Annotated in this window: 52 protein-coding genes and 3 tRNA genes (1 of these 55 cut by a window edge); 31 read left to right on the top strand and 24 right to left on the bottom strand. The window is 71.5% G+C overall.

Annotated features, from left to right (window positions below):
- Positions 1-136: 136 nt before the first annotated feature.
- Positions 137-859: an alpha/beta fold hydrolase gene (locus AC07FT_RS20750; RefSeq protein WP_479177533.1), complete on the top strand. Its 723-nt coding sequence runs from the start codon at positions 137-139 to the stop codon at positions 857-859.
- Between the two features lie 61 nt (positions 860-920).
- The gene (locus tag AC07FT_RS20745; RefSeq protein ID WP_479177532.1) at positions 921-1,583 is read left to right on the top strand and encodes a class I SAM-dependent methyltransferase; all 663 of its coding nucleotides are present in this window, start codon (positions 921-923) and stop codon (positions 1,581-1,583) included.
- A gap of 13 nt (positions 1,584-1,596) precedes the next feature.
- Here the strand turns inward: AC07FT_RS20745 and AC07FT_RS20740 are convergent, their stop codons facing one another.
- Together AC07FT_RS20740 and AC07FT_RS20735 are read right to left on the bottom strand one after the other, a co-directional pair.
- Positions 1,597-2,730, bottom strand: coding sequence for a hypothetical protein (locus tag AC07FT_RS20740; protein ID WP_479177531.1), 1,134 nt, complete (start codon positions 2,728-2,730; stop codon positions 1,597-1,599).
- Between the two features lie 125 nt (positions 2,731-2,855).
- The gene (locus AC07FT_RS20735) at positions 2,856-3,134 is read right to left on the bottom strand and encodes a hypothetical protein (protein ID WP_479177530.1); all 279 of its coding nucleotides are present in this window, start codon (positions 3,132-3,134) and stop codon (positions 2,856-2,858) included.
- A gap of 328 nt (positions 3,135-3,462) precedes the next feature.
- Here AC07FT_RS20735 and AC07FT_RS20730 point away from each other — a divergent pair, with 328 nt between their 5' ends.
- Positions 3,463-4,014 carry an EF-hand domain-containing protein gene (locus tag AC07FT_RS20730; RefSeq protein ID WP_479177529.1) on the top strand — a complete coding sequence of 184 codons (552 nt, stop codon included), beginning with the start codon at positions 3,463-3,465 and terminating at the stop codon, positions 4,012-4,014.
- 1,243 nt (positions 4,015-5,257) lie between these two features.
- Here the strand turns inward: AC07FT_RS20730 and AC07FT_RS20725 are convergent.
- Together AC07FT_RS20725 and AC07FT_RS20720 are read right to left on the bottom strand one after the other, a co-directional pair.
- A complete protein-coding gene (locus AC07FT_RS20725) occupies positions 5,258-5,728 on the bottom strand; it encodes an NUDIX domain-containing protein (protein WP_479177528.1) in 471 nt (156 codons plus the stop codon).
- A gap of 2 nt (positions 5,729-5,730) precedes the next feature.
- Positions 5,731-6,474, bottom strand: coding sequence for an XRE family transcriptional regulator (locus AC07FT_RS20720; RefSeq protein ID WP_479177527.1), 744 nt, complete (start codon positions 6,472-6,474; stop codon positions 5,731-5,733).
- Between the two features lie 119 nt (positions 6,475-6,593).
- Between AC07FT_RS20720 and AC07FT_RS20715 the strand changes: the two genes are divergently transcribed.
- A complete protein-coding gene (locus tag AC07FT_RS20715; RefSeq protein WP_479177526.1) occupies positions 6,594-6,953 on the top strand; it encodes a DUF6415 family natural product biosynthesis protein in 360 nt (119 codons plus the stop codon).
- Positions 6,954-8,091: 1,138 nt separating this feature from the next.
- Here AC07FT_RS20715 and AC07FT_RS20710 read toward each other — a convergent pair.
- Entirely contained in the window at positions 8,092-8,535 is a 444-nt protein-coding gene (locus AC07FT_RS20710) for a GntR family transcriptional regulator (RefSeq protein ID WP_479177525.1), read from the bottom strand.
- Between the two features lie 144 nt (positions 8,536-8,679).
- Here AC07FT_RS20710 and AC07FT_RS20705 point away from each other — a divergent pair, with 144 nt between their 5' ends.
- From AC07FT_RS20705 to AC07FT_RS20680, 6 genes are all read left to right on the top strand, one after another.
- Entirely contained in the window at positions 8,680-9,027 is a 348-nt protein-coding gene (locus AC07FT_RS20705; RefSeq protein WP_479177524.1) for an SCO3933 family regulatory protein, read from the top strand.
- A 14-nt stretch (positions 9,028-9,041) separates the two neighbouring features.
- Entirely contained in the window at positions 9,042-10,415 is a 1,374-nt protein-coding gene (locus AC07FT_RS20700) for an FtsK/SpoIIIE domain-containing protein (RefSeq protein WP_479177618.1), read from the top strand.
- A gap of 45 nt (positions 10,416-10,460) precedes the next feature.
- Positions 10,461-11,084: a DUF2637 domain-containing protein gene (locus tag AC07FT_RS20695; protein WP_479177523.1), complete on the top strand. Its 624-nt coding sequence runs from the start codon at positions 10,461-10,463 to the stop codon at positions 11,082-11,084.
- Between the two features lie 132 nt (positions 11,085-11,216).
- Complete coding sequence (locus tag AC07FT_RS20690) at positions 11,217-12,671, top strand: replication initiator (protein WP_479177522.1); 1,455 nt, start codon at positions 11,217-11,219, stop codon at positions 12,669-12,671.
- A complete protein-coding gene (locus AC07FT_RS20685; RefSeq protein ID WP_479177521.1) occupies positions 12,668-12,850 on the top strand; it encodes a helix-turn-helix domain-containing protein in 183 nt (60 codons plus the stop codon). The genes AC07FT_RS20690 and AC07FT_RS20685 overlap by 4 nt, the downstream gene beginning before the upstream one ends.
- Entirely contained in the window at positions 12,850-14,124 is a 1,275-nt protein-coding gene (locus AC07FT_RS20680) for a site-specific integrase (RefSeq protein WP_479177520.1), read from the top strand. The genes AC07FT_RS20685 and AC07FT_RS20680 overlap by 1 nt, the downstream gene beginning before the upstream one ends.
- An 89-nt stretch (positions 14,125-14,213) precedes the next feature.
- On the opposite strand, the gene AC07FT_RS20675 is transcribed toward AC07FT_RS20680, so the two are convergent.
- Both AC07FT_RS20675 and AC07FT_RS20670 read right to left on the bottom strand, forming a co-directional pair.
- Positions 14,214-14,286: transfer RNA gene (locus AC07FT_RS20675), tRNA-Arg, on the bottom strand.
- 309 nt (positions 14,287-14,595) lie between these two features.
- A tRNA-Ser gene (locus AC07FT_RS20670) sits at positions 14,596-14,686 on the bottom strand.
- A 205-nt stretch (positions 14,687-14,891) separates the two neighbouring features.
- Here AC07FT_RS20670 and AC07FT_RS20665 point away from each other — a divergent pair.
- The gene (locus AC07FT_RS20665) at positions 14,892-15,341 is read left to right on the top strand and encodes an SSI family serine proteinase inhibitor (protein ID WP_479177519.1); all 450 of its coding nucleotides are present in this window, start codon (positions 14,892-14,894) and stop codon (positions 15,339-15,341) included.
- Between the two features lie 232 nt (positions 15,342-15,573).
- Entirely contained in the window at positions 15,574-19,869 is a 4,296-nt protein-coding gene (locus AC07FT_RS20660; protein WP_479177518.1) for a PAS domain-containing protein, read from the top strand.
- A 150-nt stretch (positions 19,870-20,019) separates the two neighbouring features.
- On the opposite strand, the gene AC07FT_RS20655 is transcribed toward AC07FT_RS20660, so the two are convergent.
- From AC07FT_RS20655 to AC07FT_RS20630, 6 genes are all read right to left on the bottom strand, one after another.
- Positions 20,020-21,672, bottom strand: coding sequence for a long-chain fatty acid--CoA ligase (locus AC07FT_RS20655; RefSeq protein WP_479177517.1), 1,653 nt, complete (start codon positions 21,670-21,672; stop codon positions 20,020-20,022).
- Between the two features lie 210 nt (positions 21,673-21,882).
- Positions 21,883-22,413 carry a SigE family RNA polymerase sigma factor gene (locus AC07FT_RS20650; RefSeq protein WP_254746067.1) on the bottom strand — a complete coding sequence of 177 codons (531 nt, stop codon included), beginning with the start codon at positions 22,411-22,413 and terminating at the stop codon, positions 21,883-21,885.
- A 155-nt stretch (positions 22,414-22,568) separates the two neighbouring features.
- On the bottom strand, positions 22,569-23,480 hold the full coding sequence (locus tag AC07FT_RS20645; RefSeq protein ID WP_479177516.1) for a DUF1906 domain-containing protein: 912 nt from the start codon (positions 23,478-23,480) through the stop codon (positions 22,569-22,571).
- 65 nt (positions 23,481-23,545) lie between these two features.
- Positions 23,546-24,712, bottom strand: a complete 1,167-nt coding sequence (locus AC07FT_RS20640; RefSeq protein ID WP_479177515.1) for a lipid-transfer protein — start codon at positions 24,710-24,712, stop codon at positions 23,546-23,548.
- Positions 24,709-25,167 (bottom strand): MaoC family dehydratase, encoded by a 459-nt coding sequence (locus AC07FT_RS20635; protein WP_479177514.1) that lies wholly within the window; start codon positions 25,165-25,167, stop codon positions 24,709-24,711. Before AC07FT_RS20635 ends, AC07FT_RS20640 begins: the two co-directional genes overlap by 4 nt.
- The gene (locus AC07FT_RS20630; RefSeq protein ID WP_479177513.1) at positions 25,164-26,168 is read right to left on the bottom strand and encodes a bifunctional MaoC family dehydratase N-terminal/OB-fold nucleic acid binding domain-containing protein; all 1,005 of its coding nucleotides are present in this window, start codon (positions 26,166-26,168) and stop codon (positions 25,164-25,166) included. Before AC07FT_RS20630 ends, AC07FT_RS20635 begins: the two co-directional genes overlap by 4 nt.
- A 637-nt stretch (positions 26,169-26,805) precedes the next feature.
- Between AC07FT_RS20630 and AC07FT_RS20625 the strand changes: the two genes are divergently transcribed.
- Entirely contained in the window at positions 26,806-27,801 is a 996-nt protein-coding gene (locus AC07FT_RS20625) for a bifunctional DNA primase/polymerase (RefSeq protein WP_479177512.1), read from the top strand.
- Positions 27,802-28,073: 272 nt separating this feature from the next.
- Positions 28,074-28,880 carry a hypothetical protein gene (locus AC07FT_RS20620; RefSeq protein WP_479177511.1) on the top strand — a complete coding sequence of 269 codons (807 nt, stop codon included), beginning with the start codon at positions 28,074-28,076 and terminating at the stop codon, positions 28,878-28,880.
- 69 nt (positions 28,881-28,949) lie between these two features.
- On the opposite strand, the gene AC07FT_RS20615 is transcribed toward AC07FT_RS20620, so the two are convergent.
- Complete coding sequence (locus tag AC07FT_RS20615) at positions 28,950-29,318, bottom strand: helix-turn-helix domain-containing protein (RefSeq protein ID WP_479177510.1); 369 nt, start codon at positions 29,316-29,318, stop codon at positions 28,950-28,952.
- Between the two features lie 240 nt (positions 29,319-29,558).
- The gene (locus AC07FT_RS20610; protein WP_479177509.1) at positions 29,559-29,699 is read right to left on the bottom strand and encodes a hypothetical protein; all 141 of its coding nucleotides are present in this window, start codon (positions 29,697-29,699) and stop codon (positions 29,559-29,561) included.
- Positions 29,700-30,121: 422 nt separating this feature from the next.
- Here AC07FT_RS20610 and AC07FT_RS20605 point away from each other — a divergent pair, with 422 nt between their 5' ends.
- Positions 30,122-30,403: a hypothetical protein gene (locus tag AC07FT_RS20605; RefSeq protein WP_479177508.1), complete on the top strand. Its 282-nt coding sequence runs from the start codon at positions 30,122-30,124 to the stop codon at positions 30,401-30,403.
- 76 nt (positions 30,404-30,479) lie between these two features.
- On the opposite strand, the gene AC07FT_RS20600 is transcribed toward AC07FT_RS20605, so the two are convergent.
- Both AC07FT_RS20600 and AC07FT_RS20595 read right to left on the bottom strand, forming a co-directional pair.
- Positions 30,480-30,566: transfer RNA gene (locus AC07FT_RS20600), tRNA-Ser, on the bottom strand.
- A 41-nt stretch (positions 30,567-30,607) separates the two neighbouring features.
- Entirely contained in the window at positions 30,608-32,149 is a 1,542-nt protein-coding gene (locus tag AC07FT_RS20595; protein WP_479177507.1) for a S1C family serine protease, read from the bottom strand.
- Between the two features lie 218 nt (positions 32,150-32,367).
- On the opposite strand from AC07FT_RS20595, the gene AC07FT_RS20590 reads away from it, so the two are divergent.
- The 3 genes from AC07FT_RS20590 to AC07FT_RS20580 all read left to right on the top strand — a co-directional run bounded on the left by AC07FT_RS20590 (position 32,368) and on the right by AC07FT_RS20580 (position 35,180).
- A complete protein-coding gene (locus tag AC07FT_RS20590; protein WP_479177506.1) occupies positions 32,368-33,201 on the top strand; it encodes a glycerophosphodiester phosphodiesterase in 834 nt (277 codons plus the stop codon).
- 182 nt (positions 33,202-33,383) lie between these two features.
- On the top strand, positions 33,384-34,115 hold the full coding sequence (locus AC07FT_RS20585) for an ATP-binding protein (protein WP_479177617.1): 732 nt from the start codon (positions 33,384-33,386) through the stop codon (positions 34,113-34,115).
- Positions 34,116-34,211: 96 nt separating this feature from the next.
- Positions 34,212-35,180 carry a DUF5926 family protein gene (locus AC07FT_RS20580; protein WP_479177505.1) on the top strand — a complete coding sequence of 323 codons (969 nt, stop codon included), beginning with the start codon at positions 34,212-34,214 and terminating at the stop codon, positions 35,178-35,180.
- A gap of 542 nt (positions 35,181-35,722) precedes the next feature.
- Here the strand turns inward: AC07FT_RS20580 and AC07FT_RS20575 are convergent.
- Positions 35,723-36,397 (bottom strand): bifunctional DNA primase/polymerase, encoded by a 675-nt coding sequence (locus AC07FT_RS20575; protein ID WP_479177504.1) that lies wholly within the window; start codon positions 36,395-36,397, stop codon positions 35,723-35,725.
- A 572-nt stretch (positions 36,398-36,969) separates the two neighbouring features.
- Here AC07FT_RS20575 and AC07FT_RS20570 point away from each other — a divergent pair.
- Entirely contained in the window at positions 36,970-38,547 is a 1,578-nt protein-coding gene (locus AC07FT_RS20570; protein ID WP_479177503.1) for a PP2C family protein-serine/threonine phosphatase, read from the top strand.
- Positions 38,548-38,679: 132 nt separating this feature from the next.
- Positions 38,680-40,152 (top strand): aminopeptidase P family protein, encoded by a 1,473-nt coding sequence (locus tag AC07FT_RS20565; protein WP_479177502.1) that lies wholly within the window; start codon positions 38,680-38,682, stop codon positions 40,150-40,152.
- 121 nt (positions 40,153-40,273) lie between these two features.
- On the opposite strand, the gene AC07FT_RS20560 is transcribed toward AC07FT_RS20565, so the two are convergent.
- Positions 40,274-40,780: a carboxymuconolactone decarboxylase family protein gene (locus tag AC07FT_RS20560; RefSeq protein ID WP_479177501.1), complete on the bottom strand. Its 507-nt coding sequence runs from the start codon at positions 40,778-40,780 to the stop codon at positions 40,274-40,276.
- 47 nt (positions 40,781-40,827) lie between these two features.
- Between AC07FT_RS20560 and pdxR the strand changes: the two genes are divergently transcribed.
- Positions 40,828-42,321, top strand: coding sequence for a MocR-like pyridoxine biosynthesis transcription factor PdxR (gene pdxR, locus AC07FT_RS20555; protein WP_479177500.1), 1,494 nt, complete (start codon positions 40,828-40,830; stop codon positions 42,319-42,321).
- Positions 42,322-42,379: 58 nt separating this feature from the next.
- On the opposite strand, the gene AC07FT_RS20550 is transcribed toward pdxR, so the two are convergent.
- Positions 42,380-42,883, bottom strand: a complete 504-nt coding sequence (locus AC07FT_RS20550) for an ATP-binding protein (RefSeq protein ID WP_254746016.1) — start codon at positions 42,881-42,883, stop codon at positions 42,380-42,382.
- A gap of 201 nt (positions 42,884-43,084) precedes the next feature.
- Here AC07FT_RS20550 and AC07FT_RS20545 point away from each other — a divergent pair, with 201 nt between their 5' ends.
- From AC07FT_RS20545 to AC07FT_RS20505, 9 genes are all read left to right on the top strand, one after another.
- Entirely contained in the window at positions 43,085-43,912 is an 828-nt protein-coding gene (locus AC07FT_RS20545) for a hypothetical protein (RefSeq protein ID WP_479177499.1), read from the top strand.
- A gap of 98 nt (positions 43,913-44,010) precedes the next feature.
- The gene (locus AC07FT_RS20540) at positions 44,011-44,757 is read left to right on the top strand and encodes a YcnI family copper-binding membrane protein (protein ID WP_374215323.1); all 747 of its coding nucleotides are present in this window, start codon (positions 44,011-44,013) and stop codon (positions 44,755-44,757) included.
- 155 nt (positions 44,758-44,912) lie between these two features.
- Positions 44,913-45,575, top strand: a complete 663-nt coding sequence (locus AC07FT_RS20535) for an SCO family protein (RefSeq protein WP_479177498.1) — start codon at positions 44,913-44,915, stop codon at positions 45,573-45,575.
- A complete protein-coding gene (locus AC07FT_RS20530; protein ID WP_479177497.1) occupies positions 45,572-46,066 on the top strand; it encodes a copper chaperone PCu(A)C in 495 nt (164 codons plus the stop codon). Before AC07FT_RS20535 ends, AC07FT_RS20530 begins: the two co-directional genes overlap by 4 nt.
- 6 nt (positions 46,067-46,072) lie before the next feature.
- Positions 46,073-48,157: a copper resistance CopC/CopD family protein gene (locus AC07FT_RS20525; protein WP_479177496.1), complete on the top strand. Its 2,085-nt coding sequence runs from the start codon at positions 46,073-46,075 to the stop codon at positions 48,155-48,157.
- Positions 48,154-49,479, top strand: a complete 1,326-nt coding sequence (efeB, locus tag AC07FT_RS20520; RefSeq protein WP_479177495.1) for an iron uptake transporter deferrochelatase/peroxidase subunit — start codon at positions 48,154-48,156, stop codon at positions 49,477-49,479. Before AC07FT_RS20525 ends, efeB begins: the two co-directional genes overlap by 4 nt.
- Positions 49,480-49,601: 122 nt before the next feature.
- On the top strand, positions 49,602-50,537 hold the full coding sequence (gene pheA, locus AC07FT_RS20515; RefSeq protein ID WP_254746009.1) for a prephenate dehydratase: 936 nt from the start codon (positions 49,602-49,604) through the stop codon (positions 50,535-50,537).
- 565 nt (positions 50,538-51,102) lie between these two features.
- The gene (serS, locus tag AC07FT_RS20510) at positions 51,103-52,380 is read left to right on the top strand and encodes a serine--tRNA ligase (RefSeq protein WP_471191851.1); all 1,278 of its coding nucleotides are present in this window, start codon (positions 51,103-51,105) and stop codon (positions 52,378-52,380) included.
- Complete coding sequence (locus AC07FT_RS20505) at positions 52,377-53,207, top strand: HAD family hydrolase (RefSeq protein WP_479177494.1); 831 nt, start codon at positions 52,377-52,379, stop codon at positions 53,205-53,207. Before serS ends, AC07FT_RS20505 begins: the two co-directional genes overlap by 4 nt.
- Positions 53,208-53,282: 75 nt before the next feature.
- Here AC07FT_RS20505 and AC07FT_RS20500 read toward each other — a convergent pair whose 3' ends face one another.
- Positions 53,283-53,732 (bottom strand): phospholipase, encoded by a 450-nt coding sequence (locus AC07FT_RS20500; protein ID WP_471191856.1) that lies wholly within the window; start codon positions 53,730-53,732, stop codon positions 53,283-53,285.
- Between the two features lie 430 nt (positions 53,733-54,162).
- Here AC07FT_RS20500 and AC07FT_RS20495 point away from each other — a divergent pair, with 430 nt between their 5' ends.
- The gene (locus AC07FT_RS20495) at positions 54,163-55,110 is read left to right on the top strand and encodes a LysR family transcriptional regulator (RefSeq protein WP_479177493.1); all 948 of its coding nucleotides are present in this window, start codon (positions 54,163-54,165) and stop codon (positions 55,108-55,110) included.
- On the opposite strand, the gene AC07FT_RS20490 is transcribed toward AC07FT_RS20495, so the two are convergent.
- The 3 genes from AC07FT_RS20490 to AC07FT_RS20480 form a co-directional block, all read right to left on the bottom strand.
- Entirely contained in the window at positions 55,091-56,047 is a 957-nt protein-coding gene (locus AC07FT_RS20490) for a helix-turn-helix transcriptional regulator (protein WP_479177492.1), read from the bottom strand. The two genes, AC07FT_RS20495 and AC07FT_RS20490, sit on opposite strands and share 20 nt — an antisense overlap.
- Before the next feature lie 103 nt (positions 56,048-56,150).
- Complete coding sequence (locus AC07FT_RS20485; RefSeq protein ID WP_471191864.1) at positions 56,151-56,879, bottom strand: ABC transporter permease subunit; 729 nt, start codon at positions 56,877-56,879, stop codon at positions 56,151-56,153.
- Positions 56,880-56,894: 15 nt separating this feature from the next.
- On the bottom strand, positions 56,895-57,048 hold the final stretch of the coding sequence (locus AC07FT_RS20480; protein ID WP_479177491.1) for an ABC transporter ATP-binding protein. Its footprint extends 773 nt past the window's final position; 154 of the gene's 927 nt are visible here — the last part of the coding sequence; its start codon lies beyond the right edge, outside the window; it ends in the stop codon at positions 56,895-56,897.

Here is a 57,048-nt window from a genome sequence, read left to right as displayed (position 1 = left end):
CCTCCGCGTTCACCGCTCGCCGCCCGGCCCGCGGCACCCATGGGGCACCACCACGACCTGGTCCGCGGCCCCGGCCTATAGAGTCCGTTCACGCGCGATCAACGCGCCGTGTCGAGCTGGGGGAGCTCTGGGAGCCATGGAATCGACGCCCATCGTCCTCGTCCACGGGACACGCTTCAGCGCGGGACAGTGGAGCTGCCAACTCCGTTCGCTTGCCTCGGACTTCCCGGTCGCGGCCCCCGATCTGCCCGGTCACGGAGCCCGTTCCGCGGAGCCCTGGAGCCTGAGTGCCGCGACGAAGATCGTGGCGGACGCCGTGGACTCCCTCGGCGGCGCACCGGCCCTGGTCGTCGGGCACTCGCTGGGCGGCTACGTCGCGCTGGAGTTCGCACGGCACTTCCCCGAGCGGCTGCGCGGGCTGGTCCTCGCCGGTGCCAGCGCCACCACCCGGGGACCGCTCACGGCCCCCTACCGCTGGGTGGCCGGGCTCGTCCCCCGTATCCCGGCCGACCGGCTGACCCGCTGGAACAACCGGTTCCTGCGCCGCCTCTATCCACCGGAGGTGGTGGACGCCACCATCCGTTCCGGCTACGCCTTCCACACCCTCCCGGCCGCGTGGGGCGAGGTACTCGGCCGCTTCGACGCGAGCGCGATGCGCCACGTCGACGCCCCCGTGCTCATCCTCAACGGCGAACGGGACCCCCTCTTCCGGGCCGGTGAGCGCGAGTTCGCCCGCGCCCACCCCAACGCCCGGATCGAGCTGATCCCACGCGCCCGCCACCTCGCGAACTTCGACGCCCCCGCGGCCTTCACCGACGCCATCCGCCGCTTCGCCCGCGAACTCCCCACGGGCTCATGACCCGCCGGCCGTCGGTGCGGCCGTCAGTGCCGCCGTCGGTGCCCTCCCCTACCGTCAGCACGTGACCGAACCCTCCTACCTCACCGCCGTGCGAAGCTCGTACGACACCGTCGCCGACGCCTACACCGAACGCGTCCCGTCCCCCGCCGAGCTGGACCCCCTGTCCCGTGCGATGCTGACCGCGTTCGCCGAACTCGTAACGACCGCCGACCTCGGGCCCGTCGCCGACCTGGGCTGCGGCCCCGGCAAGGTCACGGCGCACCTGGCCGCCCTCGGCGTCCCGGCCTTCGGAATCGATCTGTCACCGAGGATGGTCGAGGTGGCCCGGGCGGCCCACCCGGACCTGCGCTTCACCGTGGGGTCCATGACCGCCCTGGAGGTCGAGGACGACCACCTCGGCGGTGCCCTCGCCTACTACTCCACCCACCACACCCCGCCGGAGCTGCTGCCCACCGTCTACGCGGAGTTCTACCGCACGCTGGCGCCCGGCGGGCGCCTGATGCTGTGCGGCTACGTCGGCGAGCACGAGATCCTGCGCCCCACCAAGGCGTACGGCGACCACCCCGTCTCCTTCGAGTCCCATCTCCTCCCGCAACACCACCTCGCCGACCTCCTGGGCCGGGCCGGGTTCACCCTCACCGCCCAGCTGACCCAGGCCCCCGGCGAAGGCGCCAGGAGAACGGTCGCCAGCTTCCTGGCCCGCAAGCCGGAGCGACGGGACTAGGACGACCCAGGACCTAGGACCGGCCGTGGGCGTCGCGGGCCCGGAGCGCCGCGCGGTAGCTCTCCACCGACTCGCCCAGGTCATCCATGCACTCCCGCACGACGCCGGGCGTACGCTCCCGCACCAGGGTCCGCAGGGCGTGGTCCGGGGAGAACCCGCCCCCGAAGCCGTCCGGGGCGTTGACGGAGATCATGGGCTCATTGGCGAACACCGCCGCGGCGTCGTCGGAGTACCGGTACGTCCACCGGCACGGCCGGAGCCGCAGGGCGGTCTCCCCGAGGTACCGGACCGCCCCCTCGAAGAACGCGTCCCCCGCCGCCGCCTCCAGCGCGGCGGGGCCGTCGAACCGCTCCAGCACCAGCCGTTCCAGTGCCGTGAGCGAGTCCGGCGAGTGGTCGAGGGCGGAACCCGGGGGCACATCGGCCGATCGCCACCGGGCCAGGACGTCATCCATGGGAGCCAGCCACTCCGCCAGACAGCGGCGGGACTCCTCGCTCGCGTGCAGACGGTCGTCCTCGACGTACCAGGCGGATGTCTCGGGCTCCGCCGAGGGCAGCCCGTCCCGCACCCGGTTGCCCAGCGCGACCGGCACCGAAAGCCCGAACTCCTTCAGTCCCTCGGCCTGCCCGGAGGTGAGCAGCAGCCACTGGGCGTCGTAGGAGTCCTCGTCCACCTGGTAGAAGCCGCGCGGATCCGCGTTGCCGGGCACGAGATCGCCGATGGCGTCGAAGACGGTGTTCCAGTCCATGTAGCGAGTGCTGTCGGAGAGGTGTTCCGTCCGGTGCCAGATCGACCGGCCGTTGCGCCGGAAGTGCAGATACTCCTCCCGCTCCGCCCCGTCCTCGACCTGCACCAGGGCGACGTCGTCCACGACCACCGAGCCGCCCGAACACGCCGCCGCTTCGCGCAACAGGTCCTCGTACCCCTCCTCGAGGTCCCCCACGGCCTTTTCGGGCGTCGTGAACCCGATACCGCATTCACCGATGAGGAAGGTCAGTTCCTCCGGATCCTCGAATTGTTCATCGAGGTCCATTCCGATCGCTTCCGCCTCGGCCAGTCCTGTCGCGGCCTGTTCCTCGGTCGCGATGTCCAACTCGACCAATTTCTCCGCGAATTCGCGGAGGCTGTGCCCCGTTGTATTGCTCATGGCAGCATGCTCACACGTTCCTGTGACACCGGAAGGGCCGCCGGCGCCCGGTGAACCGCGCGAGGCCCCCTTCCCGGCGGGAAGGGGGCCTCGCGCACCACGGCCGAGAGCGGTGATTCCTCCGGTCAGGAGAGCGGAGCGGAGTCGACCAGGGTGTGCCACTTGCCACCCTTGCCGTCACTGTCCACGTCGATGCAGATGCGGCCGTCCCCGGTGTGGGCGCCCCGACCACGAGCCCACGGCGAGTAGCAGTCGGCATTCGATGTGTCCCTGGAGTTGACCGCACGCGTGTAGTCACAGACGCGCCTGGTCACCGTGTGATTGCGCCGCTCGAGACGAGTCTCGATCTTGAAGGAGTCGACCTTCCGCGCGCCCCCGCCGTCCTGCACCCGGCCGTATCCCATGCCATGGAACTTGCCGTTGGCCTTCTGGACTCAGAACTCGTACTCGATGTCGATGTTCTCGCCCGGAGTGTCGACCTCCGCGATGAACCAGCGGCTGGAGCAGTACTCCGTCGCCGACGGGCCACAATCGCCCGCACGTGCGAAATACCACCGGAATCCCCCCTGCCGCGAACCCCATTGGGCAACGCCACCAACCCCAGCCCCACCAGCATTCGGCGCCATTGCGGGAGCCGCCGAAATGGGTGAACCATGGCCATTGCGGAGCGAGTCGACCGCAAGATCAACAAAGCTGCCCAGACCGGTACGGAACCATGGGAGGGGACACGGTATGAGCACCGCGGCAGCCGATCTCATCGGCGAAAAGCTCGGACGGCAGTTCCAGGCACTCGACCGGAACAACGACGGCTACCTGGAATGGGAGGACTGTCAGCTCCTCATCGACCGCTATCACCAGGCATTCGGCATCGACCGGGACGACCCTCGCGGCACGAGCCTCCAGGCGTTCTTACAGATGTACTGGCAGGAACTGCTCCGCCACGCCGGCGCCAAGAACCAACAGCTGAGCCAGGAGGAGTTCGTCCAGGCCAGCCGGCTCGCCAGCGTAGACAGCAGCCGGGTGAACGTCGTCGACGGCAGCGCCCACGCCATCTTCGACTGCGTCGACGCGGACGGCGACAACCAGATCACCAAGGAGGAGTTCGCGTACTACCTCAAGGAGGTCTGGCAGCTCACCGCGCCGGACACGCTGGAGACCTTCACGGTGCTCGACACCGACGGGGACGGAGTCATCTCGCGCCAGGAGTTCGTCCGGGCGACCCGCGAGCACTTCTTCTCCGCCGACTCCGACGCCGCCGGCAGCCTCTTCTTCGGCCGCATCTAGCCCCCGCCGCTCCGGCGGCTACCGTCAGTTGAACAGGCGACGCATGCAACGAGGCCCCTTCCATCAACTGGAAGGGGCCTCTGAGCTGCTGCGCGCTCGGCAGGATTCGAACCTGCAACCTCTTGATCCGTAGGTTCGGGCAAGCCTTTGGTCGCGGTCTCGATGACACGGTGAGCCGGTGCAAGCGGTGAGCCCAAGGCAGGCGTCGTGTGCAAACGTTGCTGTCACGGTTGCTGTCAGCGGGCCTCGGTACCACCACGGTTTCAAGAGGGCTGTAGCCAGTAAGACGGCTACAGCCCTGACCAGCTTGAACGGCTCCTTTGCCTGCCCGTTGAGGGCTTGATGGACCACCAAGGCCGGCCGGCACGACGCGCCCCTCGTGCCGAGGGCTCTATTCACCGTGTGGAATCGCTTGACCCAGCATTGACCGCGTCGGGCATCTGCGCCAGCTCAGCACCGAGTGCGCGGCGCGCCGCGGCGACGAACTCACCGTTCATAGCAAACCGAGCCTGGAGCGCTTGCGCTCGGGCAGACGGATCGAGCTCAGCGGCGCAGTCCGTCTCATCGGGATGAGAGCCCACGATACGTGCATGCAGTCGAAATTCGTCACCTATGCTACGCACTACTGCGACCCCCAGCTCTGCGACGTTCTCCGGTCCCACCAGGCGAACCCGGATGTAAGCCTCATCCAGTGCCCTGCGCGCAGCGAATCCTGCTTCCCAATGCGGTGGCTCGGTGAACGGCGTTGCCATCCACCCTCTATCCAGCACTCGATAAGCAGCATCAGCCTGAGACAGGAATCGCTCGTACGACTCGCGCCGCATCTCCCTGTAGGCGTTCGCGCGCTGCTCGGCGCGTTCCTCCCCTGCCAGTAGAGCCTGATGCCGGAGTTGCCTACTGGTTGTCCAAGCCGAGACCGAGCCCGCCAGCCCTGCAGCGGCCAGCGTTGACAAAGAAGTAACCAAGGCAACCGCGACCGTTTCATTCACAGCCGCTATCGTCTCGTACCTGGACGTCCTACGTCCCTACTTTTGGTCGCCGCTTCGAACTGGGACAGGCTGACATCAACGAGGACGGAGGCGTACAGATCTGGGCGGCGCCCTGCGGAGTGGCAACGCCATCCACGAAGCCACAGTTCAACAGGGGAGCGGCGTGTTGTTCGAACTCCTAGAGCAGGTGTCACCGACTGGGTCTGGCCGTGGGGTGGGTCTCCTCAATCGAGTGGTGCGGAGCCCTAGGGTTATCAACCCAGGTAAGGGCGCTCGCGATGCTCCAGGAAATGACGAAGGCGGAGCCGCTGTGTGTGGTGCATAGGTAGCTGATCCAGCTCCCCCTGTGGCACGAATCGCAACTCTGTGGATTCGTCCGAGATCGCGAGTTGGCCGCCGACCACCCGGGCCGTGAAGCAGACGTTGAACTGTCGGCGCACCTCGCCATCCGTATACGCGATGACGTGGCGCGGGTCGGTGTACGTGCCGACGAGACCAGTGATCTCGACATCCAGGCCGGTCTCTTCCTTGACCTCGCGGATCGCCGTACCTGGCAGCGAGTCGGACATCTCCATGCCGCCGCCCGGGAGTGCCCAGAGGTCGTTGTCCCGGCGGCGCTGGAGGAGGATGCGGCCTTCCTCGTCGGTGACGACGGCGGACGCGGCCACAACCAAGCTGTTCGGCTCTGGTGCATCCGGGTCGTCGTAGTACTCGGTCCGTGCCATGGTCAGTCGTCCCCTACCGGTGTCGCTGTCGCCCACACCGCGTCGAAGCTGGCGGCGTAGGTGTCGAACATGCCGCCTACCCCGCTCCGCCGCAGATGCCACACGGGGGCAGCAAAGGCGTTCACGCCCCAGACGTGGGCATTGACCAACGCCTGATCATCCGCGCGGTAGATCGAGTTGTAGAGCGTCGTGGCGTGGGTCCGGACCTCGATGCCCGGTGTCCCGATGAGGGGGCGGTAGTGCATGAGCGCGAGTTGGCACCGGGATTCGATCCCGTGGCCGAACTTCTCCTCCTCGCCCCGCAGCCTGACATTCTCGCTGTTGGCGTCACCGACGGCGATGCGGACCGCGCAGCCTTCGGCAGCCCGCTCCTGCAAGAGGTCGTTGAGCCGGGGGTACGCCTCGTGCAGGAAGACGGCGGCGTACACCAGGATGTCGATGTGCTCACGGGCCTCGGACAGCAGGTCCACGAACGCGGACACCGGGATGTCCGCCCGCTGGTCGTAGAGCGCGACTAGTTCAGGACTCACCGCGCGTGCGGGTCGCGACTGTCGGAGCGATGGCCATATTGCGTGCACGTCTTCTCCCAGGGTTTCAGCTGCCCTCATGGCCGTGGTCCGGCGCGGCGTACGCCCCAGATTCACCCATCGCTCAACGGACTTGGGGTCGACTTCGACCTTCTCCGCGAGGGTGGCGTACGTCCAGCAACCGGCCGCCATGGCGGCACGTAGCCTCTCGTTCGGCATCCGAGTCTCTCCCTGCTCCCGGGGACGGCACTAGGGACGTTTTACATGACGCGGGACGTCCCAAAGTGGGGTTTGGCGGTGGTTCCTACGTCCTGGCGAGCGATCAGAAGATGCGTTCCATGGGCACCGACAACACTCTTAGAGCAGCTGTGGACGTCGCGGAGGTCAATTCAACGATCGACCGCGCCTTAGTGATGCGGACGGGGCTTCCTCCGTACAGCGAACTGGTGGAGCTGCACCAGACGCTCCGGTGGCATATCCGGACGCTGTTACCGCTGGCTGAGGCTCGGATTGAGCGCATGGACCGGGGCACGGTGGACTGGTACGACCGGCGGTGCCGGTTGAACACCATCCCGCACAAGGTCGGCCGGGGGCTCGGCTCGGGGTTGCAGTCCGCTGATGACCACGTCCGCAGCCTGGGCTACACGTGCAAGTTCCTGCTGGAGAACTCCGGCCTCACCCCGGAGCCGGACCAGTGAGGTGAAGACCGGGCGGGAGCTGATGTCCATGGGTCGGCTCACGGCTCCCGCCCTCACACCCCTGGGTGTGGTGACTGTGCGGCGGACAGCGCCCCGTTCGCCGGAGCGCAGATGTCACCACCACTCCCAGATGGGCGGCGGACACTGCACCGTCCGCCGTCAGCGGTCCGGCTCCCCCGTCTCGTGCCCTTGACGATCCGCGGGACGGGGGCCGGACCGCGCACAACAACCGCAGACGCAAGACCGGACTACCCCTCAAACCCTGGCAGGCGTGGGGTAGTCCGGTTGAGAGTCCCTGTTCAGGACCCCGGTGCCGATGGTACCGGGGATGTCGTCGTTCGCTCGTTCGAGGACTGCCCGCCCGTCTGGCACGGATCGATCAGGGACAACAGGAAGGCTCATGGTGATGCGAGGCGGACGGGGGACGGTGCGTTGCTGGCCAGCCCGGGTAGTGGCGCGCTGTGGGCACGCGGCCGGCCGGAGAGTGTTGGGGCGGTGTCCTGCCCGGTCTGGGGTCGGGCATGGTCAGGGGGCCGTACGCTCGTTGGCAACTCGGGCAGGCTTTGGACCTGCCCGCAATAAGCACGAGTGGCCCCCTGGCCTTGCCCGACGCGGGACCCGGACCGGGGAGGTGCCTCAAGACTCTCCGGCCTGCCGCCACCAGCCACCGGACCCCGGCCCTCACTACGGCGTCACCGCGGATTCCCACAGCGGCCCGGCGGTCGGGCGCGTGGTCCTGGTCGTGCTGCTCGATCGGCGCCCATCGCCCACTGCGGCCCCGCTGGCTGCCCGGAGTGCTTACTGCTTCCCGCGGATCGCTGTTGCGGTCTGGCGCGCTGAGGGGACCGGGGGCGCCGCTGAGCGGGGCGGCAGACAGGAGCGGGCGGCGGCCCCGGGCCGCCAGCGCGCGCGGCCCGCGCGAGCGGGCCGCCTTGATCCAGTAAAGAAACTCTGAACAGCTCGCTCCGGAGGATCGCAATGCGGGATGCGCGCAGCCAACGCGCAGACGACACAAGGGAACTGGTGCTGAGCGGGCAGGAGGGGAAGCTGTTGGCAGAGATCGCGGCCATGGCTGAGCGTCTGCGCGGTGAGCTGGAGGAGATGCGTGCGGAGGTGGCGGAGCTTCGGCAGGAACCGGCTATACGTCCTGACGCGCCTTGAGTTCGGCGACTTCCTGCTTGAGGGACTGGACCTCCGCATTGAGGGTGCGGAGCTGTTCCCGGACAGCTAGGAGTGCTTCGGTGATGCTTCCGGCGGCTTCCGCGCCTACCAGACCTCCGGCCTCAGCATGCCTGGAAGGGGACCCCTTGGCCTCGATGACGTAGACGTTCCCGTCCTCGTCCTGCGCGATCGCATCAGCCACGTAGCTGCCGCGCCCCTGCACGGTGTAGATCAGGCCCTCGTCGCGGAGTACGCGCAGTGCACTGCGGGCGGTCATGTTGGCGATCCCGAACCGCTCTTGCAGCTCCCGGTGCGAGGGGAGCTGTTCCCCCGGCTTGATCTTGCCCGCCGCGATCTCGCTCCGGATGGCCTCGGCTGCCTGCTGATACGGCGGGCGGGCGTCGTGCGTCGGGGGCGTCATGGTCCAAGGGTAGCCGTGTTAGCTCACCTATCACAGGCACTCCCACGAACAGACATGTCTAACCCTGTTGACCTAGCTAGCCGAGCTAGCCCATAGTGGTGACCCGGCCGCACGAGCGGTTGGCCACGAAAGGGAGCAAAAGGCATGGCTATGACCCGTATCCGCGTGGGGCTTCTGCCCTCGACGCAGTTCATCGCTGGCACGCTGCCGATGCCGAAGGTGAAGGACCCCGAGACGGGCGAGGTCGCCACGGACCGGGACACCGGCGAGACCCTGCACACCCTGACCGTCTTCCTCATGGAAGAGGGCCGGGCCGAGCAGATGAAGATCACTGTTCCGGAGAGCGGTCTGCCCGAGGGCATCCAGCCGGGTGTGCCGGTGCGGGTGACCGACCTGTTCGCCACCCCGTGGGCCCGCGTCTTCAACGGGCAGCTGTCCGACGGCGTGGCCTACCGGGCGACCAAGCTGGAACTCGCGGCGGTGGGCAAGTGACCATCGGCGACACGATGGGGTCTGCCCCGGCTCTGGCCGGGGCGGCCCTGGCCCTCCTCCTCATCTGGACCGTGTGGTGGGTGGTGCGCTACGTGCGTGCCGACGTGATGACGCGGGCCAGCATCCGGCAGGCGATACGTGTCCGGTACGGCTGGCGTCGGCTGGCCCCGATGGCCGGACTGTCGGTGGCCGACAAGACCCCGCCCGCCGTGATCGTGGCCCCGGACGGGAAGGTGCCCAAACCGCGGATCCTGATCCCGAAGATCCGGGTCACCTCCGACCGGTACGGGGTGCTGGTCCGCGCGGGGTGCCTTCCCAAGGTCGGGCTGGCGGAGTTCCAGAAGGCGGCGCCGTACCTGGCGGACGCGTGGCGGTGCACCCGGGTCTCCGTCCTCCCGGACACCCCGGGTCAGCTGGTGATCCGTGGCGTACGGATGGACCCGCTGACCATCCCAACCGAGCACACCCCCACCGGGTCCGTGCCGGAGGAACTGACCGCATGGCACCTGGGGTTGGACGAGTACGCCCTGCCGGTGAGCGTCAGCCTGGCCAACGTGCCCGGCGTCACCGTGGCCGGGCTGCCCGGCTTCGGCAAGACGTCGCTGGTCAACAAGTTCATCTGTGACACGGCGCCGTCGCCTGCGATTCAGTACGCGGTGGCCGACGGCAAGGTGACCTCGTCCCATGAGGGCGACTACGCGGACCTGGTGCAGCGGACGTTCGCGTTCGCCGGTGACGACCTGGCCGAGGCGAACCAACTCTTCAAGGAGTTGGTGACGCTGCGGCGGAACCGCTCGGCGTCCATCCGTGCACTGCTGGGCGTCAAGAACATGTGGCACCTCGGCCCGACGGCCGCATGGCCGCTGGCCGTGCTGATCATCGACGAAGCGCACACCTACTTCCGCGACCACAAGGGATCGGACGCTCAGTCCAAGAAGCTCGCCGCGCTCGCGGCGGAGAACGCGCGGCTGGTGGAGGACCTGGTGAAGAAGGGCCGCAGCGTCGGCATCCTGGTGATCATCGCGACCCAGAAGGGGACCGGCGATGCCATCCCCACCTTCATCCGGGACGTGTGCCCGGTGGGCCTGTCCTTCGCGCAGAAGACCGCCGACGCCTCCGTTGCCGCCCTGGGCGAGGACATACGGAACTGGCCGGACGCCAACCCCACGGCACTCCAGGACCCCGCTTACGTCGGCGTGGCCTCAATGGCTCACCAGGGACGTCCCGGCTTCACCCGCATCCGCACCCCCTACGTCGCCGATGCCGACGCTGCCCGCATCGCCACCGACACCGCCCACCTGACCCACGACCCCGCCGAGCTCCTGGAGCAGCTCGCGGTCTCCACCCTCGGCCGGACCGACCCGCTCACCATGATGATCGCCGTCTGACCGCTGCCGTCTCCCCTGCGCGCTCTGGAAGGAGGTGAATCCCCCATGTCCGAGGACCGGATCACTCAGCGCACCGTGACCGTGATCATGGGCATCATCGCGGGCCTGGCCTTCGTCTTCTCCTTCGGCAACGTCTGGGCCCTGGCTCTGCGCCTGGGTGTCCCCGGGCCGATCGCGCCGCTGATCGCCCCGATGGTGGACCTGTCCGTTGTCGGCCTCCTGGTGGCCCTGCGCTATCTGTCCCTGCGGGGCGTGGCCGCCGAGCACATCAAGGGCGCCACCCGGCTCATGCACCTGTCCGGGCTGCTGACCCTGGCCCTCAACATCGCCGAACCCATCGTCGCCAAGCACTACGGCCGCGCCGCCGTGGACGCGGTCGCCCCCCTCCTCCTCCTGGGCTGGGGAGCGGTCGGGCCCCAACTCCTGCGCCACTTCCACACCGTGGCCCACACCGCCCCGGCCCCCGAACCGGTGGCACCACCGGTCACGCCCCAGCCGGAAGCCACCCCGCCGGTCACCGTGCCCGCGCCGCTGCTGAACGCGGCCCGCACCATCGCCACCGCCCACCAGGCCGAGCACGGCGAACCCATCAGCCCAACCCAGCTCCGGGCCCGCCTCGGCGTCGCGATGCCGCTGGCCGCCGCCGCGCACGCCCAGCTCTCCGCCTGATCCTCCGGCCGGCCGTCCCGGCAATCCAGATTCCCCAGCCCCATCCCGGCTCCCTCCGCCATGCCCCGGGGCAGCACTCGCCCCCCTCGCCCCGTGCTGCCCCCGGGCCTGGCACCAGAAAGGACACCTGTCGTGAACGCCCCCCTGGACCTCCGCCATGTGGCGAGCCTGGCCCTGCGGGACCTCATCCACCTCGCCCACCTCCCCGACTTCGACCGCGTCCGAGAGCAGATCAACGGGGTCCGCGGCTGCACCCGACCCGTGCAGCTCGTCGGCTCCACCCAAACCCGCGACACCGCAACGAACACGGTGCTCCGCTCGTACAGCACCGCCGACGAACCCACCGGACGGCTGCTCACCACCTGCGGCAACCGCCGCTCCTCCCGCTGCCCGGCCTGCTCCCGCCTCTACGCCGCCGACACCTACCACCTGATCCGGGCCGGGCTCTCCGGCGGCAAGGCCGTGCCCGACACCGTCCGCACGCACCCGCGCCTCTTCGTCACCCTCACCGCCCCCTCGTTCGGGCCGGTCCACAACCGCCGCACCAGCGAAGCGGGCGAGACCCTGGCCTGCCGCTGCGGCGACCGCCACCGCAGCGATGACCCCGCGCTGGGCACCCCGCTGGCCCCGGCCACCTACGACTACACCGGAGCGGTGCTGTGGAACGCCCATGCCGGGGCACTGTGGGCACGCTTCACCACCTACCTGCGCCGCGAACTGGCCGCCCATCTCGGTCTGACACAGAAGGCCCTGAAGGCAGCGGTGCGCGTCTCCTTCGCCAAGGTCGCCGAGTACCAGCGGCGCGGCCTGGTCCACTTCCACGCCGTGATCCGGCTCGACGGACCTGAGGGCAGCAATGAGCCCCCGCCCCGGTGGGCCACCGCCGACGCCCTGACCCACGCGGTCAAGGCTGCGGCTGAACGCGCCGTGCTCACCGTGGCCTCCGACGCCATCGGCGAACGCCACCTCACCTGGGGCGATCAGCTCGACATCCGCGAAATCGCGGCCCTGGGGGAAGGCGAGCTCACCGACCAGAAGGTTGCCGCCTACGTCGCCAAGTACGCCACCAAGAGCGCCGAGGACTCCGGCACCGTAGACCGCTCCCTGCGCTGCCCCCACTGCACCGGACGCGGCTACCAGAGCGGCCCGGACGGCTTCCGGGACCTGTGCGACCCGTGCGACGGCACCGGCCAGTCCGAACCCATCGCCGACCTGCCCGTGCACAGCCACGTCCGCCAGATGATCCGCACCGCCTGGGACCTCGGCCACCTGCCCGAGTTCGCCGAACTCAACCTCTGGAAATGGGCCCACATGCTCGGCTTCCGAGGCCACTTCTCCAGCAAATCCCGCCGCTACTCCACCACCCTCGGCGCCCTCCGCGACACCCGCCGCGCCTGGCGCACCGAGCGCGCACGCGCCGCCAACAACGACGGGCCCGAGCTGGCCGAGGAAAGCACCCTCGTCGTCTCCCACTGGCAGTACCTCGCGTCCGGCTACAGCCCCGGCGAGGAACTCCTCGCCGCCCAGGTACGCCACGAAACCGCCCTCGCCGACCGCCGCAACACAGAAGGGGACCCCTGGCTGTGACTCCGGGACTGCTCAATGTGGACCAGGTCGCCGCCCACCTTCAGGTGAGCCGATGGACCGTCTACAACCTCATCCGCTCACGCGAGCTGGCGTCCCTGACCATCGGCCGCTGCCGCCGCATCACCGAATCCGCCCTGCACGACTACATCACCCGCCAGACCGAAGGAGAGGCCGCCTGATGGCAAAGAAGAACTCGAACGGCGAGGGCTCGATATGGCAGCGGAGTGACGGTCGGTGGACCGGGTCGGCCTTTGTCCTCACGGCCGATGGGACGTACAAGCGGCGATACGTCTACGGCAAGTCGTGGGATGACGTCCACGACAAGGTGACTCAGCTCAAGGCGGACTCGCAGAAGGGTGTTCCCGCCGTCACGAGCAAGCTGAGCGTGGGCGAATTCCTGACGTACTGGCTCGCCAACGTCGCCCGGATCAAGGTGCGTCCGACCACGTACGCGGCCTACGAAACGCTGGTCCGGATCTACCTCGTTCCGGGCCTCGGTAAGAAGAAGTTGGCGCGGCTCGCCGCACGGGACATACGGACCTTCCTCGCCGCCACGGCGCGTACGTGCCAGTGCTGCGCCCAGGGGAAGGACAAGACTCGCCCGGAGCGGAAACAGCGCTGCTGTGCACTGGGCAAGTGCTGTGAGTCGTACCCGTCCGATCGAACCGTGCGGTTCCTCCTGGTGCTGCTGCGGGCCGCGCTGGAGCACGCGGTCCGGGAGGACGAGTTGCCGCGCAACGTGGCCAAGAACGTTGAGCTGGGCATGGGCACGAAGCGCGAGATAGAACCGCTGACCGTGAAGGAAGGGCGTCAGCTCCTGTCGGCGGCGCGTGGCAACCGGCTCTGGGCCGCGTACGAACTGGCCGTGCGGATCGGCCTGCGGCGTGGAGAAGTCCTCGGCCTCCGGTGGAAGGACGTGGACATGGTGGACGGCTCAGTCACCATCCGCCAGACCCTCCAGCGCGTTGGCGGGGAACTGCTGATCGCCGCCCCCAAGACTCAGCGCTCGGCCCGCCGGGTGGCTCTGCCCGCCGAGTGCGTGACAGCGCTCCGGACTCGCCGAGCCCAGCAACGCGGGGACCGGGTCGCTGCCGGAGACAAGTGGAAGGGCGAGGGCAGTGATCTTGTCTTCACCACAAAGAACGGAACACCGATCGAGCCGCGCAATCTGAACCGCTCCTTCACCCTGCTGTGCGACAAGGCTGGGGTCCGGCGCGTCCGCTTCCATGACCTCCGGCACACGTGCGCGTCGCTACTTCACGAGCAGGGGGCTGACGCCCGGATGATCATGGAAGTACTCGGGCACAGTTCGATCCGCGTGACCATGGACATCTACACCTTCGTTCGACTGGACTCTCAGCGCTCGGCCTTCGACCGCGTCGGTGATGCCCTGCGTGACAGCAACGCGGGCGAGGACGACGGGGGATGGGACGGAGTCCCAACAGCGGTCTGACGCACCGCGCGGCGGTTGCTGTCAACGTTGCTGTCAATACATACGCAAGAGGCCCCTTCCATCAATTGGAAGGGGCCTCTGAGCTGCTGCGCGCTCGGCAGGATTCGAACCTGCAACCTCTTGATCCGTAGTCAAGTGCTCTATCCGTTAAGCTACGAGCGCTTGGCTTCCCGGCGGCTTTTCTTGCCGGTCGGCGTTGCGGGGACAACATTACATGACCTGCGGCGTCACGCGAAATCCGTTTCCCACACCACCCCTGACCTGCGGAAACTCCACTTTTGAGGGTCGATCCGCCCGGTGTCGGAACCCGTCCGGGAGACAGAAGGAGACCGAGGTCGGAGCCATGATCGATTCACCGGTCGACACGTAGCGCATACGGGCGGGCACATATGGTCACGTCGCTGAGCAGGGCGCGTCGGCCAGCACAAACGCAGGAGCCCCGGCCGAAATCGGCCGGGGCTCCTGAGGAAGCGGAGGCTGAGGGATTTGAACCCTCGATGGGCTTTAAGGCCCAAACCGCATTAGCAGTGCGGCGCCATAGACCAGACTAGGCGAAGCCTCCAGCACACCAGTCTCATCACGCGAGCGCGATGTGGTGTGTGCAGATGATGTCACAGCCCAGCGGGATGTCACCAATCGCGCCCTACGGTACTCGGCGGGCGGGCACCACCGCAAAGCCCTATTGGCGGCGCAACGCGCGCGGGGGCGGCGCGTTAGAGGAGGCAGGGGCAGCGCGCCCCGTATCGATCACACCAGGAGCGCCCCCCATGGCCCTGCTGCACCGCCTCGCCGCCACCGCCGCCGTCACGACCGCCGCCTCCGTCGCCGCGCTGGCCCCCGCGTGGGGGACACCGCTGCCGCTGCCACTGCCGATCGACGGGGAGAGCGCCGACCGTCTGGTGATCACCGTGAGCGAGAGCGGGGGCCCGGCGGACGCCGCGCGGTACGTGCTGTCCTGCCACCCGACCGGTGGCACGCATCCGCGGGCGCGGGCGGCGTGCGGGCAGCTGGACTCGCAGACGGAGTGGGGGCGGGACCCCTTCGCCCCGGTGTCGCCCGCGGCGATGTGCACGGGGGTGTACGGGGGACCGGCGACCGCGCGGGTGACCGGGCACTGGGCGGGGCGGCCGGTCGACGCGCGCTTCGACCGCTCCAACGGGTGTGAAATCGCCCGGTGGGATCGGTTCTCCGTGGTTTTGCGCATGCATGGCAGCTGATGCGTGGTGATGGGAGACGACCGGGGGATTGGCCGGGACGGAGAAGGGCCGGTCCCCGGAGAGGTTTGTCCGGGCGTGCGTCGAGACGCGTACGTCGTGCTGCGAGCTCGCTCTCATCTACCGTCGCTCCCGGCGCCGGTGCCCGTAGACTCCCCTAGAGACACTCCGCAGACGGGGAGCAGAATGACCGCGAGTGTCAGCAAGGTGCGGTAGTCAGGGAGGAAGCGTCGTCGTGAGCAGCAGGCCATCCCGAGGCGCTGCTCGCCTCGCAGCGATACTCGATGCCCTTCCGGACGCGCTGCTGCTGGTCAACTGCAACGGCACGGTCGTCAACGCCAACCACATCGCGCTCGAGTCCTTCGAAACCCCGGGAACCGCGCTCGTCGGTCGTGGTCTGCTCGACCTGCTCCCCTCCTTCGATCCCAATCGCATTCCCGGGTCGATGCGGCGCCCCACGGACTCGGAGCAGACGAGCGGCACCAAGCCGACCCGGATGATGGCCCGGCGCACCGACGGGGCGCAGTTCCCCGTCGAGGTGACCAGCGCCAATCTGGAGGACGGCCGGACCCCCTACGCCGATCAGTACAGCTACACCGGCGATGAGCTGCTGATGCTCATCGTGCGCGACCTGACCGGGACGCTCGACACCGAGGCCGAACTCGCCCGTCAGCAGCGCCAGACCGAGATGATCCTGCGCGCGGCGGCGGAGGGCGTGGTCGGCGTGGACACCGAGGGCAAGGTGGTCCTCGTCAACCCGTCCGCGGCGCAGATCCTCGGTTACCGGGCCAGCGACCTGGGCGGTCAGGAGCTTCACTCTCTTGTACACCACTCGCGCCCGGACGGTTCCCCCTTCCCGTTCGAGGAATCGCCGCTCGCCGACACCCTGCGGTCCGGCCGCAAGCACCGGGTGCGCGGCCAGACGCTGTGGGCCAAGGACGGCAGTCAGGTCCCGGTCGATCTGACGACGGCGCCGGTGCGCGACGGTGAGCAACTCGTCGGCGCCGTGATGACCTTCACCGACCGGCGGGCCGAGCAGGCCATGGCCACGTCCCACGCCGAGGAGGTGGAGGGGCTCACCTCGCGGCACGCCGAGGAGCTGAAGGCCCTCGCCGCCCGGCACGCGACCGAGGTCGAGGAGCTCAACGCCCGGCACACCCAGACGGTGGAGAAGCTCCAGGAGGAGCTGACCGGGGAGCGCGAGCGGTACGCGGAGCGGCTGGAGTCGCTCACCGACCGGAACGCCCAGCTGCTGGCCGTGCTCGACCAGTCGTTGCGCGGCCCGCTGCTGGAGCTCCGCCACGAGCTGGGCGTCCTCGCCGACGACCCGGCGGGGCAGCTGTGGCCGGAGGCGAACCAGATCCTGCACCACCTCGCCGCCGGGTACACCCGGATGACCACGCTCGTCGACAACGTCCTGGGCTACCAGCGGCTCGACGCGCACGGGGAGGGGCTGGCCCGGCGCGTGGTCTCCATGGACGAGGTCGTGTCGGCCGGTGTCGAGGGCGCGATCGAGCTGATCGGTCCTGGGCGGGCGCAGTTCGCCGTGCACGCGCCGCCGATCGAGGCCGAGGTGGACGCGGAGCGGCTGGCCCAGGCGCTGGCCCACCTCATCGCCGATGTCGCCGGGGTCGACTCGACCGGCAAGGCGGCCTCGGGCGGCGCCCCCACCGGGGACTCGACGATCGTGGTCGCGGCGGCCCAGCGCGGGAACGTCATAAGGATCGAGGTGCGTGGCCCCTACGCGGGCGGCGACCCGGTGCACGAGCCCATCGTGCGCGGGATCGTGCGCCGGCACGGAGGCGTGCTCCAGACCCATGAGATGCCGGGCATGGGCGGACACGCCTATGTCCTGGAGGTGCCGATCTCGGCCGCCGCCGCGGACCAGGAGCGCACGGACGCCGCGCCGGGCGCGGAGCGGAGCGACGGAACCGGCGGTACGCGGGGGCAGGGCACCGCGGGCGGTACCGCGTCGGCCGGTGACACCTCCGGTGGCGGTACGTCGGGCGGTGGCACGGCCGGGGACGGCACCGGTCACACACCGACCGGGCGGCGTCGCGCCCGTCCGCACCCCGACGAGACGCCCGCCCCGGGCACCGCCACCCAGGACACCGACGGCAACGGGACGGAGACCGGCGAGCCGGACGCGGGCGACCCGGCGGCCGAACAGCCCGCCGCCGACGGTGATGACACCGGCGCGCACCACAACGAGCCCCGGCCCACCGGACGCCGTCGCGCCCGTCCGCACCCCGACGAGACCCCCGCCCCCGGCACCGCCACCCAGGACACCGACGGCAACGGGACCGGTCACCACCGCCACGCCGGCGCCGGCGAGGGTCCGGAGGCGGCTCCGCGCCCGGTCGGCCCCGCCGGTATGGGCGTGGTGCCGCCGCAGGGCATGGCCGCCCCCGGTGGACGGCGGCGCGGCGCCCCCGCGCAGGAGAACGGTGCCACCCCCCGGGCCGCGCTCGCGCTGCCCCCGGCGGCGGCCGACGCCACCGGCCCGGCCCCGCACCAGCAGCCGCAGCCGCAGCCGCAGCCGGGCGCCGTGCCCGCGCTGCCCGCTGCCCGCGGGCCCGAGCACGAACAGCTCCCGCAGCATGAGCAGGTTCCGCCGCACGAGCAGCAGCAGGCGCAGTGGCACCAGGCCCCGCAGGACACCAACGGCGGCCAGCCGGACGGGGCTTCCGCCCCCACGGGCCGCCGCCGCGCCCGCCGCGCGCTGGCCGAGGCCCCGGAGCGGCTCTCGCCCGAGCAGGAACAGGCCCAGGGACAGCTTGCGGCGGAGCCGGGTGCCGCCCGGTCCCCCTTCGCACTGCCGCCCGCCGCGGCCGACCGGACACCGGATTCCGGGACGCTGCCGCCGGAGCTGGGCCCGGCCGGACCGGCCGGACTGGTCCCGGCGCAGCACAGTCCCCGTGGGGCCGCGCAGCCGCAGGCCGGTGGCGGTCTGGCCGTCCGGGGTGAGCCCGTACCGCCGGGCGGTGCTCCGGGGCAGGGGGAGTCGGCCATGGCCGCGCTGCCCGCCGCCCGTGGACCCGAGCACGAGCAGCTTCCGCCGCACGACCAGCAGGCCCAGCCGACCGGGCGCCGCCGGGCGCGTCGGCCGCTGTCCGAGGAGCAGCCGGAACCGCCCCAGCAGAGCGGTCCGCAGCAAAGCGGTCCGCCGTCCGGCCAGTGGCCCGGGGCGACAGGTGCGCCGAGTGCCCCCGCGCGGCCCGGTTCCCAGCCGCTGCCCGCCGAGGCGGCGCCGGGCGCGGACTCCACCCAGAGCCGGGCGTTCAGCGTGCGGACCCTCGGGCAGGGTGTGCCGTTCGCCCAGCAGGTCGGTGAACACGCCACGGGTCAGCATCCGACCGGACAGCACCCCATCGGCCAGCACCCCACCGGGGTCCAGCGCCTGGGCCAGCCGCAGGGCGGCCGTCCGCAGGGGCAGCAGCCGACGGCGCAGCCCCAGACGCCCTCCGGCGGTACGGCCACCGCGGGTTCGGGCCGACGGCGCAAGCTGGCCGCCCGGCCCGACGTACAGGAGCCGGAGCAGGACGGGCCCGTCCCGGAGAGCGCGGCGGCCGCGGGCCGGACGCCCGCGCCACAGCCGCAGGCCGGGGCCCAGCCCACGGCACCGGCGCGTCCGCAGCCCGGCGCGGGCGGCTCGCCGCCGCATCGCGCACCGGGGCCGCAGAACTCGGGCCGCGCCTTCGCGATCGGCGCGCCCGACGAGGGCGTCGAGGGACCGGAGCCGCTGGACGGACCGAACGGCGCGATCGAGGTCGTCGACGACCGCACCCCGCCACCGGACGACGAACTGCCCCCGGAGCCGCTGGACAACCCGCGCCGCCTCCTGGTGTGGCCGGCGCCGGACATGTCCACGCAGCAGGCGCTGAGCGACCGCGGCTACCGCCCGGTGATCGTCAACTCCCGTGAGGAGGTGGACGCGCAGATCGCCGCGTATCCGGCAGCGCTCTTCGTGGATCCGCTGACCGGGCCGATCACCCGCACCGCGCTCCAGTCGCTGCGTACGGCGGCGGTCGCCGCCGAGGTGCCGGTGCTGGTGACCGCGGGGCTCGGCCAGGCGACGCGGGAGGCGGCGTACGGCGCCGACCCGGCCGTCCTGCTCAAGGCGCTCGCCCCGCGCGACAGCGAGCAGCATCCGCCGCGCGTCCTGCTGATCGAGGAGCACGAGCCGATCGCGGCGGCACTCACGGCGACGCTGGAGCGGCGCGGGATGCAGGTGGCCCGCGCGGCGACGGACGCCGACGCGGTGACGCTCGCGGGCCAGATGCGGCCGAACCTGGTGGTGATGGACCTGATGCAGGTGCGCCGCCGCCGGGCCGGGATCGTGGACTGGCTGCGCGGCAACGGTCTGCTCAACCGCACCCCGCTGGTGGTCTACACCTCGGCGGACATCGATCCGGGGCAGCTCTCGCGGCTGGCGTCGGGCGAGGCCGTGCTGTTCCTCGCGGAGCGTTCGACGAGCGACGAGGTGCAGGCACGGATCGTGGACCTGCTGGCGAAGATCGGCACCAACTGACGCCGGCGATCGGCGGCACCGGCCGGTGGAGCGGCGGGCGGGGCGAGCGTCTCCCCGCCCCGCGCCACCGCTCCCGGGCCCGGTTCCGACCGGGGCCGGGCTCCGGCCGGGCCCGGTTCCGACCGGGGCCGGGCTCCGGCCGGGCCCGGTTCAGTCCAGCTCGGTCACCTCCAGCTCCCCGTCCGCGTACTGCTTCCGCAGCAGCTTCTTGTCGAACTTGCCCACGCTCGTCTTCGGCACCACCGGGATCAGCGCCCAGCGCTCGGGGAGCTGCCAGCGCGCGATCCGCTCGGCGAGGAAGGCCCGGAGCGTCCCGTAGTCGGCGGTGGCGCCCTCCTTCAGCACCACGGTGGCCAGCGGGCGCTCGCCCCACTTCTGGTCCGGAACGGCGACGACCGCCGCCTCCGCGACATCCGGATGGCCCATGAGCTGGTTCTCCAACTCGACCGAGGAGATCCACTCGCCACCGGACTTGATGACGTCCTTGGCGCGGTCGGTCAGCACCAGATAGCCGTCGGGCGTGATGGTGCCGACGTCACCGGTCTTCAGCCAGCCGTCCTCGGTGAACTTGTCGTCCGGGCGGAACGGCTCACCCGCCGCGCCTCCGTAGTACGACCCGGCGATCCACGGGCCACGCACCTCCAGCTCACCCGCCGTCACCCCGTCCCACGGCACCCGGCTGCCGTCGGGCGCGGTCAGCCGGGCCTGTACGGAGGCCGGGAAGCGGCCCTGGCTGACGCGGTACGGCCAGGCCGCCTCCTCCGACACACCGGCCGGCGGCTGGGCGATGGTGCCCAGCGGCGAGGTCTCCGTCATGCCCCAGGCGTGCACCACGCGGATGCCGTGGCGCTCCTCGAACTCCTTCATCAGGGCCGGCGGGCAGGCCGCACCGCCGATGTAGACATTCCGCAGACAGGCCACGTCCCGCGGGTTCGCGTTCAGCTCGGCGAGCAGCCCGTGCCAGATGGTCGGCACGGCGGCGGCGATGGTGGGGCGGACGCTCTCGATCATCTCGGCCAGCGGCTCGGGCTGGAGGAAGCGGTCGGGCATCAGTATCGAGGCGCCCGCCATGAAGGCGGCGTGCGGAGTGCCCCACGCGTTCGCGTGGAACATCGGCACCACCGGCAGCAGGGTGTCGCGCCCGGAGACCGCGAACGACTCGGCGCTGTTGACCTGCATGGAGTGCAGATAGATCGAACGGTGGCTGTAGGCCACGCCCTTGGGGTCCCCGGTCGTCCCCGAGGTGTAGCAGAGCGCGGCGGCCTCGCGCTCGTCGAGCTCCGGCCAGTCGTACGCGGTGGGCCGGCCCTCGATCAGATCCTCGTACTCATGGACCCGCGCACCGCAGCCGTCGAGGAGGGAGCGGTCGCCCGGACCGGTGACCACGAGGTGCTCCACGGAGCCCAGGCCGGGGAGGAGCGGGGCGAGCAGGGGCAGCAGCGAGCCGTTGACGATGATCACGCGGTCCGCCGCGTGGTTCACGATCCAGCTGAGCTGCTCGGCGGGCAGCCGGAGGTTGAGGGTGTGCAGCACGGCGCCCATGGACGGCACCGCGAGATAGCACTCCAGATGCTCGCAGTTGTTCCACAGGAGGGTGCCCACGGGCTCACCGCGCTCGACCCCGAGCTCATCGCGCAGCGCGTGGGCGAGCGCGGCGGAACGTCCGCCGACCTCCCGGAAGGTACGGCGCTGGGGCGCACCCTCGCCGGTCCAGGTGGTCACCTCGGCCGCGCCGTGCACGACCGACCCATGCATGAGGATGCGGGTCACGGTCAGCGGTACGTCCTGCATCGTGCTGAGCACCGGGGCCTCCAGGGTTCCGGTTACGCGCGGGTAGAAGTGCCGCTGATTCTGCTGCCGACCGGCTGGTATGTCATCCCCTGTGGATAACTCCGCTGTGGATAACCCCTGTTCCGCGCCGCACAACGTCACCCTTCCGCGCCGCCCCGCGCTGCCCCGCACCGCCCCCCGTCGCGCCCGCGCCCCCGTCCATGCGGGCGCCTCCGTCGCGGATCAGGCCGCGCGGGAGAGCTCCGGGTCCTCGCGCAGCTTGCCCAGGGCCCGCGAGACCGCGCTCTTGACCGTACCGACGGACACCCCGAGCACCTCGGCGGTCTGGACCTCACTCAGGTCCTCGTAGTACCTGAGGACGACCATGGCCCGCTGGCGGTCCGGCAGCCGCAGTACCGCACGCCACATGGTGTCGCGGAGCACCTGCTGCTCGGCGGGGTCGGGAGCGGGCACCGGATCCGGCTCGGGCAGCTCCTCGCACACGAACTCGTCGACCTTGCGCTTGCGCCACTGCGAGGTACGGGTGTTCACCAGCGCCCGCCGCACATAGCCGTCCAGCGCCTTGTGGTCCTCGATGCGCTCCCACGCCAGGTACGTCTTGGCCAGCGCGGTCTGGAGCAGGTCCTCGGCGTCGAAGGCGTTGGCGGTCAGCGAGCGGGCGGTGCGCAGCAGAACCGGCCCGCGCGCCGTCACGTACGAGGAGAACGACGGGAACGCGGCGGTGGATGCGCCCGTGCACACGGTCGTGGTCATGTCTCCACGCTATGAGCGCGCAGGTCATCACGGATCGGCCCCAGGTGCCGAAGCCGCGTCCGCCTCTGGTTGTAGGGGTGGGGCTGCCACCACCTCCTGAGGGGGGAGGAGGTGTGGAGAGCGTCAGGGATCCACCGGAGGGGTGCGGGCCCCGTTCAGTCGACGATCGCGACCGGCGCGTCCACCCTGTTGCGGTCGATCCGCAGCGTCCGGCCGCCGTGCGTGACATCGACGTTGCCACGGTACTGGTGGATGCGGCGGTGCGGCTGCCAGGCGGCCTCGGCCACGGCCGGCTCCCCGTGCAGCGACGCCTTTCCGGTCCAGCGGGCGAACCAGAGGACGGAGGGCAGGTCGTCGACGCCCGCCCGCCGCGCCTGTTCCATATGGCGTACCCCGGAATCCGCGCTGCTGTAGAAGCCGGGGAAGTAGCCCCGCGCACTGACTTCGCGGTTCCAGGCGCGGATGAAGGAGAGCGTGGTGGCGGCGCAGCGCGCGTCCGACCGGTCGTACGCCTCCATGTCGAGGTAGAGCGCGCTGCGCTCCTTCATGCCCAGCGCCTTGGCGCGGACCACCGCGTCCAGCGCCTCCGCGCGCCCCTGCGCCCAGGGGGCGGGACCGATGGGAACGCGCGTCTTGTCGATGTTGCGGACGCACGGTGACTGGGAACCGACGTAGACGGGCAGTGCGTGCCACCCCAGTTCCGCGGCACCGCGCAGCCAGGAGGCGGTGAGATGCGGCTGGACCGGGCAGGCCCGGCCACGGCCGCCGAAGTAGACGCCGAGAGCGCGGTAGCGGGAGCCGTGCCAGGCACGCAGGGTGCTGAGGGGCGGGGTGTGGCAGGTGTCGAAGGCCCAGCCCGTGAAGACCTCGGCGCCCAGCGTGCGGGGGTCGGGGAGCGCGGACGGCGCCGACGCGAAGCCGCCGGCCCGGGACGACGCGGGACGCATGGCCGGGGACGAGCCGGTGGGCACACCGTCGGACGAGGCAGGGGCGGCAGCGGCGATCGAGGCGGCCAGCGCCATGGCCAGACCCGCGGAACAGCTCGTGACCGTCCAACCCCTCTGCATTCTTCGGTTCATATGACAAATGAAGGGGGACGGAGAACGACGGGGCCCGCAGACACGCGCGCGGTTCAGCCGTCTGCGCCGAGGAGGAGCCCGGATGTCGGTACCCCGGTGCCCGCGGTGACCAAGACGCGCGCGGCGTGCGGAACCTGGTTGACCGAGGTGCCGCGGATCTGCCGCACACCCTCCGCGATGCCGTTCATCCCGTGCAGATACGCCTCGCCGAGCTGGCCTCCGTGCGTATTCAGGGGGAGCGCGTCCTCGGCGACGAACCCTGGCGCCTCACCGCGTCCGCAGAAGCCGAACTCCTCCAGCTGCATCAGGACGAACGGGGTGAAGTGGTCGTAGAGGATCCCGACGTCGATCTCGGCCGGAGTGAGCCCGCTGTCCCGCCACAGCCGCCGCGCCACCACGGCCATCTCCGGCAGCCCGATGAGGTCGTCCCGGTAGAAGCTGGTCATCTGCTCCTGGCCGCGCCCCGCCCCCTGCGCCGCGGCCGTGATCACCGCGGGCGGATGACGCAGGTCACGGGCGCGCTCAACACTGGTGACCACGATGGCCTGACCGCCGTCCGTCTCCTGGCAGCAGTCGAGCAGCCGCAGCGGTTCGACGATCCAGCGCGAGGCGGCGTGCTCGGCGAGGGTGATCGGCCGGCCGTGGAAGTACGCGGCCGGGTTGGTGGCCGCGTACCGCCGGTCGGTCACGGCCACGTGGCCGAAGACCTCGGACGTCAGCCCGTGGACGTGCAGATAGCGCTGTGCGGCCATGGCCACCCAGGACGCCGGGGTGAGCAGACCGAACGGCAGCACCCAGCCGAGCGCGGTCCCCTCGGCCGAGGGTTCGCGGTGCTGGACGCCGGACCCGAAACGCCGTCCGGAGCGCTCGTTGAACGCGCGATAGCAGACGACCACCTCGGCGACCCCGGTCGCGACGGCGAGGGCGGCCTGCTGCACGGTGGCGCACGCGGCGCCCCCGCCGTAGTGCACGCGCGAGAAGAACGACAGTTCGCCGATCCCGCACGCCTGGGCGACGGTGATCTCGGGGCTGGTGTCCATCGTGAACGTGACGAGCCCGTCCACATCGGCGGGGGTGAGCCCGGCGTCGGCCAGGGCGGCACGCACGGCCTCGGCCGCGAGCCGTAGCTCACTGCGGCCGGAGTCCTTGGTGAACGCGGTGGCGCCGATGCCCGCGACGGCCGCGGCACCGCCCAGCGCGCCGGTCCGGCGGGCGCTCACCGGGGGCCCTCGGCCGGCCCCGCCGGCCCGGACGACGCGGCCGGGACAGATGTGAGCGGCGCGTCGGCGTCCGGGAGCCGCACGGTGACCGTGCCGGTCACATGGTTGCCGATGCCGTTGGCGCCCGTCACCGCGACCTCCACCGCACCGTCGGCGACCGAGGTGACCTCGCCCCGCAACACCATCTCGTCTCCCGGATAGTTGGGAGCGCCGAGCCGGATCGCGACCTTCCGCAGCCGTGCCCGCGGTCCGAAGTGATCGGTGACGTAGCGGCCGACAAGACCGTTGGTGGTCAGGATGTTCATGAAGATGTCCGGCGAGCCCTTCTCCCTGGCCGCCTCGGCGTCGTGGTGCACGTCCTGGTAGTCCCGCGAGGCGAGGGCGCCGGAGACGATGAGGGTCCGGGTGATCGGGACGCGCAGTGGTGGCAGGGCGTCGCCCGCGCGGACGGTCATACGGCCTCCTCCGCCGTCGCCCGGAAGACGGGCAGCTCCATGGCCCCCTCGGCGTCCTCGACCCGGAGGAACTCCAGCTCGACGGGCATGCCGATGCGCACCTTGTCGCAGGGGACCCCGGTGATGCCGCTGACCATGCGCACGCCTTCCACGAGTTCGACCAGCCCTACGGCATAGGGCGGTTCGAAGGCGGGGAAGGGCGGATGGTGCATCACCACATGGCTGAACACCGTGCCGCGGCCGGACGCCTCGGCCGTCTCCCACTCCGGTGCACCGCACCGGCCGCAGCCGGGCAGCCAGGGGAAGCGGAGAGTGTCGCAGCCGGTGCAGCGCTGGAGGAGCAGCCGGTGCGCGGCGACGCCCTCCCAGAAGCCCTCGTTGTCCCGGTTGACGACGGGACGGGGACGCGCCGCCTTCGCCGCGCCGGGAGGTGACGGCTCCGGCCGCGGACTCCGGCGGGCGGGGGCGTACTTGAGGACGCGGAAGCGGTGCGTGCCGACCAGGTCGGCAGCGACCCGGATGTCCATCCGGGTGGTGATGAAGTGCCCGGAACCCAGCGCCGTGTTCTTGCGCGGGGAGACGGACTCGATCACCGCGTCGAAGCGGACGCGGTCCCCCGGGCGCAGCGGGCGCAGGTACTCCTGCTCGCAATCGGTGGCCACGATCGAGGTGCAACCCGCGTCGTCGAGCAGCCCGAAGAGCTCGTCGTACGCACTGGTCCGGGTCGAACCGGCGGGGTGGCCCGCGAGTCCGCCCATCGTCCACGCCTGGAGCATCGTGGGCGGGGCGATCTCCGGATAGGCGGGGTTGATGTCACCCATCGCCTCGCACCAGTGCCTGATCATGGGCTCGTTGACGGGGTCCCGGCCCTCGCCGTCGGCCACGGCCGTCCGGCCCTCGAACGACTTCAGCCGTTCGTCCAGCCGATGCGGTTCGTGCGGGTCGCGTCGTTCTCGTGGCTCGCCGGGCGCGGCTTCCCCGGCCGTCCTCTCACCGGTCATGGGCAGTGGGCCCCCTTGGAAGGTCGGGGTGACATGGCTGGCCTCAGCGAAGAGCTTTCTGACTATCCGTCAGATAATTTGAGACTGTCAAGACACGACGGCACGTACGGCCGCGCGGCGGCATCGAGACACCACCGCGCGACCGTACGACCTCACCCGTCCCCTGGAGTCAATGAATCACCACTGTTCGCTCTCGTTTCGTTCCGGACACCACCTCTGCCCCCCATGACGCCCCCCGGCGCTTCCATCCCCTCGTCACGCCTCGCTCCCCGGTGGCGACCTGCCTCCATGCGATCTGGGTACGATCCCGGGCCTCCATCCGGTGCGGATGGTGTACGTCTCGGCCATCCCGCCCCTCCGATCCGAACGCTCGGCAACCCTTGCGGAAGCAGAGTTGCCCCACCGCATCCCGGAACAACCGCACCGGACACCTCAATTACCACGTAAGCATGAGGAAATGGAGTTAAACGTGCCGAGCGCCCTCGCTCCTGGAGAGCGCGCCCACGCGCCGCCCCTTCCCGCACCCGACGAGACCTCCGGCAAGGGTGGGGAAGCGGTTTCCGCACAGATTCGGCCATCCTCAACAGGCTCCCCGACCCCCTTCCCATGACCGAACACTTGTCCGAACATGGGAGACATGGCGACCACCGCACTCGCCCACGCCCTCGCCGCCGCGGAGCACGGCTTCCGCGTGATCCCACTGACCCGCGCGAAGCTGCCCGCCGTGCGCTCCCCACACCACCGCGACCCCCGGTCCCCGCCCTGCCGCGGCACCTGCGGCCTGATGGGCCACGGCATCCACGACGCCTCCGCGGACCCCGAGACCGTCCGCGCACTGTTCGCGGCCGCCCCGTGGGCGACCGCGTACGGCATCGCGTGCGGATGCGCTCCGCACCACCTCATCGGGGTCGATCTCGATGTCCGGCCCCATGGCCCGAACACCTCACAGGGCGCGAACGGCGGCCCGCACGACAGCCCGCACAGCCCGCACGTCCCGCACGGCCTTGCGGGCCGGGCCCGTACGGACGGCCCCGCCGCCCTCGCCCGGCTCGCCCGCGAACACGGCTTCGCCGTCCCGCGCACCGTCACCGTGCTCACCCCCGGCGGCGGCCGCCACCTGTGGCTTAGCGGTCCGCCCGGCCTCACCGTCCCCAACTCGGCGGGCCGGCTCGCCCCCGGAGTCGACATCCGCGGCGCGGGCGGCTATCTCGTCGGGCCCGGTTCGGCCGCGGCGCGCGGCGGCTATCGGCTGGCCCCCGGCTCCCCCGTCTGGACCCCCGCCCCCGTCCCGCCCGCGCTGCTGCGGCTCCTGCGGCCGCCGGCCCCTGCCCGGCGACCTCTCGCGCCGGCCGGCAGCCGCCCGCCCGAGCCGCGTCCCGCCGCGCTCACCGCCCTCGTACGGTTCGTCCGCGAGTCCCGCGAGGGCCAGCGCAACACCCGGCTGTTCTGGGCGGCCTGCCGGGCATACGAGGCGGGGGCGGGCGCACAACTCGCGCCCGACCTGGTCCAGGCGGCCGTCGACACCGGGCTGAGCTGTCGCGAGGCACGGGCCACGGTCGCCTCCGCAGCGCGCGGCGCCGCCCGTCACCTCCAGCCCCCGGCCGTCGGGCCGCCACCGCTCGGGCCCGCCTGACGGGCGGTGCGACACGGTCCGGCCGCGGTCGACGGGGGCTCGGGACGCGGTGCGAGGTCGGCGCGATCCGGTGGTAAGCGGAATGCGATCCGTGCATCACGCGAGCGGAGGGCACTATCGTGACCACGCGACGAGGCGCTCCGTGTACGCACCGCACACACCACGCGCCGGTCCTTCCGCCCTCCGGGCGGACAGCGCTGGGACTCCCGCTCTCCCCGTGACCGGCCGCTCGCCTCCGGCGCACCGGCAGCGAGGCGCGGGCAGGGGGAGCAGTGCACGAGCTCTACGCACAGCAGTGGTTCGCGCAGGTCGCGTTACCCCTCGCCGCCTGCGCGCTGGTCACCTGGATCTCGCTGATCCACCGCTACGCCGACAAGGGCAGGCTGCTGGGGACCGTGCGGTCCACGACGCTGTGCGCGGCGATCACCGGCTGCACCTGCGCGGCGGCACTGATCACCATCACCCTGCTGCTGCCGCACGCGGCCGACGTCCCGCCCGCCGTGGCCGCGGCGGCCGCGGGCGGGGCGCTGGCCCCGCGCGTCCGTCAGCAGCAGAACCAGCAGTCCACCCCGCCCTTCGTCGCGGTGATCACGCTGGGCATCGCGGTGCTGCTGGACCGGCTGGAGCGACGGCTCGCCCATGACATGTACTGCCACTGCCACCGGCTGGTCCGGGACTTCGGAACCGTCGCCGAACTGCGGATGTTCGCCTTCGACGCCCGCGGATATCTGCGCGGCTCCACCCCGGTGACCAAGGAACGGACGGCGATCAACACCTTGTACGAGGAGGTGGACCAGTACCTGGACGAGGCCGCCAAGGTGGAGGCGAAGATCGATTCGAGCTGCCGGCAGCGGGAGCTCCAGGACTTCCCCGTCGAACTTCACAGCGCCACCCGGGAGGAGTCGGAGGACCGCCGTCAGGCACTGGCCATGGCCAAGGAAGCCTGCGTGAAGATGCTGGAGTTCGGCTACCGGACGGGCAAGCGCAGCGCCGACCGCGATCTTGTACGGCTCCGGGACCAGGCGCTGGCGGAAGAGCCGCTGGAGACGGTGGGAGCGGGCGGCGCGTCGCATCCCTGAGCGCATCAAGCACCCCTGGCCCGCTGACACACCTGCCCCGCAGGGCCGTTCACCGGCCCGGGGACCGCCTCATGGGGCGTAGACGAAGGAGTCGTCGCCGCGGCCGATGGCCCGGCGTCCGCTGTCGGCCTTGGGCTCAACAAAGCTGATCTTGACGTCCAGTTCCAGCGCGTCCGCCACCGCGGCCAGACTTCTCAGCGTCAGATTCTCGTCACCGGACAGTATTTGGCTGACCCGTCCCGGGCTCACATCCATCAGCCTGGCCAGATCCGCCCTGCTCATATCCCGCTTGCCCAGCAACCCGGCGACCTCGACGGTGGCTTGACGGGCCAACCGGGCTCCGGCGAACTCCGCGGTCTCCCCTTTAGGGCCCTTGCTCTTCCACGGCATGCACACCACTCCCAGCCACACCTGTCGCACCCGGTCGACGAGCCTCACTCGTCCTTCTTCACAGGTTCCCACCTTTAGCTACAACTAAAAGCCCTCTTTGCCGTGTCCCGCATCTCAACTGCCCGCCACTCGGCGCACCCAACGGCTCTGACCTGCGCCAACGACCACACCGTAGGTTTTCGGCCAGATCGCCGCCCGGTCCGGCACCGTCCTGTAACCGCCGGACCGGGCGGCGACGGTCGGGGGAGGTTCACCGCGGTGGGGCTCCGGTGCTCCCCACAACTGGTCCTACGGCTCGTCCACGCCGATCCAGGTGAGGTGGAAGCCGAACTGCTCGGCGGTCTCGGGGGTGAGCCGACGTCCGCCGCGCCTGGCGTCGTCCGCCCAGCGCAGGTAGACACGGAATCCCGTGGCGGTGGCGCTGTACACGGAACTCGTCCCGACCGCCCACAGCTGGCTGCCGCCGGTGGAGTTCAGGGGATCCGGACGCCCGGGGCCCGCTGCCCCGGCCCGACGCCGGACGCGCCACAGGACAGCAACGAGGGCTCGTGCCCCTCTCGCTCCTCGTTCGACGCCTCCTCGGATTCCCTCGGAGAAGGCCCTGCCGAACCGTCCGGCCCTCCCCGGAGAATTCCCGCCACGTCGAAGTACCGGGAACCAGCCGCCCGTTCGGAACTCAGACCACCGCGCTCCGCCCCACGCCCACGACCAGCGGCGTCAACGTCAACCACCCCACCCCGCACTCAGGCCGGCGGTGAGCGGAAATCGAGCAACCGCGGATAGCCATGGGGCGGAAGGCGGTTGGCGTCTTCTCCGGCACATGATTGCGCAGGAGGTACATGATGCGTCGAATGGGAATCGCGGCGGCAGCGGTGATCGGTGCGGTGGGTCTGGCCCTGCCCTCGACCGGAACGGCCGCGGCCGCGCAGGGAGTCCTGATCATCGACGGTACGGCGCACCAGGATCCCAGCGGCTGCTACGAAGCCCAGCGGTACCCGCTGGCAGTGATGAACCACACCGACGGGTACGCCCTGGTCTTCTCCGGCTCCGGCTGCCAGGGCGACATCGTCGACCAGGTCCCGCCGGGCGAGCAGACGATCTCCGAGTTCGGCCAGAGCGTCTCCATCGACTGACGACCGGCACCCCACGCAGAAGGGGTGCCCCTGAACCAGGGGCACCCCTTCTGACCAGCTATGACGCTGGCCTGGGCGGAGGCTGTGGGATTTGAACCCACGGTGACATCGCTGCCACGACGGTTTTCAAGACCGTTCCCTTAGGCCGCTCGGGCAAGCCTCCCCGCGTCGCCCTCAGGGTGACGCGGGGATCAGCCTAGCGCGTCAACTGTCACCCTTGCGCTGGCCCAGGGTGACATCCGCCGTGGACTGCTTGCCGTCACGCTTGTAGGTGAGCGTGACCTTGTCGCCGGGCTTGTGGGTCCAGATCTCGCTGATCAGGGTGGGTCCGCTGTCGATCACCATGTCATCGAGCTTGGTGATGACGTCACCGGACTTCAGACCCGCCTTGTCGGCCGGGCCGCCGGGGACGACCGCGGGGGCGCCGCCGGCGCCGTTGGAGGCGATGGTGGCGCCTCCGCCGGTGTCCTTCATGTTCACCGTGGCCTCGATCACCGGGTAGACCGGCTGACCGGTTTTGATCAGCTGCTGGGCGACGTTCTTCGCCTGGTTGATCGGGATGGCGAAGCCGAGGCCGATGCTGCCGGACTGCTGGGACTCGCCGAGGCCGTTGCCGCTACCGGCCGACTGGATGGCGGAGTTGATGCCGATGACACCGCCGTCGGCGTTCAGCAGGGGGCCGCCGGAGTTGCCCGGGTTGATGGAGGCGTCCGTCTGGAGGGCGGACATGTAGGAGGAGCTGCCCCCACCGCCGTCGCTGGAGGCGACCGGGCGGTTCTTGGCGCTGACGATGCCGGTGGTGACGGTGCCGGAGAGGCCGAACGGGGCGCCGATGGCGACGGTGGCGTCGCCGACGGCGACCTTGTCGGAGTTGCCGAGCGGCAGCGGGTTCAGCTTGGCGCCCGAGGCGTTCTTGAGCTTGAGCACGGCGACGTCGTAGCCCTGGGCGCGGCCGACGACCTGGGCGGCGTAGCGCTTGCCGTTCGAGAAGGTCGCGGTGAGCTTGCCGCGCTCCGCGGCGGAGGCGACGACGTGGTTGTTGGTGAGGATGTGGCCCTGCTTGTCGTAGACGAAGCCGGTGCCGGTGCCCCCCTGGCCGTTGCTGCCCTGGGCCTCGATGGTCACCACGCTGGGCAGGGTCCTGCCCGCGATGTTCGACACCGACCCCGGGGCGCGGCTCTCGGACTTGGGGTTGCCGAAGGCGGAGACGGTGGTGGAGTCACTGTCCTCGCGGTCGGCGGCGAGGTAGCCGATGCCCCCGCCGATACCGCCCGCGACCAGTACGGCGACCAGCCCGGCGGCGATCAGCCCGCGGGGCCTGCGCTCGGGCGCCCCGGACGGCGGTACCGGAGCGGTCCCCCACGGCCCGCCCGGTCCGCCGCCCGAGCCGCCCTGCGGCTGTCCGCCGCCGGCGGTCCACCAGGAGGCGGACTGCCCTGCGGCGGGGTCGCCGCCCGGGCCGGGGCCCGGAGCACCGGGCGCCCCGCCACCGGGTCCGGCGCCGTGGCCGGCAGCGTCCACACCGGTGCCGCCGGAGGCGGACGCGGCGGGGGGCTGGGCCGGGGGCGCGGTCGGCGGGGGCGCGGCTATCGGCGCTGACGGTGCGGAAGAGGGCTCCGGGGCCGCGCCCACGGCGGGCTCGAACTCCGGCGCCGGAGGCACCGCGGGGTCCTGTTGCGGCGCCGGAGGGGCCGGTTGCGGTCCGGCCGCAGGCGGTACGGCAGCGCCCTCGTTCTCGGTGCTCACAGCTGTCTCCTCAGGTGCACGACAGTTCTTCCATGACGGCCCACGCGTACGCATTACCGTCATCAGCTTTTCCCACGGCGCGTCAGACCGCCGTAAGGAGCGGTGGCCCCGTGGACTACCACCCTTTATCCCGGACAAATCGCCCTGCCGCCATTCCGGGCTAACGATCGGTGGGGCCGCGTCCGACGGCTTACACCGGGCGGTGGCACCATAACGCGGTGACCTATGCGCGCCCTGCCCGGGACATCCGCCCCGGTCCGCACACCGTGTCCGTCGTCGCCCACCGCGGATCCTCCGAGGATGCCCCCGAGCACACGCTGGCCGCGTACCGCAGAGCGATCGAGGACGGGGCGGACGCACTCGAGTGCGACGTCCGGCTGACCGCCGACGGCCATCTGGTGTGCGTCCATGACCGGCGGGTCAACCGCACCTCCAACGGCCGGGGCGCGGTCTCCGCACTGGAGCTCTCCGATCTGGCCGCACTGGACTTCGGCTCCTGGAAGGGCCAGGCCACCGACAAGGAGGAGCCGGACCGGGACCACCGTGACTCCACCTCGGTGCTCACCCTGGAGCGGCTGCTGGAGCTGGTCCGGGACGCGGGACGGCCGGTCGAACTGGCGATCGAGACCAAGCATCCCACCCGGTGGGCCGGTCAGGTCGAGGAGCGGCTGCTCGCCCTGCTGCGGCGGTACGGCCTGGACACACCGCCGCCCGAGGGGCCCTCGCCCGTGCGGGTGATGAGCTTCTCGGCGCGTTCGCTGCACCGGGTACGGGCGGCGGCCCCCACCCTGCCCACGGTCTTCCTGACGCAGTTCCTGCTGCCCCGCCACCGGGACGGGCAACTGCCGCCGGGGGTGCGGATCGCGGGGCCGAGCATCCGGATCGTCCGGAACCACCCGGGCTATGTGGCGCGGCTGCGGCGCGCGGGGCACCGGGTGCACGTCTGGACCGTCGACCAGCCGGAGGACGTGGAGCTGTGCGCCCAGCTGGGTGTGGACGCGGTGATTACCAACCGCCCCAAACAGGTGCTGTCCCAACTCGGGCGTACATAACGGTCATGACACGGCGTACACCGGCGCGTTCGGTACGCATTCGATCGTGACGAGTGCGTCACACGATGCCACTTGGCCTGTTTCCGCTCCAGCCCATTGGGGCATCCATCCCGTGGCGTGGGGCTAAGGAGGTCTCGGGGGTGGCGTTGGTGGTGGCACGGCAGGTGCCGACGTCGTCGACCATGGCCGTACCCCATGGTCCTGCGGGTGTCCGCGCGGCAAGACGGTGGATGCGTGGCGATTTGGGCAGGACTGGGGTATCGGAATCGGTCATAGACGACGCTGTATTGATCCTTTCGGAATTGCTCAGCAACGCGTGGCGTCATGGCCGCCCATGGCGTTCCGACCAGGGTGACGACACGGTCCGGGCGGCGTGGAGCGTTGACGAGGATGAGCGGCTGACCGTCGAGGTCACCGATGGTGGCGGACCCACAAGGCCCCTTCCGGCCAAACCTTCTGTCACCGCACGCGGTGGCCGGGGACTCCACATCATCCGCACACTGGCCGACGACTGGGGCGTCCGGGACGGCGTCGGCGAAGTCACCGTATGGGCGCTGCTTCCGGCCGATGACGGTTTCATGAAGCGGGTCACCATCCCGGCCGACCTGGATCCCGGGCTGACCGATCTGGATCCCGGGCTGACCGCGGGTCCGACGGACGGACTCACCGCCGGGCTCACCCCGGGACCGGCCACCGGGCTCATCCCCGGACCGGCCGCCGCACTCACCCCCGGGCTCGGCACCGACCCGGCACCGGGACCCGGCCGCCCCGAGTCCGAGCGGTCCGCCTCCATGGCCATCCCGCAGCAGCCGGACCCGCCGGTGGCGAAACCGGACACGAACATCCCCGAGACGAACATCGATCCCGACTTCGACCGCGAGCTGGACTTCGCCGATCTGGACGAGCTCGCGTAGCCGACGCGGCCCATCGAGCCGACGAGGTTCGGCCAACGGGCTAGGCTCCCGCCCGTACGAGCAAGCCCTGCCGCACGATCGGGAGACAGCCACACCATGGCCAAGAAGCGCCGCCCCCAGACGAAGGCCGCAGCCCCCCGGGCGACAACGGGCGACATCCCGGTGGTGGGCGCGCGCGAGCCCTGCCCCTGTGGCTCGGGCCGTCGTTACAAAGCCTGTCACGGCAGGGAGGCGGCCCACGCCGTCACCGAGCTGGTGCAGCGCCCCTTCGAAGGACTCCCCGGCGAATGCGACTGGGTGGCGCTGCGCGAGCTGGTGCCCGCCGCCACCGTCGAACTGAACCTGGCCGACGGGCTGCCCGAGGGCGTGCCGTCGGTCACCCTCGCCACCGTGCTGCCCATGGCCTGGCCCGCGCTGCGCCGGGACAACGGCGCGGTGCTGATCGGCCTCCAGAACGACACCCCCTCCGGCGACATCAGCCGCGACCTCGCCGACACGCTGCGGCGCGCCCTCACCGCCGAACCCGGCACTCCGGTCTCCGCCGAGCGGGCGCCCGGCGACGGTCCGCGACTCCAGGACCTGCTCGACCCGAAGGGCGGTTTCACGCCGACCCTGCACGAGGGTTTCGAGTTCTGGCTCGAGGACGCGGCGAACGCGAGCGGGGAGGTCGCCGCGTCCCTGGAGCGGGCCAACGCGGCCGCGATCCCGACCGCCCGGCTCTCCGGTGTGGACGCCGCCTACTGGTGCGAGACCCCGGAGAAGAACCACCTGCGCTGGGTGATGGCGCACCCGGAGGAGAAGCTGCTGGACGCGCTCGCCCGGCTGCACGCCGCGGGCGCCTCCTCGCTGGGCGAGAACACCCGTCTGGTGGGCTCCTTCCGGGCTCACGGGCTCACCGTCCCGGTGTGGGACCTGCCCAAGGGGATGCCCGCCGAGGACACCGAGAAGCCCGCCCAGGAGCTGGCCGAGCGGCTCGCGGAGGCGCTCGCCGACGACACCCCGCTGACGCCCGAGCAGCGGCGCGCCCGCGGCGGTCTCACCAACCGTCAGGTGACCCTGAGCTGACCGTCGCGGCCGGGCGGTCCCACCCCGCCCGGCACACGTGACCCTGCTCACAACTCACCGTTACGGCCTGGAAATCCGCGTCCGGAAATCCGCGATCGAATTTGCTAACGGCCGATCTCTTGTTACGGTTCTAAAAGCCCGGTCGCTGGTGCATCCCCCGTCGCCAGCGACCGGGCGCTTCCATGTCCGGAGCCGGACGAGACGCGCGACACCGCGGAGCCCGGCCGGGACGGTACGACCCGACGGATGATCAATCCTCCTCGCAGGCGCGGGAGTTGCCCCGTGGCGGGCGATCCGGTCCCGTACGGCCCCCAAGGTCCCCAGCCGCCCTCAGGCCGCCCGGAAGGCGCCTCGCAGACGCGGGGACAGAACGCGGGGACATGAACGCGGGAGAAGGCGGCCACACCGCATCCCGCGCACCACACGACAACGCGGTGGGGCAGCTGCCCCACCGCGCTTCTTCTTCTGCGGATATGCGGATCTGTGAATATGCATGAACGCCGATGTGGAAAGCCGCGCGGGAACGCGCGGGGCCGCCCGGCCTAGTAGGCCAGCCGGCTGCCGCCGTCGGGCGCACTGCTGCTCGCCTCGACCAGCGCGTCCACCACCGCGGACACCTCCGGCAGCCAGGGCCGTCCGCCGCGCCGCTGCGGGGCGCGCTCCCAGCGCACCCGGCCCGGTCCGGTCTGGGACGGCGGCAGCGCCAGATAGCCGCCGTCACCGTGGAACCGCAGTGAGCTGGGCACCCAGTCCTGGCGGTTCAGCAGTTCGCCGAGCTCCTCCAGGGAGTACGGAGCCACCAGCAGCGACCAGCGGGTGGGGGTGGCGACCACCGGACCGACCCGCACCCCCGCCTGGTCGAACACGGCCAGCGCCCGTGCCCCGGCGACCGCCGGCAGGCTCACCGCGCAGGGCCCGCGGCCCCCGGTGGCCAGGAGCAGGGGGGCAGTGGGGCGGTTGGTCCACCACCAGCGCACCATGCGCGGATCGGTGGTGGCGGCCAGGAGCACGGGGTCGAACGGGTGACCGCCCGGCACCGCGCAATCCGGGTCGGGACAGCCGCACACCCGGACGCGTCCACCGCCGGGCTGGAGCCCGATGCCCGGGAGTACGGGCCACTGCCACTCGGTGGCGCAGGTGAGCGCGGCGCGGAGCAGCGGCGACCGTGCGCCGCGCCGCAGCGAGAACTTGCGTCGCCTTCCGAGGATCTCGCGCATGAGCGCTCGTTCCTTTCCGTTAACGCCGAGGGCTGTATCCGTCGCACTTCATGGCACTTCTACAAGGCACTACGTGGCGCTGTACGGCATCGTTCGGCCGTTGACAGCACGTGGATCACAAGTCACTGCGCGTACGAGGCAGCGCATCACGCCGCAGGCCGAGCGTGGAACGTGGCGAGGGGTGGCGCGCGCATGGCGCTTACCGTCCTGTGGTGCGTTTCCTCGTCACTCGGGGATGGGCGCGGCCGTTGTCGTCTATGACGCCTGGACCGGCCACGGGGTTCCGGGGCGATGCGAACTGCCCCCGGCTCCTCTCCGATGTGTACCCGCCGCGGTGGAGACGACGCGCTGCCGACTGACGTCAGTCGACCCCAAATTGACAGCCTAACGACTTTTTTTCAGCCAAGTTGAATTCCCCCCAGACACCAACAAGACCACCGGGACAATGCTGGACATCGCCTCTTGGGTGCGTGTACATCTGGAGACAGTAGCGGCACAGTAGCGGCGCAGCACGACAGGGGGTTTGCGATGCTATTGAGCGAGCCGGACGCGGCGGGCGAAAGCAGCGGGCCATGAACGCGCCCCACCTGCCGAAAGTGGCTGGAATCGATTCTTCCCTCCCGGCGCCCACGCAAACTGCCGACCCCGTTACGCCCCCTGCCGCGGTGCCGGACCCGGGTCCCGGTCCCGGGGTCCAGGACCGCCTCGCCGAATGGGTGTCGGACCTCACCACCCTCCATGAGCTGACCGAGCGGCTGGTCCGCACCGCCACGCTCGACGGCGCGCTGCACGAGCTGCTGCGCGCGGGCGCTGCCCTGGTGGGCGCGCAGCGCGGTCTCGTGGCGCTGGAGCCGTCCGACGGCCTTGGTCCGGTGACCACCGTCGGCCTCGGTCTCGGCCATGCCGACCTCGGCCAGATCGAGACGATCCCGCGCGGTTCCGCCTCCGCCGGCCATCTGCTCGACGGACTGCCCGAACCGGACGGTGCGCGGAGCGCCGACGTCAGCCATCCGGACATCGCGAGCGAGGCCGATCTCGACCCCCGCCACCGCGAGGTGGCGGCCCGGCTCGGGTTCGCCGCCAGCTACGCCGTTCCGCTGGACACCTCCTCCGGTGCCGAGGGGTCCGGTGCCGTCACCCCGCCAGGGCCGGTCATGCCCTCCCCCGGCACCGGCGCGGAGACCGCCGGCGGCCCCGTCGCCACCGCCGGCCCGGCCGCCGCGGACGACCCCGGTACGGCCGCCGCTCCCGAGGGCGCGCCGGGCGCCGTGACGGCCGTGGGAGCCGACCGCCCCGCCGGACGCCTGGGCGCGGCCGCCTGGCTCTACGACGAACCCGCCGAACCCGGTGAGCGGCAGCGTCATCTGATCGGCCTGTACTGCCGTTACGCCGCCGCCCACCTCGCCCGGCTGCTGGAACTGCGCCGCGCCCACGCCGCCGTGGCGACCGTCCGGGAGGAGCTGCTGCCCACCCGGCTGCCCCGGGTGCCCGGCGTCCGGCTCGCCGTCCGCCACCACCCCGCTCCGTACGGCGGCGGGGACTGGTACGACGCGCTGCCGCTGCCGGACGGCGCGCTCGGGGTCTCCGTCGGCGGGGTGACCGGGACCGGCCCCGGCGCCGTGGTCGCGATGGGACGGCTGCGCGCCTCCCTGCGCGCGTACGCGGTGATGGAGGGGGAGGATCCGGTCGCCGTCCTGTCCGACCTCGAACTGCTGCTGCGCCTCACCGAACCCGCCCGCTCCGCGACCGCCCTGTTCGCGTACTGCGAGCCCGGTCCGCGCCGGGTGGTGCTGGCCGGGGCCGGGCACTGCCCACCGCTGATCACCGGTGACCGGCGCACCGAGTTCGTGGAGACCACGCTGTCCGCGCCGCTGGGGATGCTCTCCTGCTGGGAGGCCCCGAGCGTGGAGCTGGAACCCGGCTGTGGAGAAACGCTCCTCTTCTACAGCGACGGGCTGCTGCACCGCACCGGGGAGCCCATGGACCGCGCCTTCGCCCGGCTCCAGGCGGCCGCCGCGAGCGCACCCAAGGCCGTCCGCCACGACGTGGACGCGCTGCTGGACCATGTGCTGCGCACCGTGCTGCCCGGGGGCACGGACACCGGGGACGGCACCGAGGACCTGGTCCTGCTCGCGGTCCGCTTCGACTGAGCCACCGCCCCGGACCGCCCCCGCCGGGCCGCGCCGCCCGCCGCGGCCCGGTCGCGGCATGGCCTTCTCCGCCCTCCCGGCGGCCGTGTCCTCCCACCTACCATGGGAGAGGTCCAGTTCGAGGAGGATGTCGTGACCGAGGAGCCCACTCCTGAAGCCCTGGAGACCCCGGAGGCCGAGGAGCAGCCCATCCAGCAGCGGAAGAACGGCCTGTACCCGGGCGTCTCCGATGAGCTCGCCGAGAACATGCGGTCCGGCTGGGCGGACACCGAGCTGCACGACCTGGAGCCCGTCGAGCAGGCTCCGCACACCGCCCGCCGCCGTGCCGCGCTGTCCGCGCGCTTCCCCGGCGAGCGCCTGGTCATCCCCGCGGGCAATCTCCGCACCCGGTCCAATGACACGGAGTTCCGCTTCCGCGCGGCCACCGAGTACGTCTACCTGACCGGCGACCAGACCGAGGACGGCGTCCTGGTCCTGGAGCCGGAGGCGGGCGGCGAGGGCCACACCGCGAGCCTCTACCTGCTGCCGCGCTCCGACCGGGAGAACGGCGAGTTCTGGCTGGACGGCCAGGGTGAGCTGTGGGTCGGCCGGCGGAACAGCCTGACCGAGGCCGAGCGGCTGTACGGCGTGCCGGTGAAGGATGTCCGCACGGTCGCCGACGACCTGCAGGCCGCCACCGGACCGGTCCGCATCGTGCGCGGCCACGACGCCGGTCTCGAGGCCGCGCTGACCGACAAGGTCACCCGTGAGCGCGACGAGGAGCTGCGCGTCTTCCTCAGTGAGCAGCGCCTGGTCAAGGACGAGTTCGAGGTCGGCCAGCTCCAGAAGGCGGTGGACTCCACGGTCCGCGGCTTCGAGGACGTCGTGAAGGTGCTGGACAAGGCCGAGGCCACCTCCGAGCGCTACATCGAGGGCACGTTCTTCCTGCGGGCCCGGGTCGAGGGCAACGATGTCGGCTACGGCTCCATCTGCGCTGCCGGACCGCACGCCACCACCCTCCACTGGGTGCGCAACGACGGCCGGGTCCGCTCCGGCGATCTGCTGCTGCTGGACGCGGGGGTGGAGACCGACACCCTCTACACCGCGGACGTCACCCGCACGCTGCCGATCAACGGCACCTACAGCGCGCTCCAGCGCACGATCTACGACGCGGTGTACGAGGCGCAGGAGGCGGGCATCGCCGCGGTCAAGCCGGGTGCCAAGTACCGCGACTTCCATGACGCCGCCCAGCACGTGCTGGCCACCAGGCTGGTGGAGTGGGGCCTGGTCGAGGGGCCGGTCGAGCGGGTGCTCGAGCTCGGCCTCCAGCGCCGCTGGACCCTCCACGGCACCGGCCACATGCTCGGCCTGGACGTGCACGACTGCGCCGTGGCCCGCACCGAGACCTACGTCGACGGCACCCTGGAGCCGGGGATGTGCCTCACGGTCGAACCGGGTCTGTACTTCCAGGCCGACGACCTGACCGTGCCCGAGGAGTACCGCGGCATCGGCATCCGGATCGAGGACGACATCCTGGTGACGGAGGACGGGAACCGCAATCTGTCCGCCGGGCTGCCGCGCCGGGCCGATGATGTCGAGGCGTGGATGGCCCGCCTCACCGGCTGACCCTCCGGTCCTCCGGCCACGGGCCACCGCACACGGACCGGAACGGGGGAGCGGCACCCGCCGCTCCCCCGTTCCGCTGCCGCGAGCCCCGGCCGGGCACACCCGCGGGCCGTCGGCCCCGTCAGCCCTTGCCGGGCACCTTGCGGGTGGTCACCGCGATCCGGTTCCAGGCGTTGATGGTGAAGATCAGCGCGATGAGCCGGGCCAGCTCCGCCTCCTCGAAGTGCCGGGCGGCCCGCGCGTACACCTCGTCGGGGACCCCGCCCGGCAGCAGGGTGACCGCCTCGGTGAGCGCGAGGGCGGCCTGCTCCTCCGCGGTGTAGAACCCGGCCTCGCCCGCTTCCTCCCAGACCCCCACCAGACTGATCCGCTCGGGGCGCTCGCCCGCCGCGTGGGCATCGGTGGTGTGCATATGGAGGCAGTAGGCACAGTGGTTCAGCTGGGAGGCGCGGATCTGCACCAGCTCCACCAGGGCCGGGTCCAGGCCCTCCCGCGCGGCGGCGTCCAGTCCGATGAGCGCCTTGAATGCCTTGGGGGCCGCCTTGGCGAAGTCCACCCGCGCGGGACGCGTCCCCCCGGTGGTCGTCTCGGCGGTCGTCGTCGTGGTCGTCTCGATCGTTGTGGTCATGACGACGAATCTAAGCCTCGATGCGACAGGTTATAGGGTGCATTTCCATGGCGGAATCGCGGGTCAATTCGGCGGAGATCCTCGGCAGTGACCTCCATCTGGAGCTGACCCGCGCGGGCAGCCGCCGCACCGCGCTGATGAGCGCGCTGCGCGAGGCCGTCCGCGGCGGACGGCTCGCCCCCGGCACCCGGCTGCCGCCCTACCGCTCGCTCGCCGCCGACCTCGGGATCGCCCGCAACACGGTCGCCGACGCCTACGCCGAGCTGGTCGCCGAGGGCTGGCTCACCGCCCGCCAGGGCTCCGGGACCCGGGTGGCCGCCCGGACCGCGCCGCCCCCGCCCCGGCACACCGGCCGGGAGCGCGGCGGACGCCCCGCCCCGGCCGCCCCCACCGGCCGCAGGCGCCGGGCCGCACCGCCGCCGCGCCCCGCCCACAACCTGCTCCAGGGCCAGCCGGACGCCTCCGCCTTCCCCCGCACCGCCTGGCTCGCCTCCGCCCGCCGCGCCCTGACCGCCGCGCCCAACGAGGCGTTCGGCCCCGGTGACCCGCACGGCCGCGCCGAGCTGCGCCGTGCGCTCGCCGACTACCTGGCACGGGCCCGCGGGGTGCGCACCGACCCGGACCGGATCGTGGTCTGCTCGGGCTTCGCCCACGCCCTGCGGCTGCTCAGCGGCACCAAGGTGCTGCGCCCGGCGCTGGCCGTCGAGGCGTACGGACTGGCCTTCCACCGTTCCCTGCTGTCCGCCGCCGGGGTCCGCACGGTCCCGCTGCCGCTGGACGACTCCGGCGCCCGTACCGAGGAGCTGACCTCCCATCCGGCGCTGCGGACGGTACGGGCCGCCCTGCTCACCCCCGCCCACCAGTTCCCGACCGGCGGTCCGCTGCACCCCGAGCGGCGCGCCGCGGCCGTGGACTGGGCGCGGGCCGGCGGGGGACTCGTCCTGGAGGACGATTACGACGGGGAGTTCCGCTACGACCGCCAGCCGGTCGGCGCGGTCCAGGGGCTCGACCCGGACCGGGTGCTCTATCTGGGTTCGGTCAGCAAGAGCCTCTCCCCGGCGCTGCGGCTGGGCTGGATGGTCCTGCCGGACCACCTCGTCGACGTCGTGCTGTCCGTGAAGGGCGAGCGGGAGGGCTGGGCGAGCGCGCTCGACCAGCTGACGCTCGCGGACTTCATCGAAACCGGCGGCTACGACCGTCATGTGCGCCGGATGCGGCTGCGCTACCGGCGCCGCCGGGACGCGCTGGTGACCGCGCTCACCGAACGCGCCCCGCACATCCGGGTCTCCGGGATCGCCGCCGGGCTGCACGCGGTGCTCGAACTCCCGCCCGGCACCGAACGGTCCGCCGTCCAGGCCGCCTCCTGGCAGGGGCTGGCCCTCGACGGTCTCGCGGGCTACCGGCATCCGGACGCGACCACGCCCCCGCTGGAGGGGCTGGTCGTCGGCTACGCGACCCCGCCCGAGCACGCCTTCCCGGCGGCGCTGGACGCCCTGTGCCGGGCACTGCCGCCCGAGCAGCCGGCCCCGGGGACCGGCTGAGCGACGCTCCGGACCAGGACCGTCCGGGTGATCGGGACCGTCAGAACCGCCAGGGCGGTCAGGACGCCCGGAGCAGGGAGTCCTCGCGCCACTTGAGGATCTTGTCGAAGCTCACCACCACACCCCCGCGGCCCGGCCGGTCGCGGTAGCGGACGTGGTCGGTGAGGGCCTCGATCAGGAACAGCCCCCGCCCGTGCTCCGCCTGCGCGGGTGCCGGACCCTGCGGGTGCTGCGGTCTGCGCGGGGTGGCGGGCCGCCGCTCACTGCGGGTGCGCGGTCCGCGACGGACGGTGCCGCGCTGGGTGAATCCGGGCCCCGAGTCGGTGACCTCGATCCGGCAGGTGTCACCGTCGATGAAGGCCGTGACCCGGTAATCACCGTCCGTACCGTCGGCTCCGCCGTGCTCCACCGCGTTCGCACATGCCTCGGAGAGGGCGACCGACAGGTCGTAGGAGATCTCCGGGTCCACCCCGGCCGTCTCCATCGTGCCGAGGAGTAGTCGTCGTGCGAGGGGAACGCTCGCCGCCTCGCGGGGCAAATGGAGTGACCACCAGATGCTCATGCTCCAGCCTCCCGGCCGCGGCTCGACATACCGTTACGTATTGCCTGGGTCCATGGTCCGTAAGCGTGCGATTGACGTGACTCCGCTCATTCGGCGGACGCGCACGGCGGGCGCACCGGTGTATGGGGCTGTCCCGGTGTGCGCCGTTACGCCCTACCCGCCGTAGGTAACGCATTTGCTCGGTGGGATGATGGCGCCGCCATGGCTTCCCCTGTCGCCCGTGCGGGCGCCGACCTCCGCATGCTGCGGGCCGCGGTGTTCACCGCGGTCTGCGTCGTGCTGTCCGCGGCCGGGCACGTCATCGCGTCCTGCGCGACCGTGCCGCTGTGGACGGTGGGCGTCGGAGCTGCGGCTTTGTTCTCGGTGGCGGTGCCGCTTGCCGGACGCGAGCGGTCGCTGCCCGGGATAGCCGGCCTGCTCGCCGTGGGCCAGCTGGTCCTGCACACCGTGTTCGGGCTCGGCCAGCAGCAGGCGGCGGCCGCCCTGCGGGCCGACGGACACGAGAGCCGGGTCATGAGTCTGGCCGCGCACCTGCTGTGCGCCCCCGTGCCCGGCCGGATGGACAGCGCCACCGCACGTCACATCGTCGAGCGGGCGGGCATCGACCCCTCCTCGGTCGGGGATGTGCACGCCGCGCACTCCCTGCACTCCGTGCCGCTGACCCCCGCATCGGGCGCCGTGAACGTTCCCGCCGTGGACAGCCTGCTGCCGTCACTGCCCATGGTGCTGGGCCATCTGCTGGCCGCCGTCGCCATGGGCTGGCTGCTGCGCCGCAGCGAGGTGGCCGTGTGGCGGGTGGTGCGGCTTTCGGTGGGCGGGGCGCGCGAGGTGGCCGAGGTCGCGTTCGTCCGGGGTCTGCGCGCCGCGCTGCGGCTGGTGCGGACCCTGCTGACCGGACTGGCCGGACTGCGCCCGGCCGGGCCCCGGCGGCCGCGCCGGGACGAGCGTGACGAGGGGGCCGTCACGGCCCTCGTACTCCAGCACAGCGTGATCAGACGGGGTCCGCCGCGTCACGACCTCGCGGCCTGACCGACGCGACGCCCCTCCAGCGGTTCCGGAGGGCGGCCGCGGCCTCGCCGTACGCGCGCCACCCACCGATCATCCGTTTCGGATCCCTGGAGTACCCCATGAACGCCATGCGTCTTCGTCGTCTGCCGGTTCTCGGTGCCCTCACCGCGGGCGGCCTGGTGCTGCTCGCCGCGGGCCCCGCCTTCGCGCACGTCAGCGTGCAGCCCGGTGAGGCCGAGAAGGGCGGCTACAGCACCGTCAACTTCAAGGTGCCCAACGAGCGTGACGACGCCTCGACCACCAAGCTCGAAGTCACCCTGCCGACCGACCATCCGCTCGCCTCGGTGATGCCACAGCCGGTACCCGGCTGGAAGGTGAAGGTCACCAAGAGCAAGCTGGACAAGCCGATCGAGATGCACGGCGAGAAGATCACCGAGGCGGTCACCAAGGTCACCTGGACCGGCGGCTCGATCGAGCCGGGCCAGTTCCAGCAGTTCCCGCTCTCCGTCGGCCAGCTGCCCGAGGACGCCGACCAGCTCGTCTTCAAGGCCCTCCAGACGTACGACAACAAGGAGGTCGTGCGCTGGATCGAGGAGCCCAAGGAGGGTGAGGACGAGCCGGAGAACCCGGCGCCGGTCCTCAAGCTGGTCGCCCCGGCCGAGGGCTCGGACGCGCACGGTGCCGCGGCCTCCGGTCACAAGGACGACGACAAGGGCGAGGGCGAGGACGGCGAGAAGACCGCCGCCGACGACTCCGACGGCGACAGCAGCGACACCACCGCCCGGGTGCTGGGCGTCGCGGGCATCGTCGTCGGCATCGCGGGCGTCGCCTTCGGCGTCCTCGCCAGCCGCCGCCGCTCCGCCTGACCACCGGCGTCCGCGGCGTGATCCCACGGCGTGACCGCACGTCCTGACCCGACGGCGCGGTCCGCCGGGGCGGCGGGCCCCTCCGGCCCGCCGCCCGCACGCCCGGACCTCCTGCACGCCGCACCGATCCACACGTCTCACGGGAGAACAGCTCCATGCGCACCACCATCCTGGGCACCGCTGTTGTCGCCACCGCCGCGCTCACCCTGACCGCCTGCGGCGGCTCCGGCGGCGACGGCGACAAGGCGGCCACCGCCGAGGTCAAGGGGGGCCAGCAGTCGGGCAAGGCCATCTCGCTCGACAAGGGCAGGGAGAAGGCCAAGCCGGACCTCGTCCTGACCGACACCGATGGCAAGAAGTACGACCTCATCGAGGAGACCAAGGGCCGCCCCACCCTGCTCTTCTTCGGCTACACCCACTGCCCGGACGTCTGCCCGCTGTCCATGAGCAACCTCGGCATCGCCGAGAAGAAGCTCTCCGCGGCGGAGCGGAAGAAGCTCCGCGTCGTCTTCGTGACCACCGACCCCGAGCGCGACAAGCCGAAGCGGATCCGCTCCTGGCTCAACGCCCAGGGCGGCAAGGACTTCGTCGGCCTCACCGGCAGCTTCGACACCATCCAGGCCGCCGCCCGCACACTCGGCATCTACGTCGACAAGCCCAAGAAGGAGAAGGACGGCAGCATCACCGTCGGCCACGGCGCCGAGGTGGTCGGCTACGCGCCCCAGGACGACAAGGGCCACTGGATCTACACCACAGGCACCACCGCCGAGCAGTACGCCAAGGACCTGCCGAAGATCGTCAAGGGACAGAACCCGTGACCCGCGGCGCACCCTCCCGCACGGCCCTCGCCGCGGCGCTCGTCCTCGGTCTGTCCGCGGCGGTCGCCGCCTGCGGCTCCGGTGACGGTGACGGCGGCGGCGGGGAAGAGAAGGACGGCGGCCGTCCGGAGCTCTCCGTCCGCGGCGCGTACCTCCCCCAGCCGTCGATGGACGACATGGCGGCGGGCTTCCTGACCGTACGGAACGCCGGCGGCGGCGCGGACCGGCTGACCTCCGTCTCCACCCCGCTCGCCGCCGAGGTCACCCTGCACCACACCGCCGGCAACCGGATGAAGCAGGTGAGTTCGCTGGACGTCCCGGCGAACGGGCGGCTGGAGCTGGCCAGCGGCGGCGATCATCTGATGCTGACAAAACTGACCCACCGGCCGAAGGTCGGTGAGAAGGTCGAGTTCACCCTGCGCTTCGCGAACTCCGACCCCATCGAGATCAAAGTCCCGGTCGAGCCGACGACGTACCGCCCCAAGGACTGACGCCCGATGCCCTCGCTGACCTTCCCGGCGCCCGCCGGGACCGCCCGCTCCGTCACCGCCCGGCGGCTGACGGCGGTCGGCGCGGCCCTGCTGGCCGCGCTGCTGTGCGCGCTGACCGTCGGCGCGAACACCGCGTCCGCGCACGCCACGCTCACCTCGACCGACCCGCGCGACGGATCGGTGGTGCGGACCGCGCCCTCGGAGATCACGCTGAACTTCTCGGAGGGCGTGCTGCTCTCCGACGATTCGGTGCGGGTACTCGACCCCAAGGGCAAGCGGGTGGACTCCGGGAAGCCCGGCCATGTGGGCGGCAAGACCTCGACCGCCGCGGTCGGACTGCACTCCGGGCTGCCGGACGGCACGTTCACGGTGGCGTGGAAGGTGGTCTCGGAGGACAGCCACCCGATCAACGGCGCGGTCACGTTCTCCATCGGCGCCCCGTCCAAGACCAGCGTCACGGTCTCCCGGGGCGGGGAGTCCGACAGCACCGTCGGCACGCTGTACGGGATCGGGCGCTACGTGGCCTACGGCGGCTTCGCGGCGCTGGTCGGCGCGAGCGTGTTCGCCGGGGTCTGCCGCTCCTCACGGTCGGTCCGCAAGATCGCCGTCGGAGGCTGGGTGACGCTCTTCGCGGCCACCCTGGCGCTGTTGCTGCTGCGCGCTCCCTACACCGACGGCAAGGGCATCGGCGCGGTCCTCGACCTGGGCAGACTCGGTGACGTGCTCTCGACCAAACCGGGCGCCGCGATGCTCTCGCGGCTGCTGCTGCTCGGCGCGGCGGCGGTCTTCCTGGCGGTGCTCTTCGGTACGTACACCCGGCGCACGGAGGAGGCCGAGGCGGCGAAGGCCGCGGGCGACGACGCGGAGTACGCCGAGATCGACCACGGCCGCCGCCAGGACCTGGCCTTCGGGCTCGGCTTCGGCGGCACGGTGGTCGCGATCGGACTGGCCGCGACCTGGGCCATGGCCGAACACGCCTCCGTCGGCATCCAGAAGGAACTGGCCATGCCGGTGGACGTGCTCCATCTGCTCGCGGTCGGCGTGTGGCTGGGCGGAATGGTGTCACTGGCGGTGGCGCTGCGCGCGGGCGAACCGGTCGGGCGCACGGCGGTGCGCCGCTTCTCCCGGCTGGCCTTCGCCTCGGTGGTGGTGCTGGTGCTCACCGGCCTCTACCAGTCGTGGCGGCAGGTGGGTTCGTGGAAGGCGCTGACCGGCACCGAATACGGGAAGTGGCTGCTGGTCAAGGTCGGTCTGATGGCGGTTCTGGTGGGTCTCGCCGCGGTGTCGCGCCGCTGGACGGGCCGCCTGCTGGACGCGGCGGAGGACGGTGCCGCGGAGTCCGCCCCGGCCGAGGCGCCGAAGGCCGGGACCAAGGCCAGGACCAAGACCAAGGTCGCGGCGGCGTCGGCCGCATCCTCGGGCCGTACCGTCGTCAGGGCCCGGTCGGGCGGCAAGGGCGCGGACGCGGCCGAGGACGACGGCGGATCCGACGGCGGATCCGGCACCGCGGCCGATCCCGTGCGCAGCGCCCAGCTCGCCCGGCAGCGCGCCGCCGTCGACAGGACCGCGGCCCTGCGCGAGCGGGACGCCGACCCGGTGCGCGGCGGACTGCGCCGCTCGGTGCTGGCCGAGACCGTCGTGGCGGTGGTGCTGCTCGCGGTGGCCACCGTGCTCAGCGGCACCCAGCCCGGCCGGGCCGAGACCGCACAGCCCGCCGCCGCGGCGGCGCCCGATCCGCTGGGCGTGGACCCGGTGAGCGTGGAGATCCCCTACGACACCGGGAACAAGAGCGGCCGCGGCAAGGCCGTGGTCATGCTGGACCCGGCGCTCCCCGGGGACAACACGCTCCATGTCTTCCTCCTGGACCGGGCCGACCGGCCCGTGGACGCCGAGGAGGTCAAGCTGTCGCTGACCCTCGAGGAGAAGGCGATCGGACCGCTCCGGGTGCCGCTGAGGCACCTGTCCACCGGACACTGGAGCGCCGAGAGCGTGCGGCTGCCCCTGGGCGGCGCCTGGCAGATCTCCCTGACCGTACGCACCTCCGACATCGACCAGGTGACGGAGACCAAGACCGTGAAGATCGCGCAATGAGCACTCAGCAGCACACCCGGCGGAACCCGGGGAAGGAATCGGGGCACGACGCGAAGGGCGACCCCGGGACGGACACAGCGCGGGAGCAGCCGCAGGAGACCGGCTCGCGGATCTCCCGGCGCCGGCTGCTGGGCACGGCGGGCGCCGCGGGCGCGACCGGTCTGGTGACGGGCGGTGCCGCCGGTGCGTACGCCGCCGGGGCCACCCGCTCCGAGCCGGAACCGCTCACCTCGGTGGGCAGTACGGCCGTGCCCTTCCACGGCACGCACCAGGCGGGGATCACCACCCCGCTCCAGGCCCACGGCCATCTCGTCGCCTTCGACCTGGCCCCCGGCACGGACCGCAGGGCGGCCGCGGCACTGCTGCGCCGCTGGTCCAGGACGGCCGGGCAGCTGACCGAGGGCGAGGCGCCGCCGGACGACACGGGGATCGCGCTGGACGCGGGTCCCTCCTCGCTCACCGTCACCTTCGGATTCGGCCGGACCTTCTTCGGCCGGACGGGGCTGAAGGACCGGTTGCCGGAGGCGCTGGCCCCGCTGCCCGACTTCGCCTCGGACGCCCTGGACGCGGGGCGCAGCAACGGCGACCTGTGGATCCAGATCGGCGCCGACGACGGTCTCGTCGCCTTCCACGCGCTGCGCGCGCTCCAGCGCGAGGCACGCGGCGCCGCCCGGCTGCGCTGGCAGATGAGCGGCTTCAACCGCACGCCCGGCGCCACCGGCCGTCCCATGACGGCCCGCAACCTGATGGGCCAGATCGACGGCACCAACAACCCCAAGCCGTCGGACGAGTCCTTCCAGCGACGGGTCTTCGTACCCGCGAAGGGCGAGCCCGCCTGGATGGCGCACGGCTCCTACGCGGTGGTCCGGCGGATCCGGATGCTGCTGGACTCCTGGGACCACCTCTCCCCGGAGCGCCAGGAGAAGGTGATCGGACGCCGCAAGTCCGACGGCGCCCCGCTGTCCGGCGGTACGGAGGACACCCCGGTCCGGCTGGACAAGGTGAACGGGGACGGTTCGCTGGCCATCGCCGGGGCGGCGCACGTCCGGGTGGCGGCGCCCGCGTCGAACCAGGGCGCGGCCATGCTGCGGCGGCCGTTCTCCTACCACGACGGTTTCCGCGAGGACGGGGCGCCGGACGCCGGACTGCTGTTCGTCGCCTGGCAGGCCGACCCGATGAAGGGGTTCGTACCGGTGCAGCGGAAGCTGGACCTGGGCGACGATCTCTCGCGCTTCCTGCGGCACGAGGCGAGCGCGCTGTTCGCGGTCCCCGGCGGCGCCGGTCCGGGAGAGTACGTCGGTCAGGCACTCTTGGAAGGATGAGCCGCCGAATCCGCCAGGACCGCCGGAACCACCAGGGCCGGGGGCGGGCCCCGGGCGTGGGCGCCGCATGCGCCCCGCTGGGTATCGTGGCGGTCCTCGTCTGATCACAGGGAGCCACCGTGATGTCGGCCAGCCGCTATACGTACCTCGGCCCCGAGGGCACCTTCACCGAGGCCGCGCTGCGGTCCATGCCGGAGGCCGCCACGCGCGAACTGGTCCCGATGGTCTCGGTCCCGGCCACGCTGGACGCCGTGCGCACCAGCGCGGCGGCGGCCGCCCTGGTGCCGATCGAGAACTCGGTGGAGGGCGGGGTCAACGCGACCCTCGACGAACTGGCCACCGGCGAACCGCTGATGATCTACCGCGAGGTGCTGCTCTCGATCAGCTTCGCACTGCTGGTCCGGCCGGGCACCTCGCTGGCGGACGTCAAGACGGTGACCGGGCATCCGGTCGCCCAGCCGCAGGTGCGCAACTGGCTGGCGGGGAATCTGCCCGGGGCCCAGTGGGAGTCGGCCGCCTCCAACGCGGACGGGGCCCGGCTGGTGCAGGAGGGGCGGTACGACGCGGCGTTCGCGGGTGAGTTCGCGGCGCCGAAGTACGGTCTGGAGCCCCTGGTCACCGATATCCACGACGCGCAGAACGCGATGACCCGCTTCGTGCTGGTCGGCCGTCCCGCGCGGCCCGCGGCCCGGACCGGCGCGGACAAGACGTCCGTGGTGATCTGGCTCGGCGACGACCACCCGGGCGCGCTGCTGGAGCTGCTCCAGGAGTTCGCCGCGCGCGGGGTCAACCTGATGCGGATCGAGTCCCGTCCGACCGGTGAGGGCATCGGCCGCTACTGCTTCTCGGTCGACTGCGAGGGGCACATCACCGACCGCCGGGTGGGGTCGGCGCTGATGGGACTCAAGCGGATCTGCCCGAAGGTGCGCTTCCTGGGCTCGTATCCGCGGGCGGGGGTGACCGCGTCGGAGATCGCCCCGCTGCGGCACGGCACGTCGGACGAGGCGTTCACGGAGGCGTCGGAGTGGCTGGCGCGCTGCCAGGACGGACGAGCCTGAACCTGGCGGACGCCGGTTGACGACCGCGTCACCCGGCGTTGTCCCCAGGGTGATGGGGATAGTTATCCACAGGCTGCGGCCAGGCGCTGGGGATAAGTCGACAGACTAACCCGACATTGTCGACAGATCCGTACAGTGGGCGGATTTCTCACCATCATCAGACAGAGGGTGCTCGTCACCCCAATTCGATTGGCCAACTCTTTGGAGTGAGGCATTCCCCTCTCAAGGAGTGTGTGAACGAGGTTTGATAGGGGAATCCATCGCCGAGCACTCCGCCGGACCGAATGATCACCCCGACATCCACAGATCTCACACACAGGCTGTGGATAACTCGGAGGGTTCGACCCGCCCCCTGTGGACAACCCGCGGTCAACTCGCCCCGCCCACAAGGAAAGCCGTCACCCCAGGCCCACCTCTTTGCCCCTTTTCAGGGAATGCGCACGTATTCCTTGACGGTGGGCGTCACAGAAATTCCCCCGGTTTCCCACACTGGCGAAAACGGGCAAATAAGGACACAAAGGAATATCGCGTCGAGGGTGCGAGGCCACACCGGTAACCTGGTGGGGTGATTGACCTTCGCCTGCTCCGTGAGGACCCCGATCGTGTGCGCGCCTCCCAGCGCGCTCGTGGAGAGGACGTCGGCCTTGTCGACGCGCTCCTGACCGCCGACGAGCGGCGCAGGTCCTCCAGTGTCCGCTTCGACGAACTCCGCTCCGAACAGAAGGCGCTCGGCAAGCTCATCCCCAAGGCCGCCGGTGACGAGAAGGCCGAGCTGCTGAAGAAGGCGGGCGAACTGTCCGCGGCGGTCAAGGCGGCCGACGCCGAGCAGGACGAGGCCGCCGAGGAGACCCAGCGGCTGCTGCTCCAGCTGGGCAACCTGGTCCACCCGGACGTCCCGGTGGGCGGCGAGGACGACTTCCGCGTCCTGGAGACGGTCGGCACCCCGCGCGACTTCGCGGCCGAGGGCATCACCCCCAAGGACCACCTGGAGCTGGGCGAGCTGCTCGGCGCGATCGACACCGAGCGCGGTGCCAAGGTCTCCGGCTCCCGCTTCTACTACCTGACGGGCGTCGGCGCACTGCTGGAGTTCGCCCTGGTGAACGCGGCGATGGCACAGGCCACGGCCGCGGGCTTCACCCCCATCCTCACCCCCGCGCTGGTCAAGCCGAAGGCGATGGAGGGCACCGGCTTCCTCGGCCAGGCCGCGGAAGACGTCTACCACCTCGACAAGGACGACCTCTACCTGGTGGGCACCTCCGAGGTGCCGCTGGCCGCGTACCACATGGACGAGATCCTGGACGCGGACCGGCTGCCCCGCCGGTACGCCGGGTTCTCCTCCTGCTTCCGCCGCGAGGCCGGTTCGTACGGCAAGGACACCCGCGGCATCTTCCGGGTCCACCAGTTCGACAAGGTGGAGATGTTCGTCTACACCACCCCGGAGGAGGCCGAGGCCGAGCACCAGCGGCTGCTGGAGTGGGAGAAGCAGTGGCTGACCTCGCTGGAGCTGCCGTTCCGGGTGATCGACCTGGCCTCGGGTGACCTGGGCTCCTCGGCCACGCGGAAGTTCGACTGCGAGGCGTGGATCCCGACCCAGGGCAAGTACCGCGAGCTGACCTCCACCTCCAACACCACCGAGTTCCAGTCGCGCCGGCTGTCGATCCGGATGCGCGAGGACAAGAAGGTGCGCCCGCTGGCCACGCTCAACGGCACGCTGTGCGCAGTCACCCGGACGATCGTCGCGATCCTGGAGAACCACCAGCAGGCCGACGGTTCGGTGCGGGTGCCGGAGGCGCTGCGGCCGTTCCTGGGCGGACGCGAGGTCCTCGAACCGGTCACCCGGTGAGCGACGCCCCCGCGGCGACCGGACCGCTGCCGTACCGCCTGATCGCCACCGACCTGGACGGGACCCTGCTGGGCCCCGACCACACCGTCTCGGCGCGGACCCGCGCCGCGCTCGCGGCGGCCACCGCGGCGGGCGCCGCGCATATCGTCGTCACCGGACGGACCGTCCCGGTGGCCCGGCCCATACTGGACGACCTCGGCTACCGGGGGATCGCGGTCTGTTCGCAGGGTTCCCAGCTCTACCACGCGGGTGAGCACCGGCTGCTGACCTCCGTCACCCTGGACCGCACGGTGGCGGCGCTGGCGCTGGAGAAGATCCAGGCGGAGACCGGTCCGCTGGCGCTGGCCGCGGCCCGTGACGGTCTCGACGGCGAGGTGCTGTTCGGGCCGGGGTACCGGATGGGCTACGACATGGAGCAGGTCTCCGTCACCGACCCGGACGAATTCTGGACCGCGCCCATCAGCAAGCTCTACATCCAGCACCCCCGGCTGAACGACGACGCCCTCGCGGACGCCGTCCGGATCGCCGCCGGCGGTCTGATCGGTGTCACGGTGGCGGGCGCCGGTCTGGTGGAGCTGCTGCCGCTGGGGCTGACCAAGGCCACGGGGCTGTCGCTGGCCGCCCGGCGGCTGAAGGTGACGGCGGCCGACACGATCGCCTTCGGCGATATGCCCAATGACATCCCGCTGCTGGAGTGGGCGCGCCACGGAGTGGCGATGGCCAACGCGCACGACGGGCTGAAGGCCGTGGCCGACGAGATCACCGCCTCCCACGCGGAGGACGGGATCGCGGTGGTCCTGGAACGGCTCTTTCCGGCCGCTGCGTAGTTCCGGCCTCCGCACGGCGGACCGGGTGGCCCGGTGACGGACCACCCGGTGCGCTGTGGCCGGTGGCTCCCGGGCTCAGCCCAGGACCTTCACCGCCTGGTAGTACGTCCACGCGGTGCTGTCGCAGGCGGTTTTGGAGGCACCGCCGTAGTTGGCGCAGACGCGCTTGAGGTCCTCGTAGAAGGCACTGTCGATCCGTGCCTTGTTGGCGTCGAAGATCCCCATCGCCTTGTGGTTGCGGTAGCCGAAGTCATGGCGGGCGCAGGCGGTCTGGAAGGGGAAGCCGAACGGGTTGTCGGGCGAGGAGCTGCAGTAGTCGGTCGACCAGTCGAAGGCGTAATCGGCCCAGGAACCCTGGTCGTTGCGGGCCGAGAGCCAGACGTTGTAGCTGTCGGCGCTGGTCTGGGTCCAGTTGGAGAGCACCTGTGCCTTGTCCGCCGGTTCGGCCTGGGCGGGTGAGGCGAGGGCGACGGCGGTGGCCGCGGCGACGGCGGCCGTGGCGAGACTCGTGGCAAGACGACGCATGTGAGGGGTTTCCTCCGTCTTCGGTTGTTGACGCGCCATCACGATCCGTGTGGGTGCCGGACGATGGCGCGATCTGTGGGGGGAAGCGCTTGCCCCAGAGTTGGGCAGGTCCCTGACAAGCGTCAAGATCCGTACAGTCGTCTGGATGAACAGAGTTCAACCATCGGGACTTCAGAGCTTCCTACCAACCAGCCCTGCCACGAGGCATGTTGGGGTGGGGAGCGGATCCGGGCAGTGATTCCGCACAGCGGAGGCCCGATGGGAGAGGGCGGGTCGGCACCCGCCCCCGGGACACGCCGTCCGGTCCGGATCCGGTGGCGTGGCCGGGAGCGGGTTGCCGCCCTGGGCGCCACACAGATCGTCGTCCCGGACATACCCCCTAGTCAATCCTCGGGATTTCTTCCAAACTCCTTAGCTGTAGCTTGGGTTGATGACCTTGGACGACCTCAGGGCCTTCACGGCCGTCTGCGACTCCGGCAGCCTCAGCGCCGTCGCCCGTGATCTGGGCTGCACCCAGTCGGCGGTGAGCCAGCGTGTGAAGCGGCTGGAACGGGAGCTGGGCATCGCCCTGTTGGAGCGGCGGCCGCGCGGAGTGGCGCCGACCCAGGCCGGATGGATCCTGCACCGGGCGGCGGCCGACGGTCTGGTCGGGCTGGACCACGCGCTGCGGCGGCTGTGCGACATCCAGCGGGGCGGCGCCGGTACGGTGCGCGTCACCACCGGGGCGACGACCGTACGGCACTTCATGTCGGCCGGGGTGGTGACGTTCCGGCGGCGCCGGCCACGGGTGAACCTGGAGTTCCAGACGGAGAACTCCAGCCGCCGCTGCTTCGAGGCGCTGGCCGCGGGCACCGCCGACCTGGCGTGGATCACCATCGGCTCCCCGGCCCGCGGTGTGGAGCTGCGGCCGGTGCTGGAGCTGCCGTGGGTGCTGGCCGTACGGGCCGGGGACCCGCTCGCCGAGCGGACCGAGATCGGCCCCGGGGAGCTGGCGTCCATCCGCCACATCCGGCTGCCGGAGAACTCCGTGTCCCGGCACCGGCTGGAGGAGCACCTCACCCGACAGGGCACCGGACCCGTCTCCACCACCAGCGTGGCCGACTGGGACACCGCCATCCTGCTGGCCGAACTGGGCCTGGGGCACGCCGTGGTGCCCGCGCTGCCGGGGTGGCGGGAGCCGGTCGCGGCGCATCCCGCACTGCGGCTGATCCCGATCCCCTCGCTGCCCCCGCTGGCGGCGGGGTGGGCGGTGCGGCGGTGGGACGCGCTGAGTCCGGTGGCCGTGGAATTCGCCGAGACGGTGGCGGCGGAGCTGACGGCGGACGGCCCGCCGCCGGGGCGGGAGCGGGGTCCGGCGGTCAGCCGTACAGACCGGTGATGGAGGCGGCGACGGCGGCCAGTTCCTCGCGCACCTCGGGCGGTTCCAGCACCTCCACCTCATCGCCGAACGGGAGCAGTTGACGCGTCGCCGCCAGCGACGGATAGGCGAGCTCCACCTCGGCCCACTCCGCGTCGCCGCCGACCTCCCTCGCCTGGCCCACCAGCGTGCCGACGATCCGCAGAAACCGGTCGAGCCGGGTGCGCCGCACTCTGGCCCGGACCCGCAACGGCATGGGCTGTTCCTCGATCCCCCGCCGCAGCTCCTCCCACACCCCCTTCAGCTCGGCACCGGGGCGGCGCCGCACCGGCTCGTCGACGAGGGACGCCGCGTCGACGCGGTCGGCGCGGAACAGCCGCGGGGTGCCGTCACGGTCGGCGACCAGGTACCAGACCCCGGCCTTGGCGACGAGCCCGTAGGGATCGACGGTGTAGTCGTGCAGCGCGGTCTCCCCGCCGTGCCGGTAGCGGATGCGCAGTCTGCGGTCGGTCAGCACGGCGGTCTGGAGCACCTCGAGATCGGCCTCCGGCACGGGGCGGGACCGCCAGCGCCCGGGGTCGATGAGGATCCGGCGGCTGGTGAGTTCGGCGGCGGGACGGTGCGCGGCGGGCAGCGCGGCCATCACCTTGCGCAGGGCGGAGCCGAGGGCGCTGTCGAGGCCGAGCGCGGCATGGGTGCTCTGCGCGACCAGCACGAACAGCGCCCGCGCCTCGTCGGAGGTGAGCCCGGTGACATCCGTGCGGTAGCCGGGGAGCAGGGTGATCCCGCCGTGGCGGCCGCGTTCCGCGTACACCGGCACTCCGGCGGCGGACAGGGACTCCACGTCGCGGTAGATGGTGCGGGTGGAGACCTCCAGCCGCTCACCGAGTTCCACGGCGGTGACCCGGCCGCGGGTCTGGAGGAGCAGCAGTATCGAGAGCAGCCGGTCGGATTTCACGGAGGTGAGCCAAGGCAATGCCGGGGCCGGGTGTCAACACCGGTGGCGGCGGCCGTGATCACGACCGCCGCCACCGGTGACGAGAGGGAGTGTCTGCGCCGGCTCACTCCTCACCGGCGACGGTGAGACTGCGCAGCTTGCTGCCCGCGTACCAGGTGGCGGCCAGCGTCACGGAGACCAGCAGCACCACGGCGGTGGGCAGGGCGACGTCCGAGGTGATCAGATCCCCTTCGCCGATCTTCTGAGCGAGGGCAAGCGCCCACTGCTGGACGCTCAGCGTGCGCGCCCCGGACACCAGGCTGCCGAACAGCGTCTCCCACACCAGGGCATAGACCAGGCCCGCGACCACCGCGTGCCGGGTGACGGTGCCCAGCAGCAGGAAGATCGCGCTGTAGGCGACGGAGGCCACCGCGGCGGCGACGGCGTAGGCGATGGCGATCTGATGGCCGTTGCCGTTCAGGATGAAGCCCGCGAGCAGGGTGGGGATCGCCGAGAAGGCGGCGGTGACGCCGATCGCGACGATCAGCTTGGTGATCACGATGGTGGACCGCTTCACCGGCTTGGCCAGCAGATAGAGCACCGAACCGTCGTCGATCTCCGGTCCGATCGCCCCGGTACCGGCGATCACGCCGATCAGCGGGACCATGGTGGCGATGGCGAAACCGCCGAGGATGCCATCGGCCGTGGCGTCATCGGCACTGGTCAGCAGCCGTACGGCCACCGCGATGAGCAGCAGCAGCGCGGGCAGCGAGAACAGGATCAGCGCGCGGCGGCGGCCGAGCAGGGCCCGGTAGGTGAGCCGGGCGACGGTCGGGTGATAGAGCGAGGACATCGCTGTGGGCTCCTTTCAGGCCGCGACGAGGTAGGAGAAGACGCTTTCCAGGGACTCGTCGGAGGGCGAGACCGTGAGGAGCCGGATGCCGTGGTCGCGGGCGACCCGGGGCAGCAGTTCGGTGAAGCGCGTGAAGTCGACGGCCTGGATGTGCAGTCCGCCGTCCGCC

The sequence above is a fragment of the Streptomyces sp. NPDC045899 genome (assembly GCF_056431485.1).
Note: the sequence above shows the minus strand (reverse complement) of the source record. Positions and strands in the feature narration are given on the sequence as shown.

Coding starts and splice junctions, on each gene's coding strand:
- AC07FT_RS20750 (WP_479177533.1), top strand. CDS start 137: ATGGAATCGACGCCCATCGTCCTCGTCCACGGGACACGCTTCAGCGCG.
- AC07FT_RS20740 (WP_479177531.1), bottom strand. CDS start 2,730: ATGAGCAATACAACGGGGCACAGCCTCCGCGAATTCGCGGAGAAATTG.
- AC07FT_RS20735 (WP_479177530.1), bottom strand. CDS start 3,134: ATGGGATACGGCCGGGTGCAGGACGGCGGGGGCGCGCGGAAGGTCGAC.
- AC07FT_RS20730 (WP_479177529.1), top strand. CDS start 3,463: ATGAGCACCGCGGCAGCCGATCTCATCGGCGAAAAGCTCGGACGGCAG.
- AC07FT_RS20725 (WP_479177528.1), bottom strand. CDS start 5,728: ATGGCACGGACCGAGTACTACGACGACCCGGATGCACCAGAGCCGAAC.
- AC07FT_RS20720 (WP_479177527.1), bottom strand. CDS start 6,474: ATGCCGAACGAGAGGCTACGTGCCGCCATGGCGGCCGGTTGCTGGACG.
- AC07FT_RS20715 (WP_479177526.1), top strand. CDS start 6,594: ATGGGCACCGACAACACTCTTAGAGCAGCTGTGGACGTCGCGGAGGTC.
- AC07FT_RS20710 (WP_479177525.1), bottom strand. CDS start 8,535: ATGACGCCCCCGACGCACGACGCCCGCCCGCCGTATCAGCAGGCAGCC.
- AC07FT_RS20705 (WP_479177524.1), top strand. CDS start 8,680: ATGGCTATGACCCGTATCCGCGTGGGGCTTCTGCCCTCGACGCAGTTC.
- AC07FT_RS20700 (WP_479177618.1), top strand. CDS start 9,042: ATGGGGTCTGCCCCGGCTCTGGCCGGGGCGGCCCTGGCCCTCCTCCTC.
- AC07FT_RS20695 (WP_479177523.1), top strand. CDS start 10,461: ATGTCCGAGGACCGGATCACTCAGCGCACCGTGACCGTGATCATGGGC.
- AC07FT_RS20680 (WP_479177520.1), top strand. CDS start 12,850: ATGGCAAAGAAGAACTCGAACGGCGAGGGCTCGATATGGCAGCGGAGT.
- AC07FT_RS20665 (WP_479177519.1), top strand. CDS start 14,892: ATGGCCCTGCTGCACCGCCTCGCCGCCACCGCCGCCGTCACGACCGCC.
- AC07FT_RS20650 (WP_254746067.1), bottom strand. CDS start 22,413: ATGACCACGACCGTGTGCACGGGCGCATCCACCGCCGCGTTCCCGTCG.
- AC07FT_RS20645 (WP_479177516.1), bottom strand. CDS start 23,480: ATGCAGAGGGGTTGGACGGTCACGAGCTGTTCCGCGGGTCTGGCCATG.
- AC07FT_RS20635 (WP_479177514.1), bottom strand. CDS start 25,167: ATGACCGTCCGCGCGGGCGACGCCCTGCCACCACTGCGCGTCCCGATC.
- AC07FT_RS20630 (WP_479177513.1), bottom strand. CDS start 26,168: ATGACCGGTGAGAGGACGGCCGGGGAAGCCGCGCCCGGCGAGCCACGA.
- AC07FT_RS20625 (WP_479177512.1), top strand. CDS start 26,806: ATGGCGACCACCGCACTCGCCCACGCCCTCGCCGCCGCGGAGCACGGC.
- AC07FT_RS20605 (WP_479177508.1), top strand. CDS start 30,122: ATGGGAATCGCGGCGGCAGCGGTGATCGGTGCGGTGGGTCTGGCCCTG.
- AC07FT_RS20585 (WP_479177617.1), top strand. CDS start 33,384: ATGGCCGTACCCCATGGTCCTGCGGGTGTCCGCGCGGCAAGACGGTGG.
- AC07FT_RS20580 (WP_479177505.1), top strand. CDS start 34,212: ATGGCCAAGAAGCGCCGCCCCCAGACGAAGGCCGCAGCCCCCCGGGCG.
- AC07FT_RS20575 (WP_479177504.1), bottom strand. CDS start 36,397: ATGCGCGAGATCCTCGGAAGGCGACGCAAGTTCTCGCTGCGGCGCGGC.
- AC07FT_RS20570 (WP_479177503.1), top strand. CDS start 36,970: ATGAACGCGCCCCACCTGCCGAAAGTGGCTGGAATCGATTCTTCCCTC.
- AC07FT_RS20560 (WP_479177501.1), bottom strand. CDS start 40,780: ATGACCACAACGATCGAGACGACCACGACGACGACCGCCGAGACGACC.
- pdxR (WP_479177500.1), top strand. CDS start 40,828: ATGGCGGAATCGCGGGTCAATTCGGCGGAGATCCTCGGCAGTGACCTC.
- AC07FT_RS20550 (WP_254746016.1), bottom strand. CDS start 42,883: ATGAGCATCTGGTGGTCACTCCATTTGCCCCGCGAGGCGGCGAGCGTT.
- AC07FT_RS20545 (WP_479177499.1), top strand. CDS start 43,085: ATGGCTTCCCCTGTCGCCCGTGCGGGCGCCGACCTCCGCATGCTGCGG.
- AC07FT_RS20540 (WP_374215323.1), top strand. CDS start 44,011: ATGAACGCCATGCGTCTTCGTCGTCTGCCGGTTCTCGGTGCCCTCACC.
- AC07FT_RS20535 (WP_479177498.1), top strand. CDS start 44,913: ATGCGCACCACCATCCTGGGCACCGCTGTTGTCGCCACCGCCGCGCTC.
- AC07FT_RS20525 (WP_479177496.1), top strand. CDS start 46,073: ATGCCCTCGCTGACCTTCCCGGCGCCCGCCGGGACCGCCCGCTCCGTC.
- efeB (WP_479177495.1), top strand. CDS start 48,154: ATGAGCACTCAGCAGCACACCCGGCGGAACCCGGGGAAGGAATCGGGG.
- pheA (WP_254746009.1), top strand. CDS start 49,602: ATGTCGGCCAGCCGCTATACGTACCTCGGCCCCGAGGGCACCTTCACC.
- AC07FT_RS20500 (WP_471191856.1), bottom strand. CDS start 53,732: ATGCGTCGTCTTGCCACGAGTCTCGCCACGGCCGCCGTCGCCGCGGCC.
- AC07FT_RS20495 (WP_479177493.1), top strand. CDS start 54,163: ATGACCTTGGACGACCTCAGGGCCTTCACGGCCGTCTGCGACTCCGGC.
- AC07FT_RS20485 (WP_471191864.1), bottom strand. CDS start 56,879: ATGTCCTCGCTCTATCACCCGACCGTCGCCCGGCTCACCTACCGGGCC.